The organism is Gallibacterium genomosp. 1 (genome assembly GCF_001678575.1).
Classification (GTDB): Bacteria; Pseudomonadota; Gammaproteobacteria; order Enterobacterales; family Pasteurellaceae; genus Gallibacterium.
Genome location: NZ_JTJP01000042.1, coordinates 1 through 49,236 on the forward strand (window position 1 = coordinate 1; position 49,236 = coordinate 49,236).

Sequence of the window (49,236 nt, forward strand, 5' to 3'; positions counted from 1 at the left end):
AGATCATTGTCGCTTGTATGGCTTTTTTATTTGGATAGAAAATTAAGAAATGAATTAAACGGCTAAAATTTCAAATAAAGGCATATCCCAATCTTCGGTCGGAATATGTTCAACTTGTTGGCAATGGTGAGCTAATCCTATCGGTAGAAAAGGTTTATTTTGCCAATTTTCAAGAGTTCTATCATAAAAACCGCCTCCCATTCCAAGACGATTTTTTTTCAGATCAAAAGCGACTAAAGGGGTAAAAATAATATCCAATCGATCAGGGGGTAAAACTTGTCTGACATCTAATTCCGGTTCAAGAATATTAAATTTATTTTTAACAAGTTTTGTTGTTGGCGTGTAAGAAAGAAATAAGAGATTTCCTTCACTAAAAGGATGTAAAACCGGCAAATAGAGATGATAGCCTTGCCGCCATAATGTTTCAATTAACTGATTTGTTGAGATTTCCCCATCAAAAGATAAATAAACTGCAATATTTTTTACGTTTAAAGGCGCTAGAAAATCCATAGCAACTTTTGCAACTTTCTGTTCAGCCATTGTCTGTTGTTGTAAAGTTAATGAGGAACGTCTTTGACGAATAAACCTTCTCAACTGTTGTCGTTGATATGATTTATTTGCAGATATATCAATAGAGGATTGAAGAGTCATTGTTTGTTTCAATTTAATTAGAAACCCAAGGTGCCGGTGTGGGTGATCGGTCCTTGAACCCTACGGTTCAAGGGAGTCAGTCTTACAATCATTAGGCTTCTTGATAACAAGCATGCTCACCGACTGTAGGTAACCAACTCTAAAAAATATCAGTATCGGCTCAGGGACGTAACCCATTGTCGAACACCCCAGGTTGAGAATAATAGTACCTTAAATTTTTTAATTTGCCTAGTCAGAGATTAGAATTTCTTGTTTTAAATCAGATTTTATTTTCTGGTAGGCATATTAGATAAAATAGTGCTTAAAGAATGTTCTATTTGTTCAATTTTATTGTTGATTAAATATTCTCGTTCAGAATTTTGCTGTTGCTGAGTTAATAATTCATAGCATAAATTTAAACCAACAATAGTGAGCGCTTTATCCAATTGAATAATTCCGGTGCGATTTTTTAATTCAGAAACCTTTTTTTCTAAAACCTCAGCTGCTTCTCTTAATGCCTGTTGTTGATCTTCCGGGCAGCTTAAACGCAGATTTTGACCAAAAATATACAAATCAATATTTTTAGACATAAAAGACCTCTTAGATAAATAATAAAATTATAGAAATGGCGGTATTATGCCATAGCAAATAAGTTTCGTCATAGATTATTGGTGGATATATAAGGTTGGTGATAGAATGACAACATTTACAATTAGATGGAACATAGAATGGTTGCAATAACAGCTCAACAACTGAGCAATGAATTAAAACAGGCGGGCATTGCCCTAAATGGCGTAGAATTACACGGTCTTTTAAGCGGATTTATCTGCGGTGGCATTAAAGATGAAAGTTGGAAAACATTGCTTTATAAATTCACTAATGACGATCACGCGTATCCCATCCAATTATTAACAAAAATCACCGAACTTTATCAAACACTACATAAAAATTTAGCGGATATTACAGAATTTGAGTTTGATCTTGATTTAGGCGAGTCAGGCGATGTTTTCCAAAATATCAATGCACTCAGCGAATGGAGTAATCACTTTTTGCTCGGCTTAGGTTTAGCTCAACCGAATTTACAGCAAGAAAAACAAGCGGATATTGTTGAGGCAATATCGGATTTACGTGATATTTGTCAGCTAGGTTATGAAGACGGTGATGATGAAGAGGGGTTGGAACAGGCTTTCGAAGAGATTGTTGAGTATTTAAGAACGATTGCAATGTTGTTTTATTCCCATTTTGGTCAGGCTCAGGCAACAATGCACCGAACTGTGCATTAAGGAACAATTTTATGGATTTAAGTTATATGGCAGAGATGCCGAAAGAGGAGTTTCAGCAACGTCGTCAACGCGTGTTGGAACAAATGTCGGATAACAGCGCACTTATTCTGTTTTCAAGTTTGGAATGTAAGCGGAATGCGGATACTACCTACCCGTTTCGTCAAGACAGTTACTTTTGGTATTTAACCGGATTTAACGAACCGGATTCAGTGTTATTGTTGAAAAAGAGCAATAACGAACAGCACGCTATGCTGTTTTTGCGCCCGTCCGATCCATTAATGGAAACTTGGAACGGACGCCGTTTGGGGGTAGAGAGGGCTACAACAGAGCTGAATTTGGATGCTGCTTTTTCGATTGAAGATTTGCAACAACAACTACCGTTGTTATTAAACGGCACACAAACACTCTATTATGCGCAAGAAGTTCAGGCTTGGGGTGATGAAGTTGTGCGTCAGACATTGTCTTTAATGCGTGCTAAACAGCGTCAGGGATTGCGCGTACCATTGACACAAATTTGCTGGCGTCCAATTTTAGATGAAATGCGTCTATTTAAGTCAGAAAACGAAATTCGTTTAATGCAGCAAGCAGGGCAAATTTCAGCATTGGCACATATGCGTGCAATGAAACAGGCTCGTCCGCAGCGGTTTGAATATGAATTGGCAAGCGAATTGTTGCACGAATTTAACCGTTTCGGTGCGAGATCTGAATCTTTCGGATCGATTGTTGCAAGCGGTGATAATGCCTGTATTTTGCACTATACAGAAAATGATCGCTTAATGCAGGACGGTGATTTAGTGTTAATTGATGCCGGTTGTGAATTTGCTATGTATGCCGGCGATATTAGCAGAACTTTCCCGGTGAACGGCAAATTCAGTCAAGCACAGCGAGAGGTTTATCAAATTGTGCTTGACGCACAAAAACGAGCGATAGAATTGTTGGTTAATGGCAGCTCCATCAAGCAAGCAAATGATGAAGTGTTGAAAATTAAGGTTGCAGGCTTGGTTAAATTAGGCATTTTATCCGGTGAGGTAGAGCAGTTAATCGCAGATAAAGCCTATTTACGCTTTTATATGCACGGTTTGGGACATTGGCTCGGATTGGATGTTCACGATGTCGGAGAATATGGTGAAAATCGTAGCAGAACATTGGCGCCCGGAATGGTTGTGACGGTTGAACCGGGGTTGTATATTCCTAATGCAGAAGATATTCCACCGGCTTATCGAGGCATTGGCGTTCGTATTGAGGATGATCTACTGATTACCGACTATGGCAACAAGGTGTTGACCGTAGCAGTGCCGAAAGAGATAGATGAAATCGAAGCCTTAATGGCAGCTAGCAAGGATTAATTATGCAACAACACTACGACTTGATCATTGGTGGCGGTGCAATGAATGGCTTAACGCTTGCCTTGGCGTTATCCCACTTTTCAGCGCAGCGATTAAAAATTGCTGTGGTTGAAAAACGGTTACAGCAAGAACAACAAGGCGTGGGATTTGATACACGTTGTGTTGCTTTATCTGATGGGACTTGTCGTAAGTTAGCCAAAATTCCTTTTTCCGACCACTATTCATTGTGGGATAAAATATGTTCATTTGCCGAACCGATTAAACAGGTGCATATTTCTGAACAGCACCATTCAGGCATTGTCGAAATTAATGCTCAAGAGTTGCATTTGTCGCAAGTCGGTGCGGTTGTTCCATTAAGCGAAATGGGGTTAATGTTTAGCCAAGCGTTAAAGGCTCGACCGAATATTGATTTTATTTGTCCGGATAGCATTGTTGAGTTACAAACATCAAAACAACAGATTTCCGTATTATTACAAAGTGGACAACAACTAAGTGCAAAATTGCTTGTGGCGGCGGATGGCAGTGATTCAAAAATTGCTGAATTGGCAAAGATTGCCACCGAAACGGTGCATAATTACCAACAAACAGCGATCATTGCCAATGTGAGAATTTCCAGCTCACATAACGGGCGAGCTTTTGAACGCTTTACGACACAAGGGCCAATTGCATTATTGCCGTTAGCGGACAAAATGATGTCATTAGTGTTTTGTACGAAAGCGCCGGAACAGCTACTTAATATGAATGACGAACAATTCATATCACATTTACAACAGCAGTTCGGTTGGCGGTTAGGTGCGTTTCAGGCTGTTAGTCGCCGTTATGCCTATCCATTAATGTTAAAACGGGCGACATCTTTTGTCGGAGATCGTATTGCGTTAGTCGGAAATGCAGCACAAACACTGCATCCTGTGGCAGGGCAAGGCTTTAATTTAGGAATTCGTGATGTTTTTGCATTAGCGAAAATCGTGGCGGAAGCAGATGAGATCGGTTCGGCAGCAATGTTGCAACAGTATCAGCAGCAGCGCCTTGCCGATCAACAGCACATTATTGGCTTAACAGATAATTTAGTGCAAATTTTTAGTAATTCATTGTTACCGTTACAAATTTTGCGCAATTTAGGCTTAATTGGTTTAAGCAGCTGTGCTTTATTGCGAAATCGTTTTGTACAACCTACTTTGGGAAGAATTTAATGAAAACGTTCGATATTGTCGTCATTGGTGGCGGAATGGTTGGTTTGGCATTCGCACAAGCTTTAAAACAGAGTGCTTGTTCGATAGCTGTGATTGAAGCGAATAATACGGTATTTGATTTATCGAATATCGGTTATCGAGTGAGTGCATTAAATCTTTCTTCCGAAGCGATGTTGCGACAATTCGATGTTTGGCAGCAGTTAAAAGCGTGGCGAGCAACTGCCTATGCAGAAATGCAAGTATGGGAAAAAGACAGTTTCGGACGCATTGAGCTTAATACCGAGCAGCTTGGTGTTGAACATCTTGGGCATATTGTGGAAAACCAATTGATTCGCCAGGCGTTATATCAAGCGGTTGTCGCTCAAGAAAATGCTGAAGTGATTGTGAGCAGACCGGTGTCGTTGGGCGTCAATCAGGACAATGCGATTTTAGGCTTGGAAAACGGTGAAATTTTAGTCGCAAAATTGGTGGTTGGCGCGGATGGTGCTAATTCGTGGTTGCGACAACAGGCGAATATTCCGTTGGTTTTCCGTGATTATCAACATTCGGCTTTAGTGTGTAATGTGGAAACGGAGGAACCGCATCAACAAATTTGCCGCCAAATTTTCTCTCCGGATGCCATTTTAGCCTTTTTGCCGTTACATCAGCCTCATTTAAGTTCGATTGTTTGGTCGCAGGATCCGGCACAAGCAGAGGCGATGGCGAGTTGTGATCCGCAACAGTTTAATCGCTATTTAACTACAGCGTTTGATAATAGATTGGGGTTATGCAAGCTGGTAACGCAACGTAGTGTTTATCCACTTACAGCACGATTTGCTCGACAATTTGCCTCACAGCGTATTGCTTTGGTTGGCGATGCGGCACATACTATTCATCCTCTTGCCGGTTTAGGCGTGAATTTAGGGTTTATGGATGCGTTGGCATTGGCGGAAGAGGTGGATAAACATTTAGCACAGGATAAAGATATCGGCAGTTATCGTCATTTACGTCATTATGAACGTTGGCGTAAGGCGGAGGCATTAAAAATATTGACAGCAATGCAGGGTTTTAAAGATCTTTTTGCCGGTGAGCAACCGTTAAAAAAATTGATACGAGGGGTGGGGTTATCATTAACCAATCAACTCTCGCCGATTAAGCAACAATTTATTCAGCAAGCAACCGGATTAAGTGGGGATTTACCACAACGAGTTAGACAGTTAAATCTCTTTGATTTAGCTTGAAATTTTGATCTGCTTCACATTTTTATTGGAAGAATGATAAAAAAATGGATTTTGCCTTGAAACAAATTAGTAACTCTCTTACCATTAGAAGAAATTTATTTTTCATATCGATAAATTATATATTATCTAATTATTTCATTACTTATAAGGCTGAATATGCAACCAGTTACCAATATTGATCATTTAGATCAACAGATTTTACGTGTGTTAACGCAAGACGCTCGTACTCCGTATGCGGAAATGGCGAAAAATTTCGGTGTCAGTCCGGGAACTATTCACGTTAGAGTCGAAAAAATGCGACAGTCCGGCATTATTGAAGGTACAAAAGTCAAAATTAATGAAAGACGTTTAGGCTATGATGTTTGTTGTTTTATCGGCATTATCCTGAAAAGTGCAAAAGATTATGAAAAAGTGATCGCAAAGCTGAAAGATTTTGATGAAGTGGTAGAGGCTTATTACACAACCGGAAATTATTCAATATTTATCAAGGTGATGACACATACTATCGAAGAATTGCATCACGTGTTGGCAACGAAAATTCAACTAATTGATGAGATCCAATCAACTGAAACTTTGATCTCAATGCAAAATCCTATTCTCCGAGATATAAAACCATAACGTACAAAAATAAGATAAGGAGGCTGTATGTCTGATGTGTTCCATTTGGGTTTAAAGAAAACTGATTTAGATGGGGCTACTCTTGCAATTGTGCCGGGAGCACCAGAAAGAGTACCGGTTATTGCCAAGCTGTTGGATAATCCTAAATTTTTAGTATCTACACGTGAATTTACTTCGTGGCTAGGCTATTTGCACGGTAAAGCCGTGGTTGTTTGTTCTACCGGTATTGGCGGCCCATCGGTATCCATTGCTGTTGAAGAGTTGGCACAGCTTGGTGTGCGTACCTTTTTACGTATCGGCACAACGGGAGCGATTCAACCGCATATTAATGTCGGTGATGTTCTGATCACAACCGGTGCGGTACGTTTGGATGGCGCAAGCCAACACTTTGCGCCGTTAGAGTATCCAGCAGTGGCGAATTTTGAATGTACCACAGCACTTTATCGTGCAGCACAAGAGTTAAATCCGAACAAAACTTATGTCGGCATTACGGCTTCATCGGATACTTTCTATCCTGGGCAAGAGCGTTATGACACTTATAGCGGTAAAGTTTGGCGTAAGTTTGCTGGCTCTTTGAAACAGTGGCAGGAACTTAATGTAATGAATTTTGAAATGGAATCGGCAACGCTGTTTACAATGTGTTCAGCGTTAGGGTTACGAGCTGGTATGGTTGCAGGTGCAATTGTTAACCGCACACAACAGGAAATTCCTAATGAGGCAACAATGAAAGCGACAGAAGAAAATGCGGTGAAAATTGTTGTGAAAGCAGCGGAGTATCTTCTTTAATAAAAACTAAATTTAGTTTTAATAAAGATTAAAAATAATGATAAAGACCTAGTTCAAAACTGGGTCTTTGATTTAATAAAAATCTCAAATTAAAAATACTCCAATATTACAAATATCTTCTATTGTTCTCTGTCATCCGCCCTAATGTAGATAGAAAAATAAGTCATTGAAGGTTTGTCAACGATCTATAAGATGTTCTTGTTATCTGATGTGAGCTTAAAATTAAATTATTTAGCACAAGGGAAGAAGTAAAAGCAATTAAATTGAGTGAACAATAAACAACTATCCGTTTTTATCGTTCGCTTTCTCGACATATTACCAATGAATAGGCTATAATCGGGCGTTCTTTTTAATACGCTTGTATTACTTTTAAATAATAGGTATTTTTTGCGTGTTCGGTAGCAATAGAAAGTGCCGAGTACAATTATTTTTTTGAGGTAGCATAAATGCAAATTTCAGTAGAAACAACTCAAGGATTAGAACGCCGTATTAGCATTACTGTACCGGCAGACGAGATCGAACAAGCTGTTCGTGAAGAATTAAAAAGAGTAGCTAAAACTGCTCGTATTGATGGTTTCCGTAAAGGTAAAGTGCCGCCAAGCATCATTGAAAAACGCTTTGGCGCTTCTGCCCGTCAGGATGTTTTAGGTGATGTAATGCAGCGTCACTTTTTTGATGCAGTAATGCAGGAAAAAATCAATTTGGCAAGCCGTCCAACTTTTGCACCGGAAAAATACAAGGTTGGTGAAGATTTAACTTTCTCTGCAACTTTTGAAGTTTATCCTGAAATAGAAATCAAAGGTTTAGAAAATATCAAAGTTGAAAAGCCAGTTGTAAAAATCAATGAAGCAGATATTGATAAAATGGTTGATACATTACGTAAACAACAAGCAACTTGGGAAGAAACAAATGAAGCAGCGACTGCTGACAGTCGCGTAACTTTAGATTTCGTTGGTTCTATTGATGGCGAAGAATTTGAAGGTGGAAAAGCGAACGACTTCGTTCTCTTTATGGGACAGGGACGTATGATTCCGGGGTTTGAGGATGGGATTGTAGGTCATAAAGCTGGTGAACAATTTGACATCGATGTAACTTTCCCAGCCGAATATCACGCTGAAAATTTAAAAGGTAAACCTGCTAAATTTGCTATTACCTTGAAAAAAGTAGAAAAAATGGTACTTCCTGAATTAACAGATGAGTTTGTGGCTAAATTCGGACCAAATACCAAAACTGTAGCTGATCTTCGTGCAGAAATTGAAAAAAATATGCAACGTGAACTTGATAATGCAGTAACTGCAAACATCAAACAGCAAGTTCTTGATGGTTTGCTTGAGCAAAATAATATCGATGTTCCGAATGCAGCGGTTGATGAAGAAATCAATGTATTACGTCAACAAGCAGCACAACGTTTTGGTGGTAATGCTAAACAAGCGCTTGAATTACCACGTGAAATCTTTGAAGAACAGGCTAAACGTCGTGTTAAAGTCGGTTTATTACTTAGCAAAGTTATCTCCGGTAATGACTTAAAAGTAGATGAAGATCGTGTTAAATCAATGATCGCAAGTATTGCTTCTGCTTATGAGCAACCTGAAGAAGTGATTAATTATTACAGTAGCAATAAAGAACTTTCCAACAACATCCGTAACGTTGTATTAGAAGATCAAGCTGTTGATGCAATTCTTGCTAAAGCGCAAGTGTCAGAAGTTGAAAAATCTTTTGACGACATTATGAACACTCCTCGTGCATAATGAATAGTGCTATAGCACTATTTGAAAATAGCGCTATAACACAAAATTATTCTACATTCATCAAGTGCGGTTAATCTATACCGCACTTTTTCTATTCTTTTTACGATTAAAAAGACTAGCTACAAAATAGGAGAAAATATGGCATTAGTTCCAATGGTTGTCGAACAAACTGCTCGTGGTGAACGTGCTTTCGATATTTATTCTCGCTTGCTTAAAGAACGTGTGATTTTTCTTAACGGTCAAGTAGAGGATAATATGGCTAACTTAATTGTTGCTCAATTATTATTCCTTGAAGCGGAAAATCCTGATGAAGATATTAATCTTTATATCAACTCACCCGGCGGTGTAGTTACTGCCGGAATGGCAATTTATGACACAATGCAATTTATTAAACCTGATGTTCGTACGCTTTGTATGGGACAAGCTTGTTCTATGGGAGCATTTTTATTAGCGGGTGGTGCAGCAGGAAAACGTTTTGCTCTTCCGCATGCTCGTATTATGATTCATCAACCTTTAGGTGGGTATCGTGGTCAGGCATCGGATATTCAAATTCACGCACAGGAAATTCTTAAAATCAAAGATACTTTAAATCAACGTCTTGCTTTCCATACTGGTCAACCATTGGAAGTTGTAGAACGTGATACTGATCGTGATAACTTTATGTCTGCTCAGGCAGCTAAAGAATATGGTTTAATTGATGAAGTATTAACTCATCGCCAACTATAAGTGAGAAATTTATGTCAGATAAACCAGAAAACAACGAAAAATTTTACTGCTCACTTTGTGGCAAAGAAAAACACGAAGTCGGCAAATTAATCGCCGGTGTATCCGGTTATATTTGCAATGAATGTGTGGAAACGTGCCACGATTTATTAATGGAAGAAGCCAATAAACATCAAAAAGAGCAAGAACAGGAAAAACCGCTTGAAAAATTGCCTACTCCTCACCAAATTCGCGCACATTTGGATGATTATGTCATTGGACAAGATCAGGCGAAAAAAATCCTTTCCGTTGCTGTTTATAACCATTACAAACGTTTACGCAACAATGAAACCGATCTTGATGTTGAATTAGGCAAAAGTAACATTTTGCTTATCGGTCCGACCGGAAGCGGGAAAACATTATTGGCGCAAACATTAGCTCGCCAAATTAATGTGCCTTTCGCCATTGCCGATGCTACTACATTGACTGAAGCCGGTTATGTCGGTGAGGATGTGGAAAATATTATCCAGCGGTTATTGCAAAATTGCGATTACGATACGGAAAAAGCGGAACAGGGTATTATTTATATTGATGAAATCGATAAAATTACTCGTAAATCTGAAAACCCTTCCATTACCCGCGATGTTTCCGGTGAAGGTGTGCAACAAGCGTTATTAAAACTGATTGAAGGCACAATTGCCTCCGTTCCGCCTCAAGGCGGGCGCAAACACCCACAGCAAGAGTTTTTGAAAGTGGATACCTCAAAAATTCTGTTTATTTGTGGCGGTGCATTCTCCGGTTTGGATAAAATCATTGAAAAACGCACCCACAAAGATCGTGGAATCGGTTTTAATGCCAATGTACAAAGCAAAGAGAAAGAGCACGATATCGGTGAATTGTTCGCGCAAGTCGAAACTGAAGATTTAATTAAATTCGGTTTAATTCCTGAATTTGTCGGTCGTTTGCCGGTTGTAGCCTCATTGGCTGAATTGGACGAAGAAGCATTAATTCGCATTTTAACTGTGCCGAAAAATGCCTTAATCAAACAATATCAAGCGCTATTTACACTGGAAAATGTGGAGTTGGAATTCACTCCGGAAGCATTAACCGCCATTGCTAAAAAAGCACTGGCACGTAAAACCGGTGCTAGAGGATTACGTTCCATCGTCGAAGGCGTGCTGCTCGATACAATGTACGATCTTCCTTCTTTAGAAGGATTAAAGAAAGTCGTTGTAGATCAGGATGTTATTGATAATCAAGCCCTACCGAAATTAGAATACTAACCACAATATTCGATCTGCATCGACTGATTAATTGAGCAGTGTGATTAATCAGCGAGCAGATCATTTTCTTGCCTTCATCATTTCTTTTCTATACAAAAACTGCTATCTTATTAAGAATAATTCTCAACAATGGAAAGATTGATGTTACGTTATATTTATATCGCTCTTGGCTTTACTTGCTTGGCTCTCGGCATTCTCGGCGCTTTCTTGCCGGTTTTACCGACCACACCTTTTTTACTCTGCACCCTCTTTTTCTTCGGAAAAAGTTCCCCTCGATTAGAGCAATGGTTTAAACAAACGCAGATTTATCATAAATACCTCAAAACATTTAATGAACAACGCGCATTAACCAAACGTGCCAAACGTTCCATTCTGTTGATTTCAACTATAATGATGGCACTCTCTTTTTATTTTTCCCCTAATCTCTTCGGTAAAATTGCGATTATTGCTTTACTATTGATCGAATATTGGTGTTTTTTCTTTTGGATAAAAACAATTCCTGAAGAAAAATCAATCTGTCACTCTCGTGAAACGGTGTAATAACATCATTATTTAGATCTAGCTCAACAATATCGATATAAAAACTGATAAAATCATTAACCACAAAGCGTTAATCTTAATTAACGCTTATTTGTTGTGTGTAAATCATAAAATTAAATAAGGAACTTATATGATCTGGTTACAATTTTTAGTTGTACTTTTCTTTATATTTTTAGGTACTCGCCTTGGTGGAATAGGAATCGGTTTTGCTGGCGGTTTAGGTGTTGTTGCATTAGCGTTGTTAGGCTTAACACCGGGTGAAATTCCATTTGATGTTATTTCTATCATTATGTCTGTTATTATGGCAATTGCTGCTATGCAGGTCGCAGGTGGTATGGATTTCTTAGTTAAATGGGCGGAGCACGTTCTTCGTAAACATCCTAAACATATCACTTTCCTTGCACCGGCAGTAGGTTACTTTATGACTGTTTGTGCTGGTACAGGTCACACTGCATTTTCAATTCTTCCAGTGGTGGCTGAAGTAGCGAAAGAACAAGGTATTAGACCTTCTCGTCCATTGTCCATTACTACTGTTGCTTCACAGATTGCTATTACAGCATCGCCAATTTCTGCTGCTGTTGTTTATCTTGCTGGAGAAATCGAAAAAAATTATGGGATTGGTTATATCGAATTATTGGCAATCTGGATTCCTACTACGTTCGCAGCCTGTATGATTACCGCATTTATCTGTAACTTCTTAGGAAAAGATTTAAAAGATGATGAAGAGTATCAACGCCGTTTAGCAGCCGGATTAATTAAATTGCGTGGTGAATCTCAAATTGAGATACAGCCTTACGCAAAACGTTCCGTTGCCATCTTCTTAGCGACCGTTATCATCGTGATGTTCTATGCAACATTGATCAGTAAAACCGTTGGTTTAGTTGATAATCCGGTTTTACCGCGTAACGAAGCCATTATCAGCTTTATGTTAGGTGCTGCTGCGTTGATCGTGATTTTCTGTAAAATCGACATCAGCAAAATTACCTCTGCTGCAACTTTCAAATCCGGTATGTCCGCCTCAATCTGTGTAATGGGTGTTGCTTGGTTAGGAAACACTTTCGTTGGTGGTCACATTGAAGAAATCAAAACCGTGTCTGCTGATTTATTGCAAAACTACCCTTGGATGTTTGCCGTGATCTTATTCTTCGCAAGTACATTGCTTTATTCACAAGCTGCTACTGCTAAAGCACTTTATCCGACAGCCATTCTATTAGGCGTTTCTCCTCTTTCTGCTATTGCAGCATTTGCGGCAGTTTCCGCCTTATTCGTATTGCCGACTTACCCAACTTTAATTGCTGCGGTAGAAATGGATGATACCGGTTCAACCCGTATCGGTAAATTTGTCTTTAACCACCCATTCATTATTCCGGGGGTAATTGCCATTTCCTTATCCGTTCTATTCGGTTTCTTATGGGGAAGCCTATTTATCTAAATGAGATACCTAAACTTTTTAATAAATCGGGAAGCATCAAAGCTTCCCGATTTTTTATCTCTTTTTCTTATTGCTAAATATCTAAAACGGTTTAGCAACCTTTTAAAAATACCCTTTTTAATCAAAAAATAGTCTTTTTCTTCATAATTTTTTCACCAAATAAAATAAATTGGGTTAAAATTGTGCGATTTTATTTTCAGCCACTAACAATCTAAGGAGTCCCTCGTGTTTAATCTCGTTGAAAACGACATCCATCTTGCGGCGCAAGCCGATGATAAACAACAAGCGATTACTGCTGTTGCCCAAGCCTTTGTCGAAAAAGGGCTGGTTGAAGAGGGTTATTTGCAAGGTATGCTTGCTCGTGAACAACAAACTTCAACATTTTTAGGGAATGGTATTGCGATTCCTCACGGCACACTGGATACCCGTCATTTGGTAAAACAGACCGGTGTACAAATCTTCCAATTTCCTAACGGCGTAAAATGGAGCGATGACAATATTGCTTATTTAGTAATAGGTATCGCTGCCAAATCAGACGAACATCTTGCGATTTTACGCCAATTAACGCATTTACTCGGCGATGAAGATATTGCTGAAAAACTCGCAAAAACAACCGATGCACAAGAGTTTATCGCACTCTTTAACGGTGATAATGGTAATATCGTTGATGAAACTTTGGTTTCTCTCAATATCGACACCACCAGCTTATTAACGTTAACTGCTATCAATGCCGGTAATCTGCAACAAGCTAAAGCAGTTGACAATCAATTTGTGACTGAGGTTATCGCTTCCGCCGCTTTACCTTTAGGCAACGGTTTATGGGTGAACGACAGCCTCAACGGTAATCAAAAAAATGCGATTGCATTTGCTCGTCCAAAACAGCCGTTCCAAAACAATAATAAAACCGTTGCCGGTTTGATTACGATCGCCAACGTAGATGACAAAATTGAAAATCTGCTAGCAAATCTACTTGATCCGCAATGCCAACAACAGTTACTCAACGGCTCTGCCACACAAGTTGTTGCAGCATTGCAAGGCAAAGTTGAAGAAGTTCCTGCTACTGCTAACACAACGGCATCTGCTACATCAACAGCATCTGCCACAGAGGGGCAATTGGAAGCTACTTTTACTATCAAAAATGAACACGGTCTTCACGCTCGCCCATCAGCAGTGCTTATCAATGAAGTGAAAAAATATAAATCAACGATCCAAGTGAAAAATATTGATCGAGATACCGGTTTTGTGAATGCGAAAAGTTTAATGAAAGTTGTCGGTTTAGGTACAACTAAAGGTCAACGTTTATGCTTTATTGCTCAGGGTGAGGATGCAGAACAAGCATTAAAAGGTATCGGCGAAGCAATTAATGCCGGTTTAGGAGAGTAAAATGCCTCGCATTGCGACTATTACATTAAATACAGCTTTCGATTTGGTCGGGCGTTTATCTCGCATTCAACTTGGTGAAGTGAATACTGTTGAAACCTTAGGGATCTATCCGGCTGGTAAAGGAATTAATGTTGCTAAAGTATTGCACGACCTCAATTTGGATGTCAGTGTCAGTGGATTTCTTGGGAAAGAGAATCAGGGCGATTTTATTCAACTTTTTCAACAACTTGGGTTAGATAATCGTTTTCAACGTGTTGCCGGAAAAACTCGAATTAACGTTAAAGTTACTGAAACTGAAGCGGATGTAACCGATTTAAACTTCTTAGGTTATCAAGTTTCCGAAAAGGATTGGCAATGTTTTGTTGAACAATCGCTACAGGATTTTAAAGATTACGATTTGGTTGCTGTCTGTGGTAGTTTGCCTAAAGGCATTTCTCCACAAGCATTTACTGCTTGGTTACAACAACTTGGACAGCATACTAAAGTCGTTTTAGACAGCAGCAATGAAGCTCTCACTGCCGGTTTAAAAGCAAATCCGTGGCTAGTAAAACCAAATCATCGTGAGTTGGAAGCTTGGATTGGTAAACCGCTCAATTCATTAACAGAAATTATTGATGCCGCTAAGCAGTTGAAAAAGCAAGGTATTGCTAATGTTATTATTTCAATGGGGGCAGCAGGTTCATTATGGATTAATGATGAAGGTGTTTTGCAGGCTCAACCACCAAAATGCACTAATGTGGTAAGTACGGTCGGCGCTGGTGATTCAATGGTTGCCGGTTTAATTTACGGCACAGAACAACAGCTTTCAAAAGAACAAACGCTACGTTTCGCTTCTGCTGTTTCCGCATTAGCAGTTGCACAAAGTAATGTTGGTGTTGCTGATCATCAAGCATTGAATCAACTTATTGACCAAGTCAAAATCACCAAAATTGAGGAATAATCTATGAAGATTTTTTTATTAGCACAAGAAAAACGTGGTAATGCAACGCTTTACTTGTTAAAACAAATGGTTAGTAAAATTGCTAATCAGCAAAACCACCAGTTGGTTGAACAGATACAAGATGCCGATCTTGTATTAGTTTTAGGCGATAAATTACCAAATAATCCTGTTCTTGTTGGTAAAAAAGTATTTTTAACAGCTTTTGAACAGGCGTTTAATGCTCCTGAACAAACTCTACAGCAAGCACTAACTTCAGCAAATGACTATCAAACGCCAACAGATGTTCCAGCCGAAGCAGTTGCGAGTGATCGTCCATTAAATATCGTTGCAGTTACTGCTTGCCCTACTGGCGTAGCTCATACATTTATGGCAGCAGAAGCGATTTCTACTTATTGTCAAAAACAAGGATGGAACGTTAAAGTTGAAACTCGAGGTCAGGTTGGGGCTAATAATTTGATCTCTGCTGAAGATGTGGCAGCAGCTGATCTTGCTTTTATCGCTACCGATATTGATGTAGATTTAAGCAAATTTGATGGTAAAAAAATGTACCATACTTCAACAGGTCTAGCATTGAAAAAAACGGCTCAAGAATTTGAAAAGGCCTTTAAAGAAGCTAAAGTTTATCATCATAAGCAGGATAATAGCGCTGCTACAAAAACTGAAACGAAAGAAAAAGGCGAGAAAAAAGGTGTTTATAGTCACTTAATGACTGGCGTTTCTCATATGTTACCAATGGTAGTGGCTGGCGGTCTTATCATTGCATTGTCTTTTGTATTTGGTATCGAGGCTTTTAAAGAAGAAGGTACATTAGCGGCTGCATTGATGAAAATTGGTGGTGGCAGCGCATTTGCTTTAATGATCCCTATTCTTTCTGGTTATATCGCTTACTCTATTGCAGATCGTCCGGGGCTTACTCCGGGGCTTGTTGGCGGTATGTTGGCAAGCTCGCTTGGTGCTGGGTTCATTGGTGGTATTATTTCCGGTTTCTTAGCTGGTTATATTGCTAAAGCGATCAATGATCACGTTAAATTGCCACAAACAATGAATGCCCTAAAACCGATTTTGATTATTCCATTCCTCTCTACTCTGTTTGTCGGTTTAATTATGATTTATATCGTTGGTGAACCGGTAGCTTGGGTAATGAACAGTATGACTGAATTCTTGAAAGGAATGCAATCAGGCAGTGCAGTTGTGCTTGGCATTATCCTTGGAGCAATGATGTGTTTTGATATGGGCGGTCCTGTAAATAAAGCTGCCTATACTTTTGGTGTTGGTCTATTAGCATCTGCTTCCTACTTACCTATGGCGGCTGTAATGGCAGCGGGTATGGTGCCGGCATTAGGTATGGGGATAGCCACCTTTATTGCTCGCAAAAAATTCAATGCAAATGAATTGGAGGGAGGTAAAGCCTCTTTTGTTCTCGGTTTATGCTTTATTTCTGAAGGGGCAATCCCGTTCGCCGCTCGTGACCCAATGCGCGTTATTCCAAGCTGTATGATTGGCGGCGCTTTGACCGGCGCATTATCAATGGTATTCGGTGTACAACTTATGGCGCCACACGGAGGTATTTTTGTGCTTGCAATTCCGGGTGCTATTCAGCCGGTATTACTTTATTTAGTGGCTATTGCAGCTGGTAGTATTGTTACCGGTGTGTTGTATGCAATGATTAAACCGAAAACATTAGAAGCTTAACTGTTTAAAAGTGATGGGATTTTCCCATCACTTTTCCTTTCTACCTTTGCTAAAAATCGTAATGTTTTAACGGATAACTCAGGAACTTCTCTGCCATAAAATCAATAAAACTGCGTACTTTCGCACTCATAAATTCTCGATTCATATAAGCAGCATATAGTGTATGATTTCTGTTTGCCGGATGTGGCACAATTTGCAGATCTCCTTGCTTTAAATCATCCTCGCACAAGAAACTAGGCAAATAAGCAATGCCTTGAGCTGCCAATGCCAACTGATACAACATTAAGGTATTATTGCTTGAGATAATATCAATAAAATGATGATCGACTTGTGTATAAGTTGGGATTAAACCTTTATGTTGCGTCCACGACTGCTCATTCAATTGTCCAAACTGCTGAATATATTTAGGACTGGCAACCCAGTAAAACGGCAAGCTGGCTAAGGGTTTTACAATTAAATTTTCTGCTGGATGTGCGGTAACTTTTAATGCCAAATCAAAACCTTGACCTACCAAATCGGTATGATGATTATCTAACGAAAGCTGCAAATTGACTTTAGGATAGCGATGTTGATATTCGGCTAAAAATTCTGCGAAACGCCTTGTTGCAAACCAAACCGGTAAAGTGATTTTTAATGTCCCTTGCGGATGGATCGTTCCTTGACTCGCTATCTGTTTTGCCTCTTCAAGATCATCTAATGCCACCACACACCGTTGATAATAATCTGTACCAACTTCGGTTAAACTTAAACGCCTGCTGGTTCTATTCAATAATTTTGCCTGCAAATAATGCTCTAAATTTGATAAATGCTTGCTTACCATCGAAGTGGAGAGATTCAACTGTTCTGCGGCTTTGCTAAAACTGCCTTTTTCGACTATCTGTCGAAATACTTTCATACTCTGTAAAGTGTCCATTATCATTTCCTATTAAGAAAAAATACTTTTCTAAAAACCATATCGTTTTCAGATTATGAAATCAATATACTAACTCACGTTTTCACTACTTAATTAAAAAAGGATAGTTTATGTCTAACTCTCAACCATTAACCAATTACGGTTTAGCTTTATTACGTATTGTTGCTGGTTATACTTTTTTATTACACGGCAGTGCAAAATTATTTGCACTCCCACACGTTTCCGCTTTTGATGGCTTGTCTGTTTTCTCATTATTGGGAATTGGCGGCATTTTAGAATTAGTCGGTGGTATTTTATTAGTGCTGGGTTTATTCTACTTTCTAGGATTAATTTAATGACTTAATCGATAACGGGTTATCGTATAAATTCACACCACCTTTAACGCCAAAATCAAGTGTGGTTACATTATAGGCGATCGAAATATCCTCTTGCTCAAATCGAACCTTAATTGCTTTAATCACCTGATGCATTGTCGCTAAATATTGATCGTGATCGGAAAACACTATCCAAACTTGTAATTGGAAATCATACGTTGATGCACCAATGTCGGTGAAGAAAATTCTCGGCTGATAAGGCTGTTGCACGATAATGCCCGATATTTTAGACAACTCATCCAAGGCTACCTGTTCCACTTTATTGAGATCATCGCCATAGGAAACGCCACTGGACACTATCGCCATTCTTTTCCCCAAAGATGAATAATTCACCACATTCTGCGAATAAATTAATTGGTTAGGAATATGTACACGTTGCCCTTCCACCGTTAATAAGGTTGTCACAAAGGTGCCGACATTTTCCACTACACCATATTGTCCATTGATATTGACCCAATCTTTCACTTTGAAAGGCACCAACACGTTGACCAACATCCCAGAAAAGAAATTGCTGATAGTTTCTTTTGTAGCAAAACCAACCACAATTCCAATCACACCGGCACTCGCCAACACTTGTGTTAGAACGCTTTCCAAACCCAGTAAATGAATGGCAATAAAATAGCCGGTCAACAAACATAATACACGCAGTGAAAAAGCAATAAAGAGATGAATGTTATGGATATTTTTGCCCTGTTGTTCAATATGTTTTTTATAGAAACTTCTAATTTTCGCTGAAATAAAATGGGCAATTAAAATCACAAGCAACGAAACCACAAGGTTCAATGCATAATCAGAAACAGTAATTGCTGTTTTTTCTAACCAAGATAACCAATACTCACTTGTTCTTATATCCATCAGTTTTTCCACCACAATAATCCTCCAATCACTACTAAAAAAATAATAAACCAAATAAACTGCACTTTTGCATTTTGCTTATTCATTGCCTGACGATGTTCTATATCTTGAGATAATCGTTGCTGATAAATTTTTTTCGCATTTTCATCGTGTAATGCAGTTTGGCAAAACGGACAAAAATCCAACGCTTCATTTACCTTTTTCTCACATTTTGGGCAAGATAACATTGACTAACTCCTCTTATCAAATTGGCTTGCTACTATAGCAAAATATAAGGATAAACGCTTTAACAAAGAATTTATGATTTAAAAATAAACGATTACTAAATTTTATATAACTTTTTTATATAAAATATAAAGTTTTATGAGAAAATAATAAAAAAATTTTATCTAATCATCGAAAATGATAGATAAATTTTAATTTAATGCTATGATATGCAGCTATGAACAACATATAAAAAATAATAAGAGGACTTTCGTATGTGTGGATTCGTTTTTTCATCTTCAGCACAAACATCCGGTGCATTTAAACAGAGTTTTGATCATATTTTTCATCGAGGGCCGGATCATCAAGCGATTATCTATGCAGCTGACGCAACTTGGGGATTTCATCGCTTATCTATTATGGATTTAAGCTCACAAGGGAACCAGCCTTTTCAATATGAAGGCATTTCCTTAATCTGCAACGGAGAAATTTATAACTACGAAGAACTAAAATCTTTATTATCAAGTAGTTACCAATTCCAATCTGGCAGTGATTGTGAAGTGCTGATTCCACTTTATCAACGTGTCGGTGTGGATGTGATGATGAAAATGTTAGATGCGGAATTTGCGTTGGTATTAAAAGACAGCCACACCGGAGATTTAATTGCCGGACGTGATCCCATCGGCATTCGCCCAATGTTTTATGGTTTTGATAAAGAGAGCGGCGGCATCGCATTCTCTTCCGAAGCGAAAGGGCTTATCGGCTGGTGTCGTGACATTCAACCGTTCCCACCCGGACACTATTATTTAAACGGTGAATTTATTTGCTACAACGATATTGCCGATCCGAAAGTTATTCGTGATCAGTCGCTAGAGACCATCACACAAACATTGCGAACAAAACTTGAAACAGCAGTGATTAAGCGTTTGCATTCGGATGCGCCGCTCGGATTTTTATTAAGCGGTGGCTTGGACTCCTCTTTAGTATGTGCGATTGCACAAAATTATTTAGATAAACCCATTAAAACTTTTGCCATTGGAATGGATACTGATCCTATTGATTTAAAATATGCCAAAGAAGTTGCTGATTACCTTGGTACAGAACATACCGAAGTCATTATGAGCAAAGATGAAGTATTGGAATCACTAGAAAAAGTTATCTGGCATTTAGAAACTTGGGATATTACTACCATTCGAGCCAGTATTGGAATGTATTTGGTGTGTAAATATATTCACGAAAAAACAGACTTAAAAGTGCTTTTGACTGGTGAAGTGAGTGATGAAATTTTTGGTTATAAATATACTGACTTTGCCCCGAATGCCGCAGAATTTCAAAAGGAAGCACAAAAACGTATTCGTGAATTATATATGTATGATGTACTACGGGCTGATCGCTGTTTAGCTGCTAACTCATTGGAAGCGCGTGTACCATTTGGTGATATTGATTTTGTTGATTATGCAATGAGCATTAACCCTGAGAAAAAAATGAATGTTTACAACAAAGGGAAATATTTATTACGCAAAGCCTTTGAAGGGACAAACTATCTGCCGGATAACATTTTATATCGAGAAAAAGCGGCATTCAGTGATGCAGTAGGGCATTCGATGGTTGACCACTTAAAAGCGTTTGCTGAAAGCCGATATAGTGATGAAGAATTAATACAGGCAAAACAAAAATATCCATATGGCACACCATTTACTAAAGAGTCCCTTTTATATCGTGATATTTTTGAAAAATTCTATCCGGGACAAAGCCATTGGATTAAAAGTTTCTGGATGCCGAATAAAGAATGGGAAGGGTGCAATGTAAATGACCCTAGTGCACGTGTGCTGAATAACTATGGCGACAGTGGCAAATAACATTATTCAATAAGAATAAATAAATCTGCATTTTTAATCTCAGCTCAAATTGCTCAAGATTAAAGTGCAGATTATTACCATCCTAAAATCATTTTCACATTATTTGCATCAAAATTCATTTTTGATTTAATTCACAAATTCAACTTTTTTGCTTTTTTTCTTTATTTATATTGTTTACGGCAAAATGGGGTAGTGATATTAAATTTTCTGTTTATACAAGCTAACATATTGATTATATTGAGTTTGTTTGAAAAGCGTTTTTTAAATATCTCTACCTTTACGTATAAATTTACATTTATTGATTAAAATTTACTTGCCCCCCCCCCCTGAAACTTATGTATACTTTCACGTAAATTAACTTAATCCTGAAGGAGTATTTGCAAAAATGAAAAAACAACTTTTAACAACTTTAATTACCGTTGGTTTGGGCTTATCAGCACAAGGTGCATTTGCGGCGGATTCAACGGATGTAAGTACTGGTAATATTAATGTCACTGGACACGTAAAAGATATGACTTGTACTGTTGAAGGTGGTGCAGATAAGGACGTAGAATTAGATACTGTTCAAGTAGCAAATTTCAAAAATAAAGGTGATACAGCAGCACCAAAGCAATTTGAGATTGTGTTAAAAAACTGCGCACTTAGTAAATCACAAGGACCTATAACTAAGGTATTTGCATATTTTGAGAATGAAGCAAGTAAAGTAGATGGGGACGGTTGGTTAAGAAACATATCTACTAACTCACCAGCTACAGGTGTGGGTGTGCAATTGCTCCACGATAATGGCACAGCAATTAAAGTTACAGATAAGGAATCAGTGCAGGTAGGAGCGAACAAAGTTGCTTACTCGGGTAACAGTGCTACTTTGAAATATAGAGCACAGTACATTGCAACGTCTACCAATGTAGAACCTGGAGAGGTGAAAGCAAGTGTGAAATACACTCTTGATTACGAATAATCTTTTTCCACTTATCGGGCAGATTTCCTGCCCGATTCTTTACTTATCTATTTTATTGCATTTTATTAATGGTTTTATTGAGAGTTTTATTAGAGGGGCTTATGTTGAGATATTTTTTCACTATCATCATCGCCTTGTGGGCAATGTCAGTTTCAGCAAATGTGGTTATCACCGGCACTCGTGTGATTTATCCTTCTAATCAAAAAACAGTGAGTGTGCAACTTACGAATGTCGGCACAAAACCTTCTTTAGTTCAAGCTTGGATTGACAATGGCGACCCTAAAGCCGCACCGGAAACAATTAAAACCCCATTTGTGATTACACCACCGATTTCTCGTATTGACGGAAATAAAGGGCAAACATTGCGTATTACTTATACTGGCGCATCGTTGCCTAATGACCGTGAATCTATTTTCTATTTAAATGTGTTAGATATTCCGCCAAAACCAAAAGACCAAAGTCAAAATTATTTACAAATCGCCTTGCGTAGCCGTATTAAACTCTTTTTCCGCCCTGTGGAATTAACCATTTCACCGAGCGATGCCTATTCACAAGTAAAATGGCGTGGGCAAGGTAAACAATTGCTTGTGGATAATCCAACTCCGTATTACATCACTTACCCTGAAGTGAAAGTTGGTACCGCAGAAACTGTGAGTGCGAATATGATAGCACCATTCTCACAAGCGACTTTTCAATTAAATAAAGCTCTTCCAGCGACAGCAACAACCGTAACTTGGACTGTTATCAACGATTATGGTGCGACTCCAAGTGGCACTAGTACTATGCAACATTAATGATAAATATGATAAAACCTAAATTTTTCAGTAAACCAACAAAATTTAAACTGAGCTATTTATCATTAATTTTGTTAAATAGCTGGTTTAGTTATGCCTATGCGAATGAATATGTGGAGTTTGACGCTGATTTTTTATTTGGCAGTGAAAGCAAAAAAAATATTGATGTTCAACGCTTTAGTTATGAGAATGCTGTTCCGGCAGGTGAATATATTGCAGATGTTTATTTGAATGAGAAATTGCTTGGACGTATTAACATTCAATATAGCGATATGCCTGAGCAAAAACGTTCTGTATTATGTGCAACAGAAAATTTGCTTGCCTTGTTAGATTTGAAAAGTGAAGCGTTTGCAGATAAGCCTAAAACAATTAATGGGCATTGTCACTCTTTCTCTGAACTGGTGCCTGAAGCTACAGTGAACTTTGATATGGGGCAATTGCGATTAGATGTCAATATTGCTCAAGCATTAATCACTCAACGTCCGCAAGGCTATATTTCACCGGCACAATGGCAAGATGGCACGCCCGTTGCTTTTGTGCGTTATGATGCTACACATTATCGTTATAAATATTCAGATATAGACGCTCAACAAACCTATTTGGGCATTGATGCAGGTGTTAATTTATTTGGTTGGGCATTTCGTCATCGTGGTTCTCAGACTTGGACTGATCAACAAAAACAGAGCTATCAACGAATTGCAACTTATGCTAAACACGATGTTCCGTTATTACGTGGTCAATTTACTATCGGGGATTTTTACACCAGTGGCAGATTAATGGACAGTATCGCCATTCGAGGCGTGCAGCTAGAATCTGATGATAGAATGCTGGCTACCTCTGAACGTTACTATGCACCAGTTATACGAGGCGTCGCCAATACTAATGCGATTGTTAGCGTTCGACAAAACGGTAATCTATTACGAGAAGTGTCTGTACCTGCAGGAGCTTTCTCCATTGATGACCTATTCCCAACCGGTTATGGCGGTGATCTTGAAGTGGAAGTGTTAGAAGCAAATGGCGAGAAACGCAAATTTACTGTGCCATACACCGCCACGGCACAATTAATCCGCCCTGGTTATAGTCGCTATCAATTAAGTGCGGGACGTTATCGTTATGATAATGAAACTTTAGATAATGTTGCACAAGCCACTTGGCAATATGGTTTAACTAATAATGTAACACTTAACCTTGGTGCGATATTGGCTAAAAATTACCATTCAGAATTAATTGGTGTTGCTGTTAACACGCCTATTGGTGCATTTTCAGGGAATGCAACATTTTCAAATGCCAAGATTGTTAATTCACAACAGAAATATAAAGGATATAACCTCTATTTTAGCTATAACACGCATATTGAACCAACCAATACAAATGTAACATTGGCAGCATATCGCTATTTATCCCGTAAGTATTACAGTTTGCAAGATACGATATTGGCGAATAACCGTGATTTTGTTGACAGACAAGAGATTGATATGTCGTCATACTATTATCGCCCAAAGAACCAATTTCAAGTGACAGTTAGCCAAGTGTTTAAAGACAATTGGGGCAGTATTTATGTTAATGGTAGCACCTATACCTATTGGGATAGCAACGAAAAGCGCAATGAATACCAAATTGGTTATGGTAATAGCTATAAAAAACTTAATTACAGCCTTTCCTTTTCTCAAGGGAAAACAAGCAATGGCAAAAATGATAGAAGAGTTTATTTGTCATTATCCTTGCCGTTAGGTAATAGCGTTAATAGTGCCTATGTTTCACAAACGCTTAATTATCATAAAGAAAATGGCTATTACGCCTCAACTTCGTTATATGGCTCATTGGGTGAACAAGGCAAATATAACTACAATATTGCCGTGAGCAAACAGAAAGATAACAGCAATATTTCCTTTAACAATAACTACTCAAGTCCACAAGCACGCCTTAGTGCTTCTTGGAGCCGTGATAATAAAGGCAGTCAGCAAATATCATTCGGTGCATCTGGTGCGGTGGTGGCTCATCCAAAAGGCATTACATTATCCAATGATTTAGGCGATAGTTTTGCGATTATTCACGCCAAAGGGGCAAAAGGGGCATTAATTAATGGTTCGGTAGGTAATAAAATTGATTACTTCGGTAACGGTATTGTGCCTTATATTGAACCTTATGCAATGAACTATGTCGGGCTGGATGGAAATTCACTACCAAGCACGGTTGAGCTATCCGCCACAGAACAATCGGTAATTCCGCGTGCCAATCAAGCAATATTAGTGAATTTTGAAACAGAGCAAGGTGCGGTTGTCTTCTTTGAATTAACTAATGATGAAAAAGATTTGCCACCATTAGGTACAGAAGTGTTTGATCAAAATAATCAATCAGTCGGTGTGGTGGCACAAGGCGGCACAATCTATACTCGAGGCATTGCAGAAAGTGGTGAATTAAAACTTTCTTGGGGTGAAACACGTTGCCATATCAATTATCAACTGCCACAAGAGAGCGATAACACAATGCCTGTTATTGTGCCAGTACAATGCCAATTTTATTAAAAGGGGAAATGATGAAAGGGAATATGATTTATGGTTTTATGCTAATTATTTTATTGTTTATGATAAAGCCATTGTATGGAGAGGAATATAAATATACTGTTGAAGGTCAGACTATAACGGTACCTGATTCTGGTCGTCCCACTCGTCTACCATCAAAAGAGATAGAAAAGAGGTTAATGCCTCAAATGCGTTCTTCTGGATCTTATAACGAAGTAATTTATCAGGGAAATATAGGAGAAATAATTAGTGAAGAATATTGTAGAAATATTAATGACCCAAAAATAGCAGACCCAGCACAATATAAAAATTTTTGGATAGAATTTAAATATTATGACACGTTGATGGATAAGAATGAGTTTTTTGAAAAAGAAGTAATTACCGTAAATGAGCTGCCAATCATTAAAGATAGAGTTCATCAATTAATATCTACAAAACGTGGAAATTCACTAGATCTTAGTTTCAGATTTAAACTAAAAAATAATTGGTTATATAGTGACACTCCAAAAGCTATTAAAATAAAACAAGGAGACGCATTAGGAGTAATAACAATGCTATGTGTCAATAAGGAATATGATACTTATTCCAAGGATGAATGGAACTCCAAATATAATTCTTTTACTTTTTTAATAGTTAAAGCTGCGAAGGAATTTGAGTTTCAATTTGCCCGAACTTGCTCGATTGTAGGTAATAAAGACCAAATGATTGAACTAAAGGATGTGACTGTAAAAGAACTTAATGAGAATAGAGAAGTATTCGGTAAAAGTTTTAATATTAGGCTTAATTGCCCTAAACAAAGTGTGAAAAACGCTTATATTATTTTTACTGATGGAAATAATTCCTCAAATTACGGTATGAATGTTGGACTATTAACACCAGACAGCACGACGACGACTAAGAACACGGTATTAGTTGTGAAAGATGAGGATGAAAATCCTTTAGTTTATAGTAAGCCTTTGCCGAAAAATGGCGATTTTTTTGGGGTACCAGGAGCAACACAGGGCTTTTACAAATTTAGTAGTCAATTATCGCCGGGGCTGGTAAGTCGTACTTATAAGGTTTATTATCGTAGAGTAAATGATAAGATGTCCGTGCAACCAGGGAAAATATCATCCAAGCTGATCTATAATATTTATTATAATTGATAAAAACTACCCCACTTTATTGTGGGGTAGTTTTTTATTGGAAAGTATTAATCAAACAAAATAAGGATTAACTCTAAGCATTTCTAATATGAAGTGTTTAATGGCGGAACAGGTTTCCCCATTCTTTCATAAAAAGTTTTGACAAATGCTTCAAAACGCTGTTCTTCAATCGCTTGGCGAATTTGTGCCATTAAACGTTGATAATAGCGTAAATTATGAATAGTGTTTAATCTTGCACCTAAAATTTCACCACATTTGTCCAAATGGTGTAGATAAGATTTTGTGTAATGCCGGCAAGTGTAGCAATCACATTCTGGATCAAGTGTGGAAGTGTCATCACGATATTTAGCATTCCTAATTTTAACGACACCGTCAGTAACAAATAAATGCCCATTGCGTGCATTGCGAGTTGGCATTACACAGTCAAACATATCAATACCGCGTCTTACCCCTTCAACAAGATCCTCCGGCTTGCCGACTCCCATAAGATAGCGTGGTTTATCTTGAGGGATTTTTGGACAAATATATTCTAAAATACGGTGCATATCCTCTTTCGGTTCTCCCACAGCCAACCCACCGACTGCATAGCCGTCAAAACCAATCTCTAACAAACCATCTAATGAAATTTGTCGTAAATTTTCGTGTACGCCACCTTGAATAATGCCAAATAACGCATTTTTATTGCCTAATTTGTCAAAATGAACACGACAACGTTTTGCCCAGCGTAAAGATAATTCCATTGAGTTTTTTGCATACTCAAAAGTTGATGGGTAAGGTGTGCATTCATCAAAAATCATTACAATATCAGAACCAAGATCGTATTGGATTTCCATTGATTTTTCTGGAGATAAGAAAATGCGTTCTCCATTAATTGGGTTTTGGAATTTTACGCCCTCTTCTGTAATTTTGCGTAATTTACCTAAACTGAATACTTGGAAACCGCCACTGTCAGTAAGAATTGGACGGTGCCATTGCATAAAATCGTGTAAATCGCCGTGTTTACGCATAATTTCTTGCCCAGGACGCAACCATAAATGGAAGGTGTTTCCTAATAAAATTTCTGCACCAGTTTCTCGCACTTCTTCCGGTGTCATTCCTTTTACTGTGCCGTAAGTTCCTACCGGCATAAATGCAGGCGTTTGTACCGTAAAGGTTCCTTGAGGACGCTCAAACGTCAGTTCACCACGTCTGGCACGACCGTCAGTATTTTTTAATTGATATTTCATATTTTCTCCATCAACGAATAAACAGTTCGAGGTTTAAATCATCGCGTAAACTTGTACGCATTTTTAAAGATTGATTAAAAATTATGATTGTTTTTTAATCAAAAACATTGCATCGCCATAGCTAAAAAAGCGATAACGATTTTCTACTGCACTACGATAAGCTCGCATAATATTATCGTAACCAGCAAAAGCGGAAACAAGCATAATGAGGGTTGATTCCGGTAAATGAAAATTAGTAATCAGGGCATCAACAACACGAAATTTTTTGCCAGGATAAAGGAAAATGGTGGTATCAGCAAAAAAGGGGTCAATTAATTGTTTGCTCTGTTTTTCTTCCGCTGCTAATGCGGCACTTTCTAATGAACGAACAGAAGTTGTGCCTACTGCAATAACACGTTTGCCAGCTACTTTAGTAGCTAATACTGCATCAACGACTGATTGTGGCACTTCTGCATATTCGGCGTGCATATGATGCTGTTCGATATTTTCAACACGTACTGGCTGGAAGGTTCCTGCCCCAACGTGCAATGTTACAAAAGCCATTTTTACACCTTTTGCTTTTAAGGCATTCAATAATGCTTCATCAAAGTGTAATCCGGCAGTTGGTGCTGCGACAGCACCAGGTATTTTACTATAAACCGTTTGATAACGTTCTTGATCGGCATCTTCATCTGGACGATCAATATATGGTGGTAATGGAATATGTCCGATTTGTTGTAATATATCCAAAAGATCGCTTTCAATATCAAACTGTAAATGAAAAAGCGCATCCGAACGTCCGATCATAATTGCTCGAATCCCTTTTCCTTCACCTAATTTATCCTCGCCTAAAATGATTTCGCTACCCTCTTTCGGTGCTTTTGAGGCTCTTATGTGAGCAAGGCAGCTTTTTTGATCAAGCACTCTTTCAATAAGCACTTCTACCTTGCCACCGCTACTTTTTCGCCCGTACATCCTTGCTGGAATAACGCGAGTATTATTAAAAACTAAAAGATCACCTTCATTCACAAAATCTAATACATCTTTAAAATGATGGTGTGAAAATTCACCACTATTACCGTCAAGTTTTAATAAACGGCTCGCACTACGTTCCTTTTGTGGATAACGAGCAATGAGTTCATCGGGTAAGTCAAAATAAAAGTCGGACACTCTCATAATTTATCTCTTTTTCTTTTATAAATTTAAACGGGCGTAAGTGTATTGCGATCTACATTAAAATGCAAAAAAGATAATATATTTTCCTTTGTCTGGTGATGTTATACTCTTTGCCGAAAGATATTTTTTACTAAAAGGGATTAAGTATTATGACAGAACGACACTATAAACTTTACCGTTATCAAATTCCAATGGATTCCCAAGTGGTATTACGTAACCGTTTTTTGAAACAACGAGAAGGTTTATTGGTACAAATTAGATGTAATGATAAAGAGGGCTGGGGAGAAATTGCACCGTTGCCGGAATTTAGCCAAGAAACTATAGAGCAGGCACAGCAGCAAACCATTGATTGGCTGAAATCTTGGGATTTAGCTCGTAGTAAAAATGAAAAATTGTCACTTGAATCTTGTTATCCGTCAGTTGCTTTCGGCTTAAGCTGTGCTTTGGCAGAGATGCAAAATAAATTAACTGCTCAAGGTAATTTTAAAACTGCGCCGCTTTGTTATGGCGATCCTGATGAGCTATATGCTGAGTTGGATCAGCTTTCTGGTGAAAAAATTGCCAAAATTAAAGTGGGATTGTACGAGGCAAATCGAGATGGGCTAATTACAGATATGTTTTTAGAAGCTATTCCTGATCTTAAATTGCGATTGGACGCAAATCGCTCTTGGACTCCTGCAAAAGCCGCAATGTTTGCAAAATATGTTAAACCGAAACATCGTAACCGTATTCAATTTTTAGAAGAGCCTTGCAAAACGCCGGAGGAAAGTTTGCAGTTTGCACAGGATACCGGTATTGCGATAGCTTGGGATGAAACGGTAAGAGAGCCTGATTTTGTAGTGCAATCACAAGAAGGGGTGGTGGCAATTGTGATAAAACCAACATTAGTCGGCTCTTTAGAAAAATGTATTCGTTTGATTGAACAAGCTCATCAACAAGGTCTAATTGCTGTGATTAGTTCAAGTATTGAATCTAGTTTTGGGTTAACTCAACTTGCTCGGATTGCTCAACAATATACTCCAAGTACAACACCGGGATTGGATACCTTAGATTTAATGAAAGTGCAGGTTGTTCGGGCTTGGCAGGGATCAAACTTACCGATTGCTACGTTAGACAGTGAATATATTACGGAAGTTAAATTTGATTAATCCATATAAAAATGCCGACATTAAGTCGGCATTTTGATGGAACATTAATTAGGTTGACAAGCGATTACATCATACCGCCCATTCCACCCATACCGCCCATTCCGGCAGCACCTAAATCTGCTTTTTCATCTTTAGGAAGTTCTGTCACCATACATTCAGTAGTGATCATTAATCCCGCAATTGATGAAGCAAATTGTAAGGCAGAACGTGTTACTTTAGTTGGATCTAGAATTCCCATTTCCAACATATCACCATATACTTCTGCACCGGCGTTATAACCGAAGTTACCTTCGCCAGATTTTACTTTACTTGCAACAACAGAAGCTTCTTCACCTGCATTAGTTACGATTTGACGAAGAGGTGCTTCCATTGCACGTAATGCAAGTTTAATACCTACATTTTGATCTTCGTTTTCACCTACTAATCCGGCAACTTTATTTGCTGCACGAATTAAGGCTACACCGCCTCCTGCAACAACACCTTCTTCAACGGCTGCACGAGTTGCGTGTAACGCATCTTCAACACGTGCTTTTTTCTCTTTCATTTCAACTTCTGTTGCCGCACCAACTTTAATTACAGCTACACCGCCTGCTAATTTAGCAACACGCTCTTGAAGTTTTTCTTTATCATAATCAGAAGTAGATTCTTCAATTTGTTGACGAATTTGTGCTACACGACCTTGAATTTGTGCTTCATCACCAACACCGTCAATGATAGTAGTATTGTCTTTAGAAATCACAACACGTTTGGCTTGACCAAGATCTTCTAAGGTTGCTTTTTCTAATTCCATACCAATTTCTTCAGAAATGACTGTACCAGCAGTTAAGATCGCAATATCTTGTAACATCGCTTTACGACGATCTCCGAAACCAGGAGCTTTCACAGCAGCAACTTTTACAATACCACGCATAGTATTTACAACTAAAGTTGCTAATGCTTCACCTTCAACATCTTCAGCAACAATTAATAATGGTTTTCCTGCTTTTGCTACAGCTTCAAGCACTGGTAATAATTCACGGATATTAGAGATTTTTTTATCTACTAATAGAATATATGGTGAATCTAATTCAACTGTTCCGGTTTCTGGTTTGTTAATGAAATATGGTGAAAGATAACCACGATCAAATTGCATACCTTCAACTACAGCAAGTTCATCTTCCAATCCAGTACCATCTTCAACAGTAATAACACCTTCTTTACCTACTTTTTCCATTGCTTGAGCGATAATTTTACCGACAACGCTGTCAGAGTTGGCTGAAATTGTACCTACTTGTTCAATTTCTTTTGATGTTTCGCAAGGTTTAGAAAGATTTTTTAATTCAGCAACCACTTCTGCAACGGCTTTATCAATACCGCGTTTTAAATCCATAGGATTCATTCCAGCTGCAACTGCTTTTAAACCTTCATTTACAATAGCTTGTGCTAAAACGGTTGCTGTTGTTGTACCGTCACCAGCTGCATCATTAGCTTTGGATGCAACTTCTTTAACCATTTGTGCACCCATATTTTCAAATTTATCTTCTAATTCAATTTCACGAGCTACAGATACACCGTCTTTAGTAATAGTTGGTGCTCCAAAAGATTTATCTAATACAACGTTACGACCTTTAGGACCTAATGTTACTTTTACTGCATCAGCTAATACGTTAACACCGTTAAGCATTTTTACGCGTGCATCATTACCAAATCTTACATCTTTTGCTGCCATTTTATATTCCTTCTTTTATTATTCTACAATTGCCAAAATATCATTTTCAGAGATGATTAATAGTTCTTCACCATCAATTTTTTCTGATTTTACGCCATAGCCATCGTTAAAAATCACAACATCACCAACTTTTACATCAAGCGGTTGTACTTGACCATTTTCTAAGATGCGACCTTTACCAACTGCCAACACTTTTCCTCTAGTGGATTTTTGTGCAGCAGAACCAGTTAAAACGATGCCGCCAGCTGATTTAGTTTCTACTTCTTCACGTTTTAAGATTACACGATCGTGTAATGGACGAATATTCATAAAAGTACTCCTATACATTTTAGCGAAAATTGATTTTTAGGTATCTTACCCAGTTTGTTGAACGTTTGTAGAAATGGGGATCACAAAGACACTTTCAAGAGGGAAATTAAAAATTTTTTCTTATTCTTAATCTATAAAAAAAACTAATAAATTAAATAAAAATAACTCCTATTTGCTCATTTAAATTTTATGATCCACATCACAAAATTTCATAAAAACAACTTTTATAATACGCGAAAAATAGATTGACAGAGATTGATAAAAAAAGATTTTTCTTTAGTTATCAATTTGATTTTTATTAAAAATAAATAATTTGAGGTGTTTTATGAGCGAATTCCGTAAAGAAGTTGACCTACTTGGTGAAAGAGAAATTCCAGCTGATGTATATTGGGGAATTCATACCCTTCGGGCTATCGAAAATTTCAATATTTCTAATAATACTATTTCTGATGTGCCTGAATTTGTACGTGGAATGGTAATGGTGAAAAAAGCTACTGCAATGACTAATGGTGAACTTGGTGCTATTCCACAAAATATTGCTGATGCAATTGTTGCAGCTTGTGATGAAATTTTGACTACTGGAAAATGTATGGATCAATTCCCGTCTGATATTTATCAGGGCGGAGCAGGAACTTCCGTTAATATGAATACTAACGAAGTTGTTGCCAATATCGCACTTGAAATCCTTGGTCATAAAAAAGGTGAGTATCAATTCTTAGACCCGATGGATCACGTCAATGCTAGCCAATCAACTAATGATACTTATCCAACAGGATTCCGTATTGCAGTGTATAACAGCATTTTAAAATTAGTGGAGAAACTACAATATTTACACGATGGTTTCCAAAATAAAGCAAACGAATTTTCCAATATTTTAAAAATGGGGCGTACTCAATTACAGGATGCTGTTCCAATGACTGTCGGTCAGGAGTTCAAAGCATTTGCAGTGTTAATTGATGAAGAAATTAAGAATTTATTAAAAACTGCTGCATTATTGTTGGAAGTTAATCTTGGGGCAACAGCTATCGGTACAGCATTGAATACACCTCAAGGCTATACTGATTTAGTTGTGCAGAATTTAGCAAAAGTAACTGGTTTGCCTTGTGTCAAAGCAGAAAATTTAATTGAAGCAACTTCTGACTGTGGTGCTTATGTTATGGTTCACGGTGCGTTAAAACGTACTGCGGTTAAAATTTCTAAAGTATGTAACGACTTGCGTTTGCTCTCTTCCGGCCCTCGTGCAGGCTTAAATGAAATTAATTTACCTGAATTACAAGCAGGCTCTTCCATTATGCCGGCGAAAGTTAATCCGGTTGTGCCTGAAGTAGTTAATCAAGTTTGCTTCAAAGTAATGGGTAACGATATTACTGTCACTATGGCAGCTGAAGCCGGTCAATTACAACTTAACGTAATGGAACCGGTTATCGGTCAAGCGATGTTTGAATCTATCAGTATTCTTACCAACGCTTGCGTTAACTTGAGAGATAAATGTATTGATGGCATTACCGTAAATAAAGAAATTTGTGAAAATTATGTCTTTAATTCAATTGGTATCGTGACTTACCTCAATCCATTTATCGGACACCATAACGGTGATAAAGTCGGAAAAATCTGTGCGAAAACCGGCAAAGGTGTAAAAGAAGTGGTGTTGGAATTAGGTTTACTTACTGAAGAACAATTAAATGATATTCTTTCTGTTGAAAACTTAATGAATCCAACTTACAAAGCAAAATTGAACAAGTAATTTTTCTCAATCAACCCCAACTAAGAGTCCGCCAAAAAACGGGCTCTTTTTATTTGGTTTCCGGTTGCAATTTCATTTTCACTGCTTAGAATGACCCTTTTATAAAAATATTATCTATTCATTAAATCAAATCGAGAAAGTTATGCCGCAAATCGCAGAAAATCCATTTGTCCTTGTTGACGGTTCATCTTATTTATATCGTGCCTATCACGCCAATTTTCGTTTAGGATTATCCAATTCCGCCGGAGAACCGACCGGCGCAATGTATGGCGTATTAAATATGTTGAAAAGCCTCTTAAAAGAGGTTAATCCGACACATATCGCAGTGGTATTTGATGCAAAAGGGAAAACTTTCCGTGATGAAATGTTTGAACAATACAAATCACACCGTCCACCGATGCCGGAAGATTTACGCCAGCAAATCCAACCTCTTCATCAAATGATTGAAGCGTTGGGATTGCCTTTGTTGATTGTTGAAGGCGTTGAAGCGGATGATGTAATTGGTACATTAGCTAAGCAGGCTTCCAAAGCAGGGCGTAATGTATTGATCAGTACCGGTGATAAAGATATGGCTCAATTAGTCGATGATAAAATTATGCTGATCAATACAATGACTAACACTTTATTGGATCGTGAGGGAGTTATTGAAAAATATTCAGTACCGCCAGAATTAATCATTGATTTATTGGCATTAATGGGTGACAGTTCGGATAATATTCCCGGTGTTCCAAGTGTTGGTAATAAAACGGCTGTTGCATTGTTGCAAGGGCTTGGTGGTATTGCTGATATTTATTCACAATTAGATAGAATTGCTGATTTACCGATTCGTGGCGCAAAAAAATTGGCTGATAAACTTGTTGCCGGCAAAGAAGATGCGGATCTTTCCTATAAATTGGCAACCATAAAAACAGATGTACCGTTGGAAGTTACTTTTGAACAACTCACCTTGCAAAGTGAAAACCGTGATCAATTAATTGAATATTATGCACGTTATGATTTTAAACGTTGGTTAAATGAAATTTTAAATGAAAATACAGTGTCTTCATTGCAAAATGTTAAGGTAGTAAAAGCAACGCCGAGTCGTGAGATTCAGCCTTTTTCAGCCAAAATTGATCGTAGTCGTTATCAAACTATTTTAACGGAAGAACAGTTAGCACAGTGGCGTGAAAAATTAAGCAAAGCAACACTGTTTGCGATAGATACTGAAACTAATAGTTTGAATTATATGCAGGCAAAATTAGTTGGTTTATCTTTTGCATTAGAAAATGGTGATGCTGCCTATTTACCACTACAACATCATTATCTTGACTGCCCGAAACAGCTTAGCTGGGATCAGGTTTTAGCTGAGTTAAAAACGATTTTAGAAGATCCGAATATTAAGAAAGTCGGTCAAAATTTAAAATATGATTTGACCATTCTTGCCAGACACGGTGTTACATTACAGGGCGTTGTTTATGACACAATGTTGGAATCCTATATTTTGGATAGCACCGGTCGCCATAATATGGATAATTTGGCAAAACGTTTTTTACATCACGATACTATTCATTTTGAAGACTTGGCAGGTAAAGGTAAAGGGCAACTTACGTTTGATCAGATCACAATTGACAAAGCTGCTGAATATGCAGCGGAAGATGCAGATGTTACCTTTAAATTGCATCAGGCTTTGTGGTCGCAACTTAATCAAATACCAAGTTTAGTTAAACTTTTTACTGAAGTGGAATTGCCCCTTTCTCAAGTTTTAGCACGAATGGAACGTAACGGTGTCTTGATTGACAGTGATCTGCTTTATCAGCAGTCGCAGGAAATCAGTGCTAGACTTATCCAATTGGAACAGCAAGCACATCAACTTGCCGGACAAACATTTAATTTGGCTTCAACTAAACAGCTACAAGAAATTCTGTTTGAAAAACTCGGTTTACCAGTGTTAAAGAAAACGCCTAAAGGTGCGCCGTCAACGAATGAAGAGGTGCTAGAAGAGTTAGCATATGAACACGAATTGCCGAAATTATTAGTAGAGCATCGAGGTTTCAGTAAATTGAAGTCTACTTATACGGATAAACTACCACAAATGATCGATCCGGATACCGGTCGTGTGCATACTTCTTATCATCAAGCAGTTACTATTACAGGTCGTTTATCATCATCCGATCCGAATTTACAGAATATTCCGACCCGTAGTGAAGAGGGCAGAAAAATCCGTCAGGCATTTATTGCCGAAAAAGGATTTAAAGTGGTCGCTGCAGACTATTCACAAATTGAGTTAAGAATTATGGCACATCTTTCTGGAGATGCCGGTTTGGCTTATGCTTTTTCTCACGGTTTGGATGTGCATCGCTCTACTGCTGCTGAAGTGTTTGATGTTCCGCTGGAACAAGTTACTTCACAACAACGTTATCGTGCTAAAGCGATCAATTTTGGCTTAATTTATGGGATGAGTGCATTTGGATTGGCACGTCAATTACAAATTCCTCGTAATGAGGCTCAGATCTATATAGATCGTTATTTCCATCGTTATCCTGCCGTTAAACAGTTTATGAGTGATATTCAAGAGAAAGCAAAACAACAAGGATATGTTGAAACATTGCTGGGACGACGGCTTTATTTACCTGAATTAAAATCAAGCAATGGAATGCGTCGTAAAGCAGCTGAACGAGTGGCAATCAATGCACCGATGCAGGGTACTGCCGCCGATATTATCAAAAAAGCGATGATCGATATTGATCGCTTTATTGCCGATAAAAACGATATTCGAATGATTATGCAGGTACACGATGAATTAGTCTTTGAAGTCAAAGAGGATAAAGTCGAATACTATGAAAAAATTATCAAGGATATGATGGAAAATGCCGTTAAATTAAGTGTTCCTCTCATTGTTGATGTTAATTTTGGGGATAATTGGGATCAAGCGCATTAATCAGCGAATTTTAAGATAAAATTCAGTTATGCAGTTAGTCAATCTATGATTTTTTATTGTAGATTTGCTTTTAGAATAAAGGTCTAGTTTTTATCTAGACCTTTATTAGTAGCTTAATGAATTATTTCAATTTCTTGTCTTTATTTTTAGAATTGAATACTCATACCCACTTGGTAATTCATTCTTCTCAATTTTTGTTCTTTAGTTAAAGAACGCAAATACTCTAAATTAATAAAGGTTGAAATATTATCTGTGAAATAATATCTTGCATTTGCAGAGAGTGCAGCACTATCTTTAACAAATTTATCTTCAATCCATTCATTATTCATAATGAGGTGATCGAAATCACGTAAATTCTTGATCAATCTAATATTAGATGATAAAGCGAAATTTGCTACTCGATAATCAGCGCCCAGATTGATTAAGGCATTAACCTGACTTTCTCTGACAGCGTCAACATTGATATCTTTTACTGAAATCGCGCTATAGCGGTGATAGCTTTCTTGTAACCCAAGATCTGCATAAAGTGTTAAATCTTGATTAAACGGATAACGATAACCAATATTTTGTTCACTCGCTAAAATATATCCATTTTGTTTATAACGTATTTTATCTTTATTTTTGAAATCGTGAATTACACGCCCCGCACTGATAATTGCTTGAGCATACCAATTATTCCAGTTGTGTGCAAAATAACCATTAGCCGAAACCATTTCTGAGGTAACTTTACCTACATACGGGTTAAGGTTAAGATGTTCATTAATTTCATTTTTGACATTACTAGTTGTTTTTGAATAAGTTGCTGAGATACCAATTAAATTATCGGTATTACTTACTAAATCTTTACCAATAGCCAAAATTTGACTATTTTGTTTGATGTTCAAAAACGCTTTACCTTTCACATCATTATGTGCATATGCCATATTTACCCAATAATCTAAATTACTGGTTTGACTCCAAAGAGGAGTATTTGGATTTCTTCTGGAATAATCAAGGTGTAACTGACCTACATAACTACTGATATAAGGTAATGCGGCAATTAAAGACGCATCAGCATTTAATAAACGATTTATCGGTGTACCGTTTGTTATTGAGGTTGGTAAAACCGTTTTACTATTATCAGCTGTTGATTGAGGAGTTTGTTTAGCAGTTTTATTTGTAGCAGCTGTACTATCATCAAGATTTGTTGAACTATTTGATTCATTAGATTCGTCTTGTTGAACTTCAGCTGCTTTACTTGCAGGGGCAGTAGTACCATTTTGTGCAGTTACTACAGGAGTGTCTTGATATAGATTATTTGTTGCTAATAATGTAGCTTCTGAATCATTAATATGGCGTTTAGCTCGTTTTTTAACAATATCTGTTGAATTATTTAATTCGTTAGATTCGTTTAATTCTTGAGTTTTAGTTAGTTTATTTACTGTTAATTCACCTTGTCCTGAACTGGTTGGTACTGATTGCGTGTTTACTGCGGCAGACACAATCGGTTTTTCTACCGGCTGAGTGGTTTCTGCTAATGAAGGCACAGCTTGTTTATCTTTAGCGATCACTTCAGCAGGCACAATCGGTTTTTCTACCGGCTGAGCGGTTTCTGCTAATGCAGGCACAGCTTGTTCATCTTTAGCGATCACTTCAGCAGGCACAGCTGGTTCTTCTACCGGCTGAGCGGTTTCTGCTAATGAAGGCACAGCTTGTTCATTTTTAGCGATGACTACGGCAGGTACAACTGGTTCTTCTACCGGCTGAGCAGTTTCTGCTAATGAAGGAGTAGCCTGTTCATTTTTAGCGATCACTTCGGCAGGTACAACAGGTTTTTCTACCGGCTGAACGGTTTCCGCTAATGCAGGCACAGCTTGTTCATTTTTAGCGATGACTACGGCAGGTATAACTGGTTCTTCTACCGGCTGAACGGTTTCTGCTAATGCAGGCACAGCTTGTTCATTTTTAGCGATGACTACGGCAGGTACAACTGGTTCTTCTACCGGCTGAGCGGTTTCTGCTAATGAAGGAGTAGCCTGTTCATTTTTAGCGATCACTTCAGCAGGCATAACTGGTTTTTCTACCGGCTGAGCAATTTCTGCTAATGAAGGCGCAGCTTGTTCATCTTTAGCGATCACTTCAGCAGGCATAACGGGTTCTTCTACCGGCTGAACAGTTTCTGCTAATGCAGGCACAGCTTGTTCATTTTTAGCGATGACTTCGGCAGGTACAACCGGTTTTTCTACCGGCTGAACGGTTTCTGCTAATGCAGGCACAGCTTGTTCATTTTTAGCGATGACTACGGCAGGTACAACCGTTTTTTCTACCGGCTGAACGGTTTCCGCTAATGCAGGCACAGCTTGTTCATTTTTAGCGATGACTACGGCAGGTACAACTGGTTCTTCTACCGGCTGAGCAGTTTCTGCTAATGTAGGCACAGCTTGTTCATCTTTAGCGATCACTTCAGCAGGCACAGCTTGTTCATTTTTAGCGATCACTTCAGCAGGCACAACCGGTTTTTCTACCGGCTGAGTGGTTTCTTCTAATGTTGGTGCAATAATAACAGGGATAATTTTATTATCTTGCTTAATGTAAGTTGATGTTAAATAGTAATCGCTTTGATCATCAGCCCCTACACCGCCGTGAGATAAAACATATTGATAAAGCCCTGCTGTAACATCATTAGCTAATGTTAGATTACCAATATTAACTTTATTAGCATTCAGATCGATAATTTTAATCCCAAACTGGGTTTTTGCACCTAAAGATGAATAACGTTTTTCAATCTGCAAATTACCATTAATGATACTATCACCGCTAACAGAGATTTTATCTGTTTGGCTATTATCATTACCTAAATCTGTTCCTAATGTGATTCGTGCATTTTGAGCAATTAAACCTTCATAGATTTCCAAAGTTTTTGGCTGCCAAGTGTCTGTAGTTTGCGATAAGTTAAGACTGGAATCGCTTAAATTTAACTGATAAACACTGGAATTTTTAGACATATTCCATTGGCTATTATTATCAATTGTGAAATAGGATTTTGCATTTTTCTCAGTATATATTCCGCCATTGATGACAGAATTATTGATTGAAGCTTCAAACACCGGCAAATTCTTAGTCGCATTTTTTGCTACTTTAATCGCATAGTGTTCTGCTGAAATTGTACTGCCTTTCATCATCAATTGAGATAAAAGATTACCTTCGTCATTAGCAAAAACACGAATTGCACTTGCACCTTCACTTTCTGTATTCAGTGTTGAATTGATGATTGTTGCGGTGCTATCCCATAAGTTCAAAACATTTGCACCGATACCATTGGTTTTTACTTGGCTGTCTTGTAAGCGTAAAGTTGCTTTATTACCAACCGTTATTGCAGTCGTTTCCTTACCAAAGGTATTCAACTTGATTTTATTTAATTCAACTTCTGAGCTTTGTCCATTAACCATTACACCGAAAGGGGCAACATAAGGGTTAGTACGATAAATATCAATATGACCATTAGTAAGATAAATTTTACCCCCTAATTCTGCATTGATAATTCCACCTAAACGCCCTTGAGAGGTGATATTTGTATTAGTTAATTGGATTGTGCCACCATTACTGGCGAATAAAGCGCGACCGTCATTAAAAATATTGAGGTTTGATTTGTTAATATCATTACTATGCATATCAACATGGAAAACACCATCGCCTTCAGCAGAATGGTAAATATTATTAGCTGTGCTATTAAATGGTGTGGTGCTTACACGTCTTACTGTTAAATCGGTTGGATCTCCACTCTCAGATTCTAGTAACGACATAATATAATCTGCGATCATACGATGTGTTTTTGGTGAAGGATGAAATTGATCAGCAAAAACGAATTGGTAACCTTTCCCCCAAAGATAATTTTTATCTTTAACACCTTTTTGCCCGTCTATTGGTTCAAAAGCCGCAACACGCCCTTTTCCAGCTCCCCAACCAACTACTGCACTGGTAAAAGGATTTGCAGCAGAACCGGAAACATTATTAAAGCCAAATTCAGTATAGTGAGACATTACCTCATCTAGTAATAATTGGATATTTGGGCGGATGAAAGTAACATCAGGATGCTGAGCTTTTAAGTTTTCTATTACTTTATCAACACCTTGATTAAATGTATTTACCAAAGACGTTTCTGCTTTATATACACGCTCAAATTGTCTTTTCCATTGTTGCAATTCTTGAAAGGCGGCACTAGTTAATGGCTTACCTTGAGGGATGTTATAATGCTTACGCAAAACAAATTCAAAAGCATCGTAAATAACGTCTTTTGCTGGACGACCGTGATTATTTTGATCATCTAAAAAACGGATAACGTCATCTTTATTGATCCAACCGAAACCAAGAAATTTGCGCCCACCAAGCAATGATTTCCAACCGTCAAAGTAAATGCGCCCATCAGAAAGAAAATTGTTAGTAAAATTTGGGGTGTTCGCAATATTTGGTGCATTTGGCACAATTACAAACTTAGCCTTCCCATTGATCAATAATTTTTTTAATTGTGTTTCTACGGCTTCAATACTACCTTGAATTTTTTTGTTTTGGCTTTGGTCTGTTGAAATATTAGGATCACCTAAACTAATATCATCATCGGCTAAACGGAGATCATTGCCACCAATCCAAAAAATATATTTATAATCTTGATTTTGAGTATTGCGACGACTTCCTAGATAATTATTGATTTCATCGCTTAATTTTGGTGATAAAGCCCCCTGCAATCCACCAAGATAATCATTAGCAACAGCTCCGCCTAATGCATAATTAGGTCCATCTTGATTTCTTTTGGTTAAAAAATTTCCATCGTGTCGAGGAGAACTATAGCCATAATAATTGGCTAGATATTCGTTATAGACATTTTCTTGGTTATAAGTAAAGCGAAGAATATTACCGTTATCGCTAAGACTGTCTCCAAAAATAATCAGTTTTTCTGGCATTCCTACACTATATGCATTAGTTGCTAATGCAAGAGAAACGCTTAATGCTAAAAAATGTTTTTTCATATAATTATACCCTAAAAAATTTTGTGGATTTTATACATTACTTGTATGAAAGTAAAATCAATAAATAAAATTTATTAGCTATTTTTTGTAAAAAATCTTTTGTTTTTGTGTGGTTATTTTATATTTTAAAAATTAATGTTTCTTATTTAATATTGGTGTTTTTTATGTAATTAATTAGATTTATTTTGTTTATATGCTCAATTTTTTTAGTGAATAATCTTTTTTATTGATTTATCTTTTTGACTTTGTAATGGACATTAAATAGGATATGTTTTTTATGAAGGAAAGAGTAAATGAAAAATAGGAATGAAATGAGAAGTGTTGCTATTATAGGGTTAGGTTGGTTAGGATTTCCATTGGGGCGTTATTTACAAAGTTTAGGGTGGCTAGTAAAAGGTAGTAAAAGGACACACGAAGGCTCAGAACATATGCGATTACAGCGTATTGAGTGTTATCAACTTGAGTTAACTCCGGCTATTAATGCGGATCCTGATGATTTTGAAGCTTTATTAGATGTTGGCAGTTTAGTTATCAATATTCCTCCTAGTGAATACTTTTTTGATCTTAATAATTATATTTTGAGTGTTGAAAATTTATTGACAGAGGCGCTTTTACATAATGTTCAGCATATTATTTTTATTAGTTCAACTTCTGTATATCCAATGATTTCTGGTGTGTTTGATGAGGATTATTTGCCGAAACCGACATCGGATGTGGGTAAAGCACTTTTGGAAATTGAACAACGATTATGGGATTTGCAAGATATTGATGTAGATATTATTCGTTTTGCTGGTTTAGTCGGGGAAGATCGGCATCCGGTTTATCATTTCTCCGGAAAAGAAAATATTCAAGGTGCGAATCAGACTGTTAATTTAGTTCATTTAACGGATTGTATACGAGCAATTCAATTATTGTTGGAAACGCCGGCACATCATCGTCGTTATAATTTAGTTGCACCGATTCATCCATTAAAACAAGATTTTTATACTACAATGGCGGAAAAATTATCATTGCCGTTGCCTCATTTTTTACCGGAAGAGGGGAAAGTGGAGAGAATTATTTTGGCGGATAAAATTTGTAGAGATTTAGATTTTGTTTATCAATATCCTGATCCAAAAATGATGTAATTGTGAAATATAATCTTAAAAAAGCGGAATTCAAGGAAAATGGCTGGGGTACTAGGATTCGAACCTAGGAATGCCGGAATCAGAATCCGGTGCCTTACCGCTTGGCGATACCCCAATCTAAAGGGGGATTTATTAATAAAGATGGCTGGGGTACTAGGATTCGAACCTAGGGATGCCGAGATCAAAACCCGGTGCCTTACCGCTTGGCGATACCCCAACAGAAAAGATGATTATTAATAAAAGATGGCTGGGGTACTAGGATTCGAACCTAGGGATGCCGAGATCAAAACCCGGTGCCTTACCGCTTGGCGATACCCCAACTTTATGAAAGTTGCAAAATGGTGCGGGACGAGGGACTTGAACCCACACACCTCACGGCGCCAGAACCTAAATCTGGTGCGTCTACCAATTTCGCCAGTCCCGCAATGGTGGCTATGACGGGATTCGAACCTGTGACCCCAACATTATGAGTGTTGTGCTCTAACCAACTGAGCTACATAGCCATCGTTTTTGCGGCGCTAATTATGCTGATATCTGTAAGTCTCGTCAACACATTTTTTTAGAAAAAAAGATTTTTCGGTCTGTTCGCATAGAGAATAGCCAATTTGTTGTTTTTTTATTAGAAATAGTCGGATGGTTGTCCATTGATATGCAATTAAAATAGATTTATAAAAGTGTGAATGGAGAGGTTGGCTGTAAAACAATTGGATTAGCTAATAAATGAATAATTATAAAAAAGAAAATTGCGATAAAATAATTATCGCAATTTTTGGATAAAAGAGTTAGTTAAAGTGCCAATTACCATTAACTGCAGTGCCAATTACTTCAAATTTATGGTTAAAGGCTGCTAAGTTGGCAATCTTTCCTTTTTCTAAACTACCTAATCTATCATTAATATGAATAGCACGAGCTGGATAGAGCGTTGCCATACGAAGGGCTTCGTCTAAAGGAATACCCACTTCATTTACACAGTTACGGATTGATTCGATCATAGTAACAGCAGAACCACCGATTGTACCGTTAGCGTCATAACATTTGTGATCTCGAACATAAACGGTTTTGCCCACAAATTGGAATGACTCAATATCAGCGCCGGCGGCGGCGGTAGCGTCAGTGACTAAACAGAGCTTGTCCTGTTTACATTTTTTAGCAATACGTACATTGCCGAAATTTACGTGTAAGCCATCAACGATGATCCCGGTATAAACATTAGGATTATCCAGCACTGCTCCGACAACACCCATTTCACGCCCGGAGGATACCGGTGACATTGCATTATGCAAATGGGTTGCAAAAGTTGCACCTTGTTGGAAACGATCATTCGCTTGTTGATAAGTGGCATTGGAATGCCCGATAGAAACAACAATATTATTTTTAATAAATTCAGCGATATGATCCGCAGTAGGATTTTCCGCAGCAATCGTCATTTTTGTAATCACTTCAGCGTTATCACATAAAAAAGTGAGCATTTCATCAGAAATTTCACGGATAAATTCTTCGCGATGAACACCTTTTTTGGCTTTGCTTAAATAAGGTCCTTCTAGATGTAGCCCTAACGCCTGATTGCGATGTTTGGCAAGATATTCTTTCATTACCGCAACAGCGTGTTTCATTTCAGCATCAGGAGCGGTAATGAATGTTGGCAAAAAGCTGGTAGTGCCGGATTTTAAATTGGTTGCCTGCATAATTTCCAATGTTTCAACAGAACAATCATCATTGAACATTACACCACCGCAGCCATTAAGTTGCAGATCGATAAAACCGGCAGAAAGGTTAGCACCTTGAAGATCGATAGTATCAAGAGCCGGATCAAGATCAGCGGTTTTAACGATATCTGCAATTTTATCGTCATTTACGATCAAAGTGTGATCATACAGGATCTCAGCTCCTGTATAGATAATACTATTAACTAACGCATATTTTTTCATTTTAATTCTCTTACACTATGAATTGCGTGAGATTCCAATTCTTTGAAATATTTCACAGTTTTAACTTTTAGTTCTTGTGTTGCCGGCTCATCACAGACAAAAATGGCACGGCTATGCATTTGCAATGCGCTGATTGTCCATAGATGATTGACAGCGCCTTCTACACCGGCTTGTAATGCTTGAGCTTTACGATAACCGGTAATTAACAACATTACCTCTTCCGCATCCATTAAAGTTCCAACCCCGATGGTTAAGGCATATTTTGGCACTTGATTAATGTCATTATTAAAGAAGCGAGAGTTTGCAATTAAAGTATCTTCATTTAAAGTTTTAATGCGAGTACGAGAAGAGAGTGAAGAGCCCGGCTCATTAAATGCGATATGTCCGTCTTCACCGACACCGCCCATAAACAGATGAATTTTACCATAAGATTTAATTTTATCTTCGTAACGTTGGCATTCTGCATCGTGATCATCAGTGTTACCGTTTAAAATATTGATATTTTCAAGCGGAATGTCAACGTGATTGAAGAAGTTATTAAACATAAAGGAGTGATAACTTTCAGGATGTTCTTTTGGCAAACCGACATATTCATCCATATTGAAAGTAACGACATTTTTGAAGCTTACTTCACCTTGTTGATAAAGCCTAATTAACTCTCTGTAAGTAGCGAGCGGTGTGCCGCCAGTTGGTAAGCCAAGAACAAATGGATGTTCTTTAGTGGGAGAAAAACGATTAATGCTGTCAACAATATGGCGCGCTGCCCATCTTGCTACCTGTTGTTCATTATGTAATGGAATAAGACGCATAGATTGCTCCTTGAATAATAAATAGACATTTTAAAATAAAACTTCATTATTTAAATAATCAAGATAATTTTACTTCAAAAAAGTGGATTGATCTAATTGAAAAAGAGTGTTTTTTGAGTAAAGTCACAGAAAAGACCAAAATGGAAAAGAAAATAAATATAAAAGGGAGTAGAGCTTAATTCTACTCATTAACCAAAAAATCAAGTAGAATAGCGTTATTTTTTTAGAAACTGACTGCACAAAGATTTTATTATGACAACACAATTTAACATTAAAACGTTTCAAGGGATGATTCTTGCACTTCAAGCATATTGGGCGGAACAAGGCTGTACTATCGTTCAGCCGTTTGATATGGAGGTAGGTGCAGGGACTTCTCATCCAATGACGGCACTTCGTGCATTAGGTCCTGAGCCAATGGCATTTGCTTATGTGCAACCTTCACGCCGCCCAACTGATGGTCGTTACGGCGAAAATCCAAACCGTTTGCAACATTATTATCAATTTCAAGTGGTGATCAAACCTTCTCCAGATAACATTCAAGAGCTTTATCTTGGTTCTCTTAAAATGCTTGGTTTTGATCCAACACAAAATGATATTCGTTTTGTTGAAGATAACTGGGAAAATCCAACGCTTGGTGCGTGGGGGCTTGGTTGGGAAGTTTGGTTAAATGGTATGGAAGTAACACAATTTACCTATTTCCAACAAGTGGGTGGTTTGGAGTGTCGTCCAGTAACTGGTGAGATTACCTACGGATTAGAACGTTTAGCGATGTATATTCAAGGCGTGGATAGCGTGTATGATTTAGTGTGGTCAGATGGCCCACTCGGTAAAACCACCTACGGTGATGTTTTCCATCAAAATGAAGTAGAACAATCCACTTATAACTTTGAATATGCTGATATTGATTTCCTCTTCAAGGCTTTTGAACAATATGAAAAAGAAGCTCAAGAACTGTTGGCATTGGAAAAACCATTACCCTTACCGGCGTATGAACGTATTTTAAAAGCGGCACATAGTTTTAACTTGTTAGATGCCCGCAAAGCCATTTCTGTAACCGAACGTCAACGTTATATTTTGCGTATTAGAGCGTTAACTAAAGGTGTGGCGGAAGCTTATTATGCCAGTCGCGAAGCATTGGGATTCCCAGGATGTAACAAAAAATAAGGCAGGAACAATGAAAGAATTTCAATATCCTAAAGATATCTACACTGAACCAGATGTGGATGTGAATACTCTTGCTAATCTTGGGCCATTAACAGCAATGGCTGGTATATGGGAAGGAAAACGAGGATTAGATATTAATCCAAAAGCGGAAGGAGCGGTAAAAGATCCTTATATTGAACATATCGAGCTACAACCTATTGATCCACAAACTAACGGACCGCAGCTTTTTTATGGTTTGCGTTATCATATCCATATTGTGCAACCAAATGAAGTGGAAACATTTCACGATCAAGTTGGTTATTGGCTATGGGAACCGGCAACAGGAAATTTATTGTTAACCTTAAGTATTCCTCGCGGACAAACTTTAATTGCTACTGGTAATGCTAGTGTAGATGCCAAGAAATTTACATTAACCGCACAACGTGGTTCATTAACGAATGGTATTATTTCTAATCCATTTTTAGAACAATCTTTCCGTACAGAAAGTTATACTATTACTGTAACTATCAATAATGATGGTACGTGGTCATATGAGCAAGATACTGTAATGGTAATTCCTAATTACGATGAGCCGTTTCATCATCAAGATCGTAATCGTTTAACGAAGGTTGCTGAACCAACACCGAATCCATTAGCATTGGCAGAACAAAAAGGGCAACTATAATGGATAAACCGATTTTATTTTTCGCCGAAAGTTGCCCTGATACTGCCCCTTTTGTGGCAGAGTTGAAACGCTTAAATGTGGATTACGAGCCAGTGGAAATACTGTCTTCATTAGCCAATTTTAAACAATTTCTGCGTTTGCGTGATAAGTCAGCGGTGTTTGATAACGCCAAAGCAAATGGCTATGTGGGAATTCCAGCACTGTTGTTGAATAGTGGTGAAGTAATTTTGGATTATAAGAAACTGGCAGAAGTGTTTACTCCATAAATAAAAGTGCGGTAAGTTTTGCAGAGGTTTTAGATGACGACAAAAAAGCTACTTGTGAGAAGCGAACAGCAATTAGTTGGTGAAATTAGCCAACTTATTCAAACGAGTAAACAACGTGTTGCAGTTACCGTTAATGCGGAACTTACCTTGCTTTATTGGCATATTGGACAGCGGATTAATCAGCATATTCTAAACAATGAACGGGCGGAATATGGCAAGGAAGTGATTAAGAATTTGTCTAAAAGCCTAACAGAGCAATTTGGGAAGGGCTGGGGTAAAAGACATCTTAGTTATTTAATGCAGTTTGCTGCCGCTTTTCCTGATCCCAAAATTGTGCACACACTGTGTGCACAATTAAGTTGGTCGCATTTTAAATTGATCATTGCGGTTGATGATCCAATAAAACGAGATTTTTATACCACGATGGCAGCACAAGAAAGATGGTCGGTGAGAACGCTTGATAATCGTATTGGCTCATTGCTATTTGAACGCACCGCAATCTCGAAAAAGCCTGATGAAACTATTAGCCAAGAATTAACTTTATTGCGAGAAAAGGGCGAATATAATCAATCAATGATCTTAAAAGATCCTTATATTTTGGATTTTTTAGAACTTAATGATCGTTATTTAGAAAAAGATCTTGAAGATGCAATTTTAAGAGAAGTTGAACAATTTCTTTTAGAATTGGGAGCGGGTTTTACTTTTATTGCACGGCAAAAACGTATTCAGATTGATAATGATGATTTTTATATTGATTTGCTATTTTACAATCGTAAATTAAAACGTCTAATTGCCATTGAATTAAAAACCGAAGCATTTAAACATTCCCACAAAAGCCAAATGGAACTTTATTTGGCGTGGCTTGCGAAATATGAGCAAGAAGAAGGGGAAAATCCACCCTTAGGTATTATTTTATGTACGTCTAAAAAGCAAGAGCAAGTTGAATTATTAGATTTAAACCATTCAGATATTCATATCGCTGAATATATGACGGTGTTGCCGAGTAAAGAAATATTAGAGCAGCGATTGCATTTGGCGGTATCACGAGCGAAAGAACGGCTTGCTAAATAATATATTGTTAGCTAATAGAATATTTTTGAAATAGTAGATTTTAGTTAGAATGCAGCCTTACTCTAAGAATTTAAAGGAACTTTCACAGAAATTACGTTCAAATCAGACTGATGCTGAAGGTAATTTATGGCAACGGATTAATCGAGATCAGTTATTAGGCTTTCGCTTTAATCGTCAAAAGCCATTGCTGAATTATATCGTAGATTTTTATTGTGCAAAGGCAAAGCTGATTATCGAACTAGATGGTTCTCATCATTATGAGGCTGAGCATCAAGAAAAAGATCGATTAAGAGATGATGAGTTAAGATTTCTAGGTTTTACAGTGATGAGGTTTAGCAATGACGAGATTTATTATGAGATTGAGGATGTTGTAGAACAGATCTATTTATTTTTAGAACAAGTACAAATCTCTCTTAGTGGTGCTGAGGATTGACAAATCTCCCCTAACCCCTCTTTACTAAAGAGGGGGACTGGTTAGTTAGAATAACAAAAATGGAACTTGTAATATACAGTACCCAAAATACAGAATGGTTCACAAAGCGTTTTTACTAAAGGATAATTCCCCTCTTTAGTAAAGAGG

General features: G+C 37.7%; 40 protein-coding genes, 5 tRNA genes, 1 other RNA gene and 1 pseudogene. 29 read left to right on the plus strand and 18 right to left on the minus strand.

Annotation, left to right across the window (positions count from 1 at the left end):
• Positions 1 to 54: 54 nt before the first annotated feature.
• From QV04_RS08090 to QV04_RS08100, 3 genes are all read right to left on the minus strand, one after another.
• Entirely contained in the window at positions 55 to 651 is a 597-nt protein-coding gene (locus QV04_RS08090) for a 5-formyltetrahydrofolate cyclo-ligase (protein ID WP_065230869.1), read from the minus strand.
• An 18-nt stretch (positions 652 to 669) separates the two neighbouring features.
• Positions 670 to 849: non-coding RNA, 6S RNA (gene ssrS / locus QV04_RS08095), on the minus strand.
• Between the two features lie 68 nt (positions 850 to 917).
• Positions 918 to 1,220 (minus strand): cell division protein ZapA, encoded by a 303-nt coding sequence (locus tag QV04_RS08100; protein WP_013745654.1) that lies wholly within the window; start codon positions 1,218 to 1,220, stop codon positions 918 to 920.
• 138 nt (positions 1,221 to 1,358) lie between these two features.
• Between QV04_RS08100 and QV04_RS08105 the strand changes: the two genes are divergently transcribed.
• From QV04_RS08105 to fruA, 14 genes and pseudogenes are all read left to right on the plus strand, one after another.
• Positions 1,359 to 1,913 (plus strand): UPF0149 family protein, encoded by a 555-nt coding sequence (locus QV04_RS08105; RefSeq protein WP_013745653.1) that lies wholly within the window; start codon positions 1,359 to 1,361, stop codon positions 1,911 to 1,913.
• Positions 1,914 to 1,924: 11 nt separating this feature from the next.
• Entirely contained in the window at positions 1,925 to 3,259 is a 1,335-nt protein-coding gene (pepP, locus tag QV04_RS08110) for a Xaa-Pro aminopeptidase (protein ID WP_065233370.1), read from the plus strand.
• Positions 3,260 to 3,261: 2 nt separating this feature from the next.
• Complete coding sequence (gene ubiH, locus QV04_RS08115; RefSeq protein WP_065230864.1) at positions 3,262 to 4,449, plus strand: 2-octaprenyl-6-methoxyphenyl hydroxylase; 1,188 nt, start codon at positions 3,262 to 3,264, stop codon at positions 4,447 to 4,449.
• The gene (locus tag QV04_RS08120) at positions 4,449 to 5,669 is read left to right on the plus strand and encodes an FAD-dependent monooxygenase (RefSeq protein WP_065230863.1); all 1,221 of its coding nucleotides are present in this window, start codon (positions 4,449 to 4,451) and stop codon (positions 5,667 to 5,669) included. Before ubiH ends, QV04_RS08120 begins: the two co-directional genes overlap by 1 nt.
• 156 nt (positions 5,670 to 5,825) lie before the next feature.
• Positions 5,826 to 6,287: a transcriptional regulator AsnC gene (gene asnC / locus QV04_RS08125; RefSeq protein ID WP_013745649.1), complete on the plus strand. Its 462-nt coding sequence runs from the start codon at positions 5,826 to 5,828 to the stop codon at positions 6,285 to 6,287.
• Positions 6,288 to 6,314: 27 nt separating this feature from the next.
• A complete protein-coding gene (gene udp, locus QV04_RS08130; RefSeq protein WP_065230862.1) occupies positions 6,315 to 7,073 on the plus strand; it encodes a uridine phosphorylase in 759 nt (252 codons plus the stop codon).
• Positions 7,074 to 7,519: 446 nt separating this feature from the next.
• Complete coding sequence (tig, locus tag QV04_RS08135) at positions 7,520 to 8,821, plus strand: trigger factor (RefSeq protein WP_065230861.1); 1,302 nt, start codon at positions 7,520 to 7,522, stop codon at positions 8,819 to 8,821.
• Between the two features lie 138 nt (positions 8,822 to 8,959).
• Positions 8,960 to 9,547: an ATP-dependent Clp endopeptidase proteolytic subunit ClpP gene (gene clpP / locus QV04_RS08140; protein WP_013745609.1), complete on the plus strand. Its 588-nt coding sequence runs from the start codon at positions 8,960 to 8,962 to the stop codon at positions 9,545 to 9,547.
• A gap of 11 nt (positions 9,548 to 9,558) precedes the next feature.
• Positions 9,559 to 10,806, plus strand: a complete 1,248-nt coding sequence (gene clpX / locus QV04_RS08145; protein ID WP_013745610.1) for an ATP-dependent protease ATP-binding subunit ClpX — start codon at positions 9,559 to 9,561, stop codon at positions 10,804 to 10,806.
• A gap of 141 nt (positions 10,807 to 10,947) precedes the next feature.
• A complete protein-coding gene (locus QV04_RS08150) occupies positions 10,948 to 11,346 on the plus strand; it encodes a YbaN family protein (RefSeq protein ID WP_013745611.1) in 399 nt (132 codons plus the stop codon).
• 130 nt (positions 11,347 to 11,476) lie between these two features.
• Entirely contained in the window at positions 11,477 to 12,778 is a 1,302-nt protein-coding gene (locus tag QV04_RS08155; RefSeq protein ID WP_039087704.1) for an anaerobic C4-dicarboxylate transporter, read from the plus strand.
• A 225-nt stretch (positions 12,779 to 13,003) separates the two neighbouring features.
• Positions 13,004 to 14,158 (plus strand): annotated as a pseudogene (gene fruB / locus QV04_RS08160) (fused PTS fructose transporter subunit IIA/HPr protein); the annotation flags it as partial.
• A 4-nt stretch (positions 14,159 to 14,162) separates the two neighbouring features.
• Positions 14,163 to 15,101, plus strand: a complete 939-nt coding sequence (gene fruK, locus QV04_RS08165; RefSeq protein ID WP_065233372.1) for a 1-phosphofructokinase — start codon at positions 14,163 to 14,165, stop codon at positions 15,099 to 15,101.
• Between the two features lie 3 nt (positions 15,102 to 15,104).
• Positions 15,105 to 16,793 (plus strand): PTS fructose transporter subunit IIBC, encoded by a 1,689-nt coding sequence (gene fruA, locus QV04_RS08170; protein ID WP_065233373.1) that lies wholly within the window; start codon positions 15,105 to 15,107, stop codon positions 16,791 to 16,793.
• A gap of 49 nt (positions 16,794 to 16,842) precedes the next feature.
• Here fruA and QV04_RS08175 read toward each other — a convergent pair whose 3' ends face one another.
• Positions 16,843 to 17,706: a LysR family transcriptional regulator gene (locus QV04_RS08175; protein WP_065233374.1), complete on the minus strand. Its 864-nt coding sequence runs from the start codon at positions 17,704 to 17,706 to the stop codon at positions 16,843 to 16,845.
• 110 nt (positions 17,707 to 17,816) lie between these two features.
• Here QV04_RS08175 and QV04_RS08180 point away from each other — a divergent pair, with 110 nt between their 5' ends.
• A complete protein-coding gene (locus QV04_RS08180; RefSeq protein WP_231924865.1) occupies positions 17,817 to 18,041 on the plus strand; it encodes a DoxX family membrane protein in 225 nt (74 codons plus the stop codon).
• On the opposite strand, the gene QV04_RS08185 is transcribed toward QV04_RS08180, so the two are convergent.
• Together QV04_RS08185 and QV04_RS08190 are read right to left on the minus strand one after the other, a co-directional pair.
• Positions 18,033 to 18,935 carry a mechanosensitive ion channel family protein gene (locus QV04_RS08185; RefSeq protein WP_065233375.1) on the minus strand — a complete coding sequence of 301 codons (903 nt, stop codon included), beginning with the start codon at positions 18,933 to 18,935 and terminating at the stop codon, positions 18,033 to 18,035. The two genes, QV04_RS08180 and QV04_RS08185, sit on opposite strands and share 9 nt — an antisense overlap.
• Positions 18,935 to 19,162, minus strand: a complete 228-nt coding sequence (locus tag QV04_RS08190; RefSeq protein ID WP_065233376.1) for a DUF7575 domain-containing protein — start codon at positions 19,160 to 19,162, stop codon at positions 18,935 to 18,937. The genes QV04_RS08185 and QV04_RS08190 overlap by 1 nt, the downstream gene beginning before the upstream one ends.
• 252 nt (positions 19,163 to 19,414) lie before the next feature.
• On the opposite strand from QV04_RS08190, the gene asnB reads away from it, so the two are divergent.
• The 5 genes from asnB to QV04_RS08215 all read left to right on the plus strand — a co-directional run bounded on the left by asnB (position 19,415) and on the right by QV04_RS08215 (position 26,417).
• Positions 19,415 to 20,998, plus strand: a complete 1,584-nt coding sequence (gene asnB / locus QV04_RS08195; RefSeq protein ID WP_065233377.1) for an asparagine synthase B — start codon at positions 19,415 to 19,417, stop codon at positions 20,996 to 20,998.
• A 385-nt stretch (positions 20,999 to 21,383) separates the two neighbouring features.
• Positions 21,384 to 21,956: a fimbrial protein gene (locus tag QV04_RS08200; protein ID WP_065233378.1), complete on the plus strand. Its 573-nt coding sequence runs from the start codon at positions 21,384 to 21,386 to the stop codon at positions 21,954 to 21,956.
• A gap of 101 nt (positions 21,957 to 22,057) precedes the next feature.
• Positions 22,058 to 22,750, plus strand: coding sequence for a fimbria/pilus periplasmic chaperone (locus QV04_RS08205; RefSeq protein WP_065233379.1), 693 nt, complete (start codon positions 22,058 to 22,060; stop codon positions 22,748 to 22,750).
• Between the two features lie 8 nt (positions 22,751 to 22,758).
• The gene (locus tag QV04_RS08210) at positions 22,759 to 25,275 is read left to right on the plus strand and encodes a fimbria/pilus outer membrane usher protein (RefSeq protein ID WP_065233386.1); all 2,517 of its coding nucleotides are present in this window, start codon (positions 22,759 to 22,761) and stop codon (positions 25,273 to 25,275) included.
• Positions 25,260 to 26,417 carry a fimbrial protein gene (locus QV04_RS08215; protein WP_156548356.1) on the plus strand — a complete coding sequence of 386 codons (1,158 nt, stop codon included), beginning with the start codon at positions 25,260 to 25,262 and terminating at the stop codon, positions 26,415 to 26,417. Before QV04_RS08210 ends, QV04_RS08215 begins: the two co-directional genes overlap by 16 nt.
• Positions 26,418 to 26,500: 83 nt before the next feature.
• Here QV04_RS08215 and tgt read toward each other — a convergent pair whose 3' ends face one another.
• Both tgt and queA read right to left on the minus strand, forming a co-directional pair.
• A complete protein-coding gene (gene tgt / locus QV04_RS08220) occupies positions 26,501 to 27,643 on the minus strand; it encodes a tRNA guanosine(34) transglycosylase Tgt (protein ID WP_039139429.1) in 1,143 nt (380 codons plus the stop codon).
• An 81-nt stretch (positions 27,644 to 27,724) separates the two neighbouring features.
• Positions 27,725 to 28,798, minus strand: coding sequence for a tRNA preQ1(34) S-adenosylmethionine ribosyltransferase-isomerase QueA (gene queA, locus QV04_RS08225; RefSeq protein WP_065233381.1), 1,074 nt, complete (start codon positions 28,796 to 28,798; stop codon positions 27,725 to 27,727).
• Positions 28,799 to 28,947: 149 nt separating this feature from the next.
• Here queA and menC point away from each other — a divergent pair, with 149 nt between their 5' ends.
• On the plus strand, positions 28,948 to 29,946 hold the full coding sequence (gene menC / locus QV04_RS08230) for an o-succinylbenzoate synthase (RefSeq protein ID WP_065233382.1): 999 nt from the start codon (positions 28,948 to 28,950) through the stop codon (positions 29,944 to 29,946).
• 64 nt (positions 29,947 to 30,010) lie between these two features.
• Here the strand turns inward: menC and groL are convergent, their stop codons facing one another.
• Together groL and QV04_RS08240 are read right to left on the minus strand one after the other, a co-directional pair.
• Complete coding sequence (gene groL / locus QV04_RS08235) at positions 30,011 to 31,654, minus strand: chaperonin GroEL (protein ID WP_065230852.1); 1,644 nt, start codon at positions 31,652 to 31,654, stop codon at positions 30,011 to 30,013.
• A gap of 18 nt (positions 31,655 to 31,672) precedes the next feature.
• On the minus strand, positions 31,673 to 31,963 hold the full coding sequence (locus tag QV04_RS08240) for a co-chaperone GroES (protein WP_021461355.1): 291 nt from the start codon (positions 31,961 to 31,963) through the stop codon (positions 31,673 to 31,675).
• 325 nt (positions 31,964 to 32,288) lie between these two features.
• Here QV04_RS08240 and aspA point away from each other — a divergent pair, with 325 nt between their 5' ends.
• The gene (aspA, locus tag QV04_RS08245) at positions 32,289 to 33,707 is read left to right on the plus strand and encodes an aspartate ammonia-lyase (RefSeq protein WP_065233383.1); all 1,419 of its coding nucleotides are present in this window, start codon (positions 32,289 to 32,291) and stop codon (positions 33,705 to 33,707) included.
• 142 nt (positions 33,708 to 33,849) lie between these two features.
• A complete protein-coding gene (polA, locus tag QV04_RS08250; RefSeq protein WP_065233384.1) occupies positions 33,850 to 36,624 on the plus strand; it encodes a DNA polymerase I in 2,775 nt (924 codons plus the stop codon).
• A gap of 146 nt (positions 36,625 to 36,770) precedes the next feature.
• Here polA and QV04_RS08255 read toward each other — a convergent pair whose 3' ends face one another.
• The gene (locus tag QV04_RS08255; protein WP_065233385.1) at positions 36,771 to 41,627 is read right to left on the minus strand and encodes an SGNH/GDSL hydrolase family protein; all 4,857 of its coding nucleotides are present in this window, start codon (positions 41,625 to 41,627) and stop codon (positions 36,771 to 36,773) included.
• A 311-nt stretch (positions 41,628 to 41,938) separates the two neighbouring features.
• Here QV04_RS08255 and QV04_RS08260 point away from each other — a divergent pair, with 311 nt between their 5' ends.
• Positions 41,939 to 42,754 (plus strand): NAD(P)-dependent oxidoreductase, encoded by an 816-nt coding sequence (locus tag QV04_RS08260; protein WP_065230867.1) that lies wholly within the window; start codon positions 41,939 to 41,941, stop codon positions 42,752 to 42,754.
• A gap of 40 nt (positions 42,755 to 42,794) precedes the next feature.
• On the opposite strand, the gene QV04_RS08265 is transcribed toward QV04_RS08260, so the two are convergent.
• From QV04_RS08265 to nagB, 7 genes are all read right to left on the minus strand, one after another.
• Positions 42,795 to 42,869, minus strand: a tRNA-Gln gene (locus QV04_RS08265).
• A 27-nt stretch (positions 42,870 to 42,896) separates the two neighbouring features.
• Positions 42,897 to 42,971 (minus strand) — tRNA-Gln (locus QV04_RS08270).
• A gap of 27 nt (positions 42,972 to 42,998) precedes the next feature.
• A tRNA-Gln gene (locus tag QV04_RS08275) sits at positions 42,999 to 43,073 on the minus strand.
• Between the two features lie 20 nt (positions 43,074 to 43,093).
• Positions 43,094 to 43,178, minus strand: a tRNA-Leu gene (locus tag QV04_RS08280).
• A gap of 2 nt (positions 43,179 to 43,180) precedes the next feature.
• Positions 43,181 to 43,257, minus strand: a tRNA-Met gene (locus QV04_RS08285).
• A gap of 279 nt (positions 43,258 to 43,536) precedes the next feature.
• Positions 43,537 to 44,682, minus strand: a complete 1,146-nt coding sequence (gene nagA / locus QV04_RS08290) for an N-acetylglucosamine-6-phosphate deacetylase (protein ID WP_065230849.1) — start codon at positions 44,680 to 44,682, stop codon at positions 43,537 to 43,539.
• Positions 44,679 to 45,491, minus strand: a complete 813-nt coding sequence (gene nagB, locus QV04_RS08295) for a glucosamine-6-phosphate deaminase (protein WP_065230848.1) — start codon at positions 45,489 to 45,491, stop codon at positions 44,679 to 44,681. The genes nagA and nagB overlap by 4 nt, the downstream gene beginning before the upstream one ends.
• A gap of 252 nt (positions 45,492 to 45,743) precedes the next feature.
• Here nagB and glyQ point away from each other — a divergent pair, with 252 nt between their 5' ends.
• Genes glyQ through QV04_RS08320 form a run of 5 tightly spaced genes read left to right on the plus strand, consistent with a single transcriptional unit; the run spans position 45,744 to position 49,089 of the window.
• Positions 45,744 to 46,655, plus strand: coding sequence for a glycine--tRNA ligase subunit alpha (gene glyQ, locus QV04_RS08300; protein WP_039137156.1), 912 nt, complete (start codon positions 45,744 to 45,746; stop codon positions 46,653 to 46,655).
• 10 nt (positions 46,656 to 46,665) lie between these two features.
• Entirely contained in the window at positions 46,666 to 47,319 is a 654-nt protein-coding gene (locus QV04_RS08305) for an FABP family protein (protein ID WP_065230847.1), read from the plus strand.
• Positions 47,319 to 47,585 carry a hypothetical protein gene (locus tag QV04_RS08310; RefSeq protein WP_065230846.1) on the plus strand — a complete coding sequence of 89 codons (267 nt, stop codon included), beginning with the start codon at positions 47,319 to 47,321 and terminating at the stop codon, positions 47,583 to 47,585. The genes QV04_RS08305 and QV04_RS08310 overlap by 1 nt, the downstream gene beginning before the upstream one ends.
• A gap of 33 nt (positions 47,586 to 47,618) precedes the next feature.
• Entirely contained in the window at positions 47,619 to 48,656 is a 1,038-nt protein-coding gene (locus tag QV04_RS08315) for a PDDEXK nuclease domain-containing protein (RefSeq protein ID WP_065230845.1), read from the plus strand.
• A gap of 49 nt (positions 48,657 to 48,705) precedes the next feature.
• Entirely contained in the window at positions 48,706 to 49,089 is a 384-nt protein-coding gene (locus QV04_RS08320; protein ID WP_065230844.1) for an endonuclease domain-containing protein, read from the plus strand.
• Positions 49,090 to 49,236: the final 147 nt, after the last annotated feature.

Excerpts from the sequence above, each read along its gene's own strand:
- QV04_RS08090 (WP_065230869.1), bottom strand. The coding sequence starts at position 651 with ATGACTCTTCAATCCTCTATTGATATATCTGCAAATAAATCATATCAA.
- QV04_RS08100 (WP_013745654.1), bottom strand. The coding sequence starts at position 1,220 with ATGTCTAAAAATATTGATTTGTATATTTTTGGTCAAAATCTGCGTTTA.
- QV04_RS08105 (WP_013745653.1), top strand. The coding sequence starts at position 1,359 with ATGGTTGCAATAACAGCTCAACAACTGAGCAATGAATTAAAACAGGCG.
- pepP (WP_065233370.1), top strand. The coding sequence starts at position 1,925 with ATGGATTTAAGTTATATGGCAGAGATGCCGAAAGAGGAGTTTCAGCAA.
- ubiH (WP_065230864.1), top strand. The coding sequence starts at position 3,262 with ATGCAACAACACTACGACTTGATCATTGGTGGCGGTGCAATGAATGGC.
- QV04_RS08120 (WP_065230863.1), top strand. The coding sequence starts at position 4,449 with ATGAAAACGTTCGATATTGTCGTCATTGGTGGCGGAATGGTTGGTTTG.
- asnC (WP_013745649.1), top strand. The coding sequence starts at position 5,826 with ATGCAACCAGTTACCAATATTGATCATTTAGATCAACAGATTTTACGT.
- udp (WP_065230862.1), top strand. The coding sequence starts at position 6,315 with ATGTCTGATGTGTTCCATTTGGGTTTAAAGAAAACTGATTTAGATGGG.
- tig (WP_065230861.1), top strand. The coding sequence starts at position 7,520 with ATGCAAATTTCAGTAGAAACAACTCAAGGATTAGAACGCCGTATTAGC.
- clpP (WP_013745609.1), top strand. The coding sequence starts at position 8,960 with ATGGCATTAGTTCCAATGGTTGTCGAACAAACTGCTCGTGGTGAACGT.
- clpX (WP_013745610.1), top strand. The coding sequence starts at position 9,559 with ATGTCAGATAAACCAGAAAACAACGAAAAATTTTACTGCTCACTTTGT.
- QV04_RS08150 (WP_013745611.1), top strand. The coding sequence starts at position 10,948 with ATGTTACGTTATATTTATATCGCTCTTGGCTTTACTTGCTTGGCTCTC.
- QV04_RS08155 (WP_039087704.1), top strand. The coding sequence starts at position 11,477 with ATGATCTGGTTACAATTTTTAGTTGTACTTTTCTTTATATTTTTAGGT.
- fruK (WP_065233372.1), top strand. The coding sequence starts at position 14,163 with ATGCCTCGCATTGCGACTATTACATTAAATACAGCTTTCGATTTGGTC.
- fruA (WP_065233373.1), top strand. The coding sequence starts at position 15,105 with ATGAAGATTTTTTTATTAGCACAAGAAAAACGTGGTAATGCAACGCTT.
- QV04_RS08175 (WP_065233374.1), bottom strand. The coding sequence starts at position 17,706 with ATGGACACTTTACAGAGTATGAAAGTATTTCGACAGATAGTCGAAAAA.
- QV04_RS08180 (WP_231924865.1), top strand. The coding sequence starts at position 17,817 with ATGTCTAACTCTCAACCATTAACCAATTACGGTTTAGCTTTATTACGT.
- QV04_RS08185 (WP_065233375.1), bottom strand. The coding sequence starts at position 18,935 with ATGGATATAAGAACAAGTGAGTATTGGTTATCTTGGTTAGAAAAAACA.
- QV04_RS08190 (WP_065233376.1), bottom strand. The coding sequence starts at position 19,162 with ATGTTATCTTGCCCAAAATGTGAGAAAAAGGTAAATGAAGCGTTGGAT.
- asnB (WP_065233377.1), top strand. The coding sequence starts at position 19,415 with ATGTGTGGATTCGTTTTTTCATCTTCAGCACAAACATCCGGTGCATTT.
- QV04_RS08200 (WP_065233378.1), top strand. The coding sequence starts at position 21,384 with ATGAAAAAACAACTTTTAACAACTTTAATTACCGTTGGTTTGGGCTTA.
- QV04_RS08205 (WP_065233379.1), top strand. The coding sequence starts at position 22,058 with ATGTTGAGATATTTTTTCACTATCATCATCGCCTTGTGGGCAATGTCA.
- QV04_RS08210 (WP_065233386.1), top strand. The coding sequence starts at position 22,759 with ATGATAAAACCTAAATTTTTCAGTAAACCAACAAAATTTAAACTGAGC.
- QV04_RS08215 (WP_156548356.1), top strand. The coding sequence starts at position 25,260 with ATGCCAATTTTATTAAAAGGGGAAATGATGAAAGGGAATATGATTTAT.
- tgt (WP_039139429.1), bottom strand. The coding sequence starts at position 27,643 with ATGAAATATCAATTAAAAAATACTGACGGTCGTGCCAGACGTGGTGAA.
- queA (WP_065233381.1), bottom strand. The coding sequence starts at position 28,798 with ATGAGAGTGTCCGACTTTTATTTTGACTTACCCGATGAACTCATTGCT.
- menC (WP_065233382.1), top strand. The coding sequence starts at position 28,948 with ATGACAGAACGACACTATAAACTTTACCGTTATCAAATTCCAATGGAT.
- groL (WP_065230852.1), bottom strand. The coding sequence starts at position 31,654 with ATGGCAGCAAAAGATGTAAGATTTGGTAATGATGCACGCGTAAAAATG.
- QV04_RS08240 (WP_021461355.1), bottom strand. The coding sequence starts at position 31,963 with ATGAATATTCGTCCATTACACGATCGTGTAATCTTAAAACGTGAAGAA.
- aspA (WP_065233383.1), top strand. The coding sequence starts at position 32,289 with ATGAGCGAATTCCGTAAAGAAGTTGACCTACTTGGTGAAAGAGAAATT.
- polA (WP_065233384.1), top strand. The coding sequence starts at position 33,850 with ATGCCGCAAATCGCAGAAAATCCATTTGTCCTTGTTGACGGTTCATCT.
- QV04_RS08255 (WP_065233385.1), bottom strand. The coding sequence starts at position 41,627 with ATGAAAAAACATTTTTTAGCATTAAGCGTTTCTCTTGCATTAGCAACT.
- QV04_RS08260 (WP_065230867.1), top strand. The coding sequence starts at position 41,939 with ATGAGAAGTGTTGCTATTATAGGGTTAGGTTGGTTAGGATTTCCATTG.
- nagA (WP_065230849.1), bottom strand. The coding sequence starts at position 44,682 with ATGAAAAAATATGCGTTAGTTAATAGTATTATCTATACAGGAGCTGAG.
- nagB (WP_065230848.1), bottom strand. The coding sequence starts at position 45,491 with ATGCGTCTTATTCCATTACATAATGAACAACAGGTAGCAAGATGGGCA.
- glyQ (WP_039137156.1), top strand. The coding sequence starts at position 45,744 with ATGACAACACAATTTAACATTAAAACGTTTCAAGGGATGATTCTTGCA.
- QV04_RS08305 (WP_065230847.1), top strand. The coding sequence starts at position 46,666 with ATGAAAGAATTTCAATATCCTAAAGATATCTACACTGAACCAGATGTG.
- QV04_RS08310 (WP_065230846.1), top strand. The coding sequence starts at position 47,319 with ATGGATAAACCGATTTTATTTTTCGCCGAAAGTTGCCCTGATACTGCC.
- QV04_RS08315 (WP_065230845.1), top strand. The coding sequence starts at position 47,619 with ATGACGACAAAAAAGCTACTTGTGAGAAGCGAACAGCAATTAGTTGGT.
- QV04_RS08320 (WP_065230844.1), top strand. The coding sequence starts at position 48,706 with ATGCAGCCTTACTCTAAGAATTTAAAGGAACTTTCACAGAAATTACGT.